47 protein-coding genes (2 of these 47 only partly in view) are annotated in these 57671 nt (G+C 64.4%); 5 read left to right on the top strand and 42 right to left on the bottom strand.

Annotated elements, in window-relative coordinates; genetic code table 11:
* The 10 genes from WDM91_23790 to WDM91_23745 all read right to left on the bottom strand — a co-directional run.
* Positions 1–1187, bottom strand: the beginning of a protein-coding gene (locus WDM91_23790; protein MEI9997638.1) for a LysM peptidoglycan-binding domain-containing protein. The gene continues 1513 nt to the left of window position 1, outside the view; only the first 1187 of its 2700 coding nucleotides appear in the window; it begins with the start codon at positions 1185–1187; its stop codon lies off the left edge, out of view.
* Positions 1188–2082: 895 nt separating this feature from the next.
* Entirely contained in the window at positions 2083–3432 is a 1350-nt protein-coding gene (locus WDM91_23785; protein ID MEI9997637.1) for a hypothetical protein, read from the bottom strand.
* Between the two features lie 217 nt (positions 3433–3649).
* Complete coding sequence (locus tag WDM91_23780; GenBank protein ID MEI9997636.1) at positions 3650–4051, bottom strand: hypothetical protein; 402 nt, start codon at positions 4049–4051, stop codon at positions 3650–3652.
* A gap of 8 nt (positions 4052–4059) precedes the next feature.
* Positions 4060–7128 carry a LysM peptidoglycan-binding domain-containing protein gene (locus tag WDM91_23775; GenBank protein MEI9997635.1) on the bottom strand — a complete coding sequence of 1023 codons (3069 nt, stop codon included), beginning with the start codon at positions 7126–7128 and terminating at the stop codon, positions 4060–4062.
* A 76-nt stretch (positions 7129–7204) separates the two neighbouring features.
* A complete protein-coding gene (locus tag WDM91_23770; GenBank protein ID MEI9997634.1) occupies positions 7205–7681 on the bottom strand; it encodes a hypothetical protein in 477 nt (158 codons plus the stop codon).
* 39 nt (positions 7682–7720) lie between these two features.
* The gene (locus WDM91_23765) at positions 7721–10075 is read right to left on the bottom strand and encodes a LysM peptidoglycan-binding domain-containing protein (GenBank protein ID MEI9997633.1); all 2355 of its coding nucleotides are present in this window, start codon (positions 10073–10075) and stop codon (positions 7721–7723) included.
* Between the two features lie 373 nt (positions 10076–10448).
* The gene (locus tag WDM91_23760) at positions 10449–10898 is read right to left on the bottom strand and encodes a hypothetical protein (protein ID MEI9997632.1); all 450 of its coding nucleotides are present in this window, start codon (positions 10896–10898) and stop codon (positions 10449–10451) included.
* 18 nt (positions 10899–10916) lie between these two features.
* Positions 10917–12080, bottom strand: coding sequence for a hypothetical protein (locus tag WDM91_23755; GenBank protein MEI9997631.1), 1164 nt, complete (start codon positions 12078–12080; stop codon positions 10917–10919).
* A gap of 137 nt (positions 12081–12217) precedes the next feature.
* Positions 12218–13348: a site-specific tyrosine recombinase XerC gene (gene xerC, locus WDM91_23750; protein ID MEI9997630.1), complete on the bottom strand. Its 1131-nt coding sequence runs from the start codon at positions 13346–13348 to the stop codon at positions 12218–12220.
* Positions 13338–16508, bottom strand: coding sequence for a CHC2 zinc finger domain-containing protein (locus tag WDM91_23745; GenBank protein MEI9997629.1), 3171 nt, complete (start codon positions 16506–16508; stop codon positions 13338–13340). Before WDM91_23745 ends, xerC (WDM91_23750) begins: the two co-directional genes overlap by 11 nt.
* A gap of 130 nt (positions 16509–16638) precedes the next feature.
* Between WDM91_23745 and WDM91_23740 the strand changes: the two genes are divergently transcribed.
* On the top strand, positions 16639–17043 hold the full coding sequence (locus WDM91_23740; protein MEI9997628.1) for a helix-turn-helix transcriptional regulator: 405 nt from the start codon (positions 16639–16641) through the stop codon (positions 17041–17043).
* A 628-nt stretch (positions 17044–17671) separates the two neighbouring features.
* On the opposite strand, the gene WDM91_23735 is transcribed toward WDM91_23740, so the two are convergent.
* The 5 genes from WDM91_23735 to WDM91_23715 all read right to left on the bottom strand — a co-directional run bounded on the left by WDM91_23735 (position 17672) and on the right by WDM91_23715 (position 24881).
* The gene (locus WDM91_23735) at positions 17672–18259 is read right to left on the bottom strand and encodes a hypothetical protein (GenBank protein MEI9997627.1); all 588 of its coding nucleotides are present in this window, start codon (positions 18257–18259) and stop codon (positions 17672–17674) included.
* Between the two features lie 589 nt (positions 18260–18848).
* Positions 18849–19115, bottom strand: a complete 267-nt coding sequence (locus tag WDM91_23730) for a hypothetical protein (protein ID MEI9997626.1) — start codon at positions 19113–19115, stop codon at positions 18849–18851.
* 274 nt (positions 19116–19389) lie between these two features.
* Positions 19390–20451, bottom strand: a complete 1062-nt coding sequence (locus WDM91_23725; protein MEI9997625.1) for a hypothetical protein — start codon at positions 20449–20451, stop codon at positions 19390–19392.
* A gap of 139 nt (positions 20452–20590) precedes the next feature.
* Entirely contained in the window at positions 20591–21721 is a 1131-nt protein-coding gene (gene xerC / locus WDM91_23720; GenBank protein ID MEI9997624.1) for a site-specific tyrosine recombinase XerC, read from the bottom strand.
* Positions 21711–24881 (bottom strand): CHC2 zinc finger domain-containing protein, encoded by a 3171-nt coding sequence (locus tag WDM91_23715; protein MEI9997623.1) that lies wholly within the window; start codon positions 24879–24881, stop codon positions 21711–21713. Before WDM91_23715 ends, xerC (WDM91_23720) begins: the two co-directional genes overlap by 11 nt.
* Positions 24882–25011: 130 nt before the next feature.
* Here WDM91_23715 and WDM91_23710 point away from each other — a divergent pair, with 130 nt between their 5' ends.
* Complete coding sequence (locus tag WDM91_23710) at positions 25012–25416, top strand: helix-turn-helix transcriptional regulator (protein MEI9997622.1); 405 nt, start codon at positions 25012–25014, stop codon at positions 25414–25416.
* Positions 25417–26044: 628 nt separating this feature from the next.
* Here the strand turns inward: WDM91_23710 and WDM91_23705 are convergent.
* Positions 26045–26632: a hypothetical protein gene (locus WDM91_23705; protein MEI9997621.1), complete on the bottom strand. Its 588-nt coding sequence runs from the start codon at positions 26630–26632 to the stop codon at positions 26045–26047.
* 560 nt (positions 26633–27192) lie between these two features.
* On the opposite strand from WDM91_23705, the gene WDM91_23700 reads away from it, so the two are divergent.
* Both WDM91_23700 and WDM91_23695 read left to right on the top strand, forming a co-directional pair.
* Positions 27193–28302, top strand: a complete 1110-nt coding sequence (locus tag WDM91_23700; protein ID MEI9997620.1) for an IS5 family transposase — start codon at positions 27193–27195, stop codon at positions 28300–28302.
* Complete coding sequence (locus WDM91_23695; GenBank protein ID MEI9997619.1) at positions 28299–28613, top strand: hypothetical protein; 315 nt, start codon at positions 28299–28301, stop codon at positions 28611–28613. The genes WDM91_23700 and WDM91_23695 overlap by 4 nt, the downstream gene beginning before the upstream one ends.
* Before the next feature lie 105 nt (positions 28614–28718).
* On the opposite strand, the gene WDM91_23690 is transcribed toward WDM91_23695, so the two are convergent.
* Positions 28719–28985 (bottom strand): hypothetical protein, encoded by a 267-nt coding sequence (locus tag WDM91_23690; GenBank protein MEI9997618.1) that lies wholly within the window; start codon positions 28983–28985, stop codon positions 28719–28721.
* A gap of 274 nt (positions 28986–29259) precedes the next feature.
* A complete protein-coding gene (locus WDM91_23685; protein MEI9997617.1) occupies positions 29260–40059 on the bottom strand; it encodes a hypothetical protein in 10800 nt (3599 codons plus the stop codon).
* A 170-nt stretch (positions 40060–40229) separates the two neighbouring features.
* Here WDM91_23685 and WDM91_23680 point away from each other — a divergent pair, with 170 nt between their 5' ends.
* On the top strand, positions 40230–41354 hold the full coding sequence (locus WDM91_23680; protein ID MEI9997616.1) for a tetratricopeptide repeat protein: 1125 nt from the start codon (positions 40230–40232) through the stop codon (positions 41352–41354).
* Between the two features lie 135 nt (positions 41355–41489).
* Here WDM91_23680 and WDM91_23675 read toward each other — a convergent pair whose 3' ends face one another.
* The 24 genes from WDM91_23675 to WDM91_23560 form a co-directional block, all read right to left on the bottom strand.
* Positions 41490–41831 (bottom strand): hypothetical protein, encoded by a 342-nt coding sequence (locus WDM91_23675; GenBank protein ID MEI9997615.1) that lies wholly within the window; start codon positions 41829–41831, stop codon positions 41490–41492.
* An 11-nt stretch (positions 41832–41842) separates the two neighbouring features.
* Complete coding sequence (locus WDM91_23670) at positions 41843–42391, bottom strand: hypothetical protein (protein ID MEI9997614.1); 549 nt, start codon at positions 42389–42391, stop codon at positions 41843–41845.
* Positions 42392–42394: 3 nt separating this feature from the next.
* Positions 42395–43177 carry a sigma-70 family RNA polymerase sigma factor gene (locus WDM91_23665; protein ID MEI9997613.1) on the bottom strand — a complete coding sequence of 261 codons (783 nt, stop codon included), beginning with the start codon at positions 43175–43177 and terminating at the stop codon, positions 42395–42397.
* The gene (gene fliP, locus WDM91_23660) at positions 43174–43953 is read right to left on the bottom strand and encodes a flagellar type III secretion system pore protein FliP (GenBank protein MEI9997612.1); all 780 of its coding nucleotides are present in this window, start codon (positions 43951–43953) and stop codon (positions 43174–43176) included. Before fliP ends, WDM91_23665 begins: the two co-directional genes overlap by 4 nt.
* A 2-nt stretch (positions 43954–43955) precedes the next feature.
* Positions 43956–44348, bottom strand: coding sequence for a flagellar biosynthetic protein FliO (locus tag WDM91_23655; GenBank protein ID MEI9997611.1), 393 nt, complete (start codon positions 44346–44348; stop codon positions 43956–43958).
* On the bottom strand, positions 44345–44656 hold the full coding sequence (locus WDM91_23650; protein ID MEI9997610.1) for a FliM/FliN family flagellar motor switch protein: 312 nt from the start codon (positions 44654–44656) through the stop codon (positions 44345–44347). Before WDM91_23650 ends, WDM91_23655 begins: the two co-directional genes overlap by 4 nt.
* Before the next feature lie 15 nt (positions 44657–44671).
* Positions 44672–45388: a FliM/FliN family flagellar motor C-terminal domain-containing protein gene (locus tag WDM91_23645; GenBank protein ID MEI9997609.1), complete on the bottom strand. Its 717-nt coding sequence runs from the start codon at positions 45386–45388 to the stop codon at positions 44672–44674.
* The gene (gene flgF, locus WDM91_23640; GenBank protein ID MEI9997608.1) at positions 45389–46579 is read right to left on the bottom strand and encodes a flagellar basal-body rod protein FlgF; all 1191 of its coding nucleotides are present in this window, start codon (positions 46577–46579) and stop codon (positions 45389–45391) included.
* Between the two features lie 19 nt (positions 46580–46598).
* Entirely contained in the window at positions 46599–46997 is a 399-nt protein-coding gene (locus tag WDM91_23635) for a flagellar hook capping FlgD N-terminal domain-containing protein (GenBank protein ID MEI9997607.1), read from the bottom strand.
* Positions 46981–47838 (bottom strand): hypothetical protein, encoded by an 858-nt coding sequence (locus WDM91_23630; protein MEI9997606.1) that lies wholly within the window; start codon positions 47836–47838, stop codon positions 46981–46983. Before WDM91_23630 ends, WDM91_23635 begins: the two co-directional genes overlap by 17 nt.
* On the bottom strand, positions 47835–48284 hold the full coding sequence (locus WDM91_23625) for a hypothetical protein (GenBank protein ID MEI9997605.1): 450 nt from the start codon (positions 48282–48284) through the stop codon (positions 47835–47837). The genes WDM91_23630 and WDM91_23625 overlap by 4 nt, the downstream gene beginning before the upstream one ends.
* On the bottom strand, positions 48284–49606 hold the full coding sequence (locus WDM91_23620; protein ID MEI9997604.1) for a FliI/YscN family ATPase: 1323 nt from the start codon (positions 49604–49606) through the stop codon (positions 48284–48286). The genes WDM91_23625 and WDM91_23620 overlap by 1 nt, the downstream gene beginning before the upstream one ends.
* A complete protein-coding gene (locus WDM91_23615; protein MEI9997603.1) occupies positions 49603–50298 on the bottom strand; it encodes a hypothetical protein in 696 nt (231 codons plus the stop codon). The genes WDM91_23620 and WDM91_23615 overlap by 4 nt, the downstream gene beginning before the upstream one ends.
* Positions 50295–50636, bottom strand: coding sequence for a hypothetical protein (locus tag WDM91_23610; protein ID MEI9997602.1), 342 nt, complete (start codon positions 50634–50636; stop codon positions 50295–50297). Before WDM91_23610 ends, WDM91_23615 begins: the two co-directional genes overlap by 4 nt.
* Positions 50617–51855, bottom strand: a complete 1239-nt coding sequence (fliF, locus tag WDM91_23605) for a flagellar basal-body MS-ring/collar protein FliF (protein ID MEI9997601.1) — start codon at positions 51853–51855, stop codon at positions 50617–50619. Before fliF ends, WDM91_23610 begins: the two co-directional genes overlap by 20 nt.
* A 10-nt stretch (positions 51856–51865) precedes the next feature.
* On the bottom strand, positions 51866–52174 hold the full coding sequence (gene fliE / locus WDM91_23600; GenBank protein MEI9997600.1) for a flagellar hook-basal body complex protein FliE: 309 nt from the start codon (positions 52172–52174) through the stop codon (positions 51866–51868).
* Positions 52171–52605, bottom strand: a complete 435-nt coding sequence (flgC, locus tag WDM91_23595; GenBank protein MEI9997599.1) for a flagellar basal body rod protein FlgC — start codon at positions 52603–52605, stop codon at positions 52171–52173. Before flgC ends, fliE begins: the two co-directional genes overlap by 4 nt.
* Before the next feature lie 2 nt (positions 52606–52607).
* Complete coding sequence (locus WDM91_23590; GenBank protein MEI9997598.1) at positions 52608–52952, bottom strand: hypothetical protein; 345 nt, start codon at positions 52950–52952, stop codon at positions 52608–52610.
* 8 nt (positions 52953–52960) lie between these two features.
* Complete coding sequence (locus tag WDM91_23585) at positions 52961–54097, bottom strand: flagellar basal body P-ring protein FlgI (GenBank protein MEI9997597.1); 1137 nt, start codon at positions 54095–54097, stop codon at positions 52961–52963.
* A complete protein-coding gene (locus WDM91_23580; GenBank protein ID MEI9997596.1) occupies positions 54094–54675 on the bottom strand; it encodes a flagellar basal body L-ring protein FlgH in 582 nt (193 codons plus the stop codon). The genes WDM91_23585 and WDM91_23580 overlap by 4 nt, the downstream gene beginning before the upstream one ends.
* Entirely contained in the window at positions 54672–55124 is a 453-nt protein-coding gene (locus tag WDM91_23575) for a hypothetical protein (GenBank protein MEI9997595.1), read from the bottom strand. Before WDM91_23575 ends, WDM91_23580 begins: the two co-directional genes overlap by 4 nt.
* 37 nt (positions 55125–55161) lie before the next feature.
* Positions 55162–55929, bottom strand: a complete 768-nt coding sequence (locus WDM91_23570) for a flagellar hook-basal body protein (GenBank protein MEI9997594.1) — start codon at positions 55927–55929, stop codon at positions 55162–55164.
* A 46-nt stretch (positions 55930–55975) separates the two neighbouring features.
* Entirely contained in the window at positions 55976–56680 is a 705-nt protein-coding gene (locus WDM91_23565) for a flagellar hook basal-body protein (GenBank protein ID MEI9997593.1), read from the bottom strand.
* Between the two features lie 78 nt (positions 56681–56758).
* A protein-coding gene (locus WDM91_23560) for a flagellar biosynthesis protein FlhA (GenBank protein MEI9997592.1) crosses the window boundary here: on the bottom strand, positions 56759–57671 show its 3' end. 1121 nt of this gene lie beyond the right edge of the window; the window shows 913 of its 2034 coding nt (coding positions 1122–2034); its start codon lies off the right edge, out of view — the gene reads right to left on this strand; its stop codon occupies positions 56759–56761.

Genomic DNA, 57671 nt, shown 5'->3' with positions numbered 1-57671 from the left:
GCCGCGTCGCTGCCCACCGCCACGACACCGGCCGTGCCGGCCACCGCCGCCGTGGTCGATGACACCACGCCCGCGTCGAGGCCCAGCGTGCTCGCCGCGAACGTGCTCATCGGCCCTGCGAGCGCGCCATAGCTCACGAGCGTCACCACGATGGCGATCACCGCCAGCACGACCTGTCCGAGCAGGCCGCAGCCCTTGTCCTGCTTGGGCCGCGGCACCGTGGGTGCGGTGTCGCCGATGGCTTCGTTGGGGTCGTAGACCTTGAAGGTGGTGCTGTTGTTGTGGACGTTGACGACCTTGTTGGGGACGATGAGGTCGGTGCCGGCGGTCAGGCTGTCGCTCGGCGAGCTCAATCCGTTGGCGTCGGCGATCACGTACCACAGGCTGGCATCGCCCCACAGCATGGCCGCGATGCCCGCCAGCGTGTCGCCGTCCTGCGCGGTGTAGTGCGACGGCGCCCCGGCCATGGTGATGCCGTTCACCGGATCGTAGCTCTGGTCGAAGTCGGCGTAGGGCATCGCGGCGGTGGCGCCGCCGCGCAGATTGCCGCTGCCCGGCACCGCGATATGGGCGGCGATCGAGGCGGCGTAATCGGTGTCGGAGGTGCCGTTGTTCGAGACGTCGCCCAGCGCCATGCCGTCGAAGTAGAAGTGGCGCTCATACTGGTCGACCGTGCCGCCGACATTGTCGTTCTCGGCGCGGCTGAGGATCTGGCCCTCGATGTTGGTGCCGAAGGTGATGGTGCGCGGATGGCCGTCGTCGATCACGACGCTCGCCAGCCGCCCGCCCAGGCCGTAATTGTAGCCGCTGTAGTTCGCCACCGGCGCCGAGACCGCGGTGTTGGCGGTGTAGCTCTCGGTGCCTTCCACCGCGCTGTCGCGCCAGTCGTAGAAGTAATCGGCCTCCGAGGTCGGCTGGGCGCTGCCGTTCTTGGTGTTGGTGGTGACGATCTGGCTGACCACGCCCTGATAGGCGCCGTCGAAGCTGTAGGAGAAGGTCCCCGCGTGGTACACCGGCGTGCCGTAGCTGTAGGTCGAGGCCGCGACATAGGTGCCGTCGCTCCGCAGTGTGGTGACGCGGTCGCTGGTGACGTTGGAGACCGCGTCGTAGACCGCGGTGCGGTAATAGACCCGGTTGTCGGTCAGGGTGCTGTAGCCGGCGGCGTTGTACTCGTCATACTCCAGCACGCGGCCCGTCGCGTCGTAGCTGTAGCGGGCGCGGATCGCGCTACTATATGGACGTGCTTATTGGCGCTTTTCCCGCGCCGTGAGGAAAAGACGTCTGGCAGGCTTCAAATGTCGTCGGGCACCGCGGTATGCGGCGCGGGGAAGGAGCGCGGCGAGAAAGGCCGCGACGAACGCACGAAATGGGAATGGCTTCGGAAAACGTCACGGGGTGGCTGGATTTTTTTCGTTCTCAATGGAATTTTGAGGAGGAACTGGTTCCTCTGGCATCTCTACTTTTCTTAATCGCCAGAAAAGTCTTTCAATCAACGAAGCAAATGCAACAAGAAGGCAAATGACGCCAATAAGACAACTACACCGTTCCAGATATTCTGATTACGAGGCGACAATGCGTCGTACAATCGCGCAGCTGGACTATCCAAGACGGGGTCCAACGCGTGTGCCAAGGCCACCACTCCAAAAAGCAGTGAGGCGACCGGCAGAAGATGCTTATAGATTCGGGGTCCCTTGGCCATGGTCTCGCATGTGGCGCAACTTCAAAGATAAAGGGGATGATCAGGATCGTGCACTTTAAGCGTAACGTACTCGTGCACAGCGCTATAGAGACTCGCCGTAGGATTTGCTTTGCAGAAGCTTCCAACCCAGTCGATCAAATCACGTGTATCGGTGCTACCTTTCACCGTAAAGGCTGTGACAAAACCACGAACCCAAGCCCTCATAACAACCGATGAGGAGGAAGCCGAGCCGGCTTGGTTACTTGCGGTCCAAGTGCTGCAGACTTCGGTTCCTTCGCCCAGCACGCTCTCGCCAGCAGACGCGGGAGAGGACAACAGCATCAACAGCACGAACGATATCACGCACTTTTTCATCCCGCACCTTCCTCGAACTCTATCGAGATTCATCTTGGCTTTCGAAGCGTTGGTGTCGCCGACTGCGGCAAGACCAAAATTGGCACGCTGGGTTTCAAATCATTTGGTCTTAAGACAGTCGGCGTCACTGAAGGAAGCTTAATCCAGTGCGGGAACGTTGTCACGAGGCCCATTTCACCAAGAGCTCGCGTATCCGTCTCGATCTCAGATTTTATTCCATATACGGCATGCCCGATCTCATGCTGCACCTTCTCTTCCAAATCCTGGGACATCGGCAACCGATATGTATGGTCATCGCCTTCAGTGTCACGGTATTGAACTTTTATGATACCTCCCGCCTGTCCCGAGTCGATGGCACTCGCGAAGAAAATCGTCTCATTCGAATTGAGTTTGGATAACGCACCGATGATGACATAGCCTCGACCCTCGCTTGACTGTAGGAATGCGTCTACTTCAGAGCGCGTGTCTTTATATACGGCGGTTCGTGAATCGAACTCATTGCCACCCGTTGCTTCGTTGAATATCGGCTTATCTAATAAATACCTGTTATCTAAAGTGATTGAATCGCCATCCAAGTGATAGCCGTTGTCATCTTTTGTCGCGCCCATACCAGTCAACAGTGTATCGAAAGCGGCCGATCTCTCATCTGCATTCATCGAGGAGGTGGCACGTCCGCCCTCTGGTTCACGCGTGTAAGAAGTCAATGTAGGATTGGCGGCACTGGGGGAACCGCTAGCCGAAATCGCTGGCAGGTCGCCGACTTCGATGGGCGCGGGACGGAATCCCTTGAACCCGGCCAGATCATCGTCTTTGCCGACCTGCGCGGTGTCGGTCTGTCCGTCGGTGCCGTTGAGGATGCTGTCGACGAAGCCGGCGAGCCCGCCATAGCTGCTGTTACCGGTGCTGGGCAGGCTCGAGGACGATCCCATGGTCGGTCCGCTCCGGTTGGAGACGTCGCCGGTCTTGCCTGTCTGCTGGGCGCCGAAGTCGTCGCTCGGCGCGTCGCCGCCGCCGGGTGACTGGATGCCGGCGCCGACGGCGCTGGCGAGCACGTCGGGCAGCACGGCGATGATGTTGTCGCCGAAGTCCGAGCCGTTGATCAGCGTGCGGGCCGCGGCGGAGACGATGTCGCGCGCGGTGCTGGCGAACACCGCGGTGGCGACCTGGTTCAAGGTTGCATTGCCGTCGAAGAAGTCCTGCGAGCCGGCCCAGTCGCCGACCGCATATCCGACACCCCCGCCGATGCCGGAGGCGGCGACGCCGGCCCAGTCGAAGCTCTTCTGCAGCCCGGTCGCGACCTCGATGCCCTGGCTCACCACATTGGTGATCACGGCATTGGCCACCGCGTTGAAGATCTCGCTGGTGGTCTGCACCACCATCCCGACCTCCTGCAGCCCACTCGTGGACGGCGACGTTGAAGCTCTCGCCTTCGTCGTGATAGCGGCGGATTTCCGCTTCGGTATATTGGTGCGCCCGCGCATCGTCGTCCGGGTCGATGATCGTGACGCCGGCCGGCACCCCGCCGGCAGCGGACGACGACAGCCCGGACGAAGCGTCCGCCATGCCCGCCGGCTATAGCCTGCAGAAATTTACACTCTACCGCACAGTTAGGAGCTGCTTTATCTTACTAATTTGACTCGTATATGCTGGATGGCGCTCCGCAAACGCATCCGCGATGGCGCAAACATATCTCTCAAAAGTGGATTTATCACAGAAAAATTCCGGATGCGCCAAACGATAACTATCTGGATCTACGAAAGACCGAAAACAGGCGGTTGACGGCCAATCCTCATAACCCAGTGTTTGCCCCTCTTCGCGCTTTTCAATAATCCAGCCCGGTTCGCCCTCTAGGCCACCAACCCTGCTGTCAGCAGACAACAGAGCCACAAGATCATCCACGCGCTCATCGCCCAATAAGCTGTCTAGACTAAACTTAAGAGCTGCATCGGCATCGCGTTGGGGATCGAAGCCTCCAAAGGCCTCTGTAAAATAGTCCATTATTAATCTCACTTAATAGGATGGACGTTGCCGACATATGGAGCGCCGGTTGCCGGATCAAAATTAATGTATGCTCGCACATTTACACCATTCTGGTTGAGATCGAATCTCAATTGAGTCGTATCTTGCAGGTGCATCTCGAAGGCGCGCTGTCCAGCGTCTTGAGAGATATCTAGCATGACCTGGTCGCTGTAAATCGCCGGATCATACACGGTTTTTGCTCCGAGAATCTGTCTGCCGCTGGCATTTGTATAACTATAACGCAACTCTGAGATGCCGAAAGTATCTGTCGGACTAAGCGTATAGATAGCGCCTCTCCCATCCAGGGCTGTCACGGCATTCAATTGATTGTGCGTCCCACTCAGTTGACCCGACCTAGTGAAGCCATCTGGCCCAGCAAGATGTTCTGGCAGGTCACGGCGAAAAGCGAGTCCCTCCGGGTACGTTGTCGTCTCCGTAGCAGCCGCCTCGAAGGTCCTCGTCGCAGAGTTTGCGTTTCTCAGATCGTTGGCGGCGGTTGCCGCCCCGCCCCCCTCGAGTTCCTCCGTACCGGTTGCGACTGTCGCGGCGAGCACCACACCATTCCCGAGAGCGCTACCGATATATTGCGGCACGGTTCCGTTGGCTTCGGCGGCGTGCAAGCCCGCCGTGATATCTCCGTAGACACCCTTGATGTCGTTGTGCAGCAATTCGCGATCGAAGACTCGCGCAAAGGACAGCGCGGCCGAGTCGATGGCCTCGGGAATGGCTTTCGGCGCGCGGCCTTCGGCTGCCCGGCGCACGTCCTGCCCAATGTCATACCCGATGCCATAGACGCCCTGCACGATGCCGGAACCGTCAGAGACGATGGTCGAGCCGAATGATTCCAGACCATTGGCGATATCCAGCCCGGTGTCGCCGCCGATGTCGTAGAGAACACGCTGGAACCAATCCAGCCTCGATGCGGTGACGACAACGGTCTCGATACCGCCGCCGCCATCTGTCTCGTTGGGGTCGACGAGATATCTTGCATTGCTCATGCCCGGACGCATGCCGCCCGGTGTGGCAACCGGCAACGGACCGCCGTCGATGGTATCCGTTCCGCCGCCCTGCCCTAGACCGAAGAGCTCGGACAGCGTCGGCAGGCCGAACGGGCCGCTGCCCTCCTGGGAAGAGTCCGAGGGCTTGCTCGTGCCGCCGGTTGAAGGATGATTGGGATTGGCTTCCGTCGATCCATCGCCGCCGCCGGGTGACTGGATGCCGGCGCCGACGGCGCTGGCGAGCACGTCGGGCAGCACGGCGATGATGTTGTCGCCGAAGTCCGAGCCGTTGATCAGCGTGCGGGCCGCGGCGGAGACGATGTCGCGCGCGGTGCTGGCGAACACCGTGGTGGCGACCTGGTTCAAGGTTGCATTGCCGTCGAAGAAGTCCTGCGAGCCGGCCCAGTCGCCGACCGCATATCCGACACCCCCGCCGATGCCGGAGGCGGCGACGCCGGCCCAGTCGAAGCTCTTCTGCAGCCCGGTCGCGACCTCGATGCCCTGGCTCACCACATTGGTGATCACGGCGTTGGCCACCGCGTTGAAGATCTCGCTGGTGGTCTGCACCACCATCCCGACCTCCTGCAGCCCGTTGGCGACGCCCGCGGTGATCCCGCTCTCCGCCAGCTCGTTCCAGTTGAAGCTCTTCTGGATGCCCGTCGCCAGGCTGAACACCTGGGCCGCGAGATCGCCGAGCACCGCATTGCCGCCCGTCACCACCGTGACCACGATCGCCACGACGGCCTTCAGGATCTGTCCGAACACGCCGCAATTGTTGCCGTCGTGCTTCGGCTGCTTGGGCACGGTCGGCGCGGTGTCGCCGATGGCTTCGTTGGGGTCGTAGACCTTGAAGGTGCTGGCGTTGTTGTGGAGGTTGACGACCTTGTTGGGCAGGATGAGGTCGGTGCCGGCGGTGAGGCTGTCGCTGGGCGAGCTCAGGCCGTTGGCGTCGGCGATCAGGTACCACAGGCTGGCGTCGCCCCAGACCATCGCGGCGATGCCGGCCAGCGTGTCGCCGTCCTGCGCGGTGTAGTGCGACGGCGCCCCGGCATAGGTGATGCCGTTGACCGGGTCGTAGCTCTGGTCGAAGTCGGCGTAGGGCATCGCGACGGTGGCGCCGCCGCGCAGGTTGCCGCTGCCCGGCACCGCGATATGGGCCGCGATCGAGGCGGCGTAGTCGGTGTCGGAGGTGCCGTTGTTCGAGACGTCGCCCAGCGCCATGCCGTCGAAGTAGAAGTGGCGCTCATACTGGTCGACCGTGCCGCCGACATTGTCGTTCTCGGCGCGGCTGAGGATCTGGCCCTCGATGTTGGTGCCGAAGGTGATGGTGCGCGGATGGCCGTCGTCGATCACGACGCTCGCCAGCCGCCCGCCCAGGCCGTAATTGTAGCCGCTGTAGTTCGCCACCGGCGCCGAGACCGCGGTGTTGGCGGTGTAGCTCTCGGTACCTTCCACCGCGCTGTCGCGCCAGTCGTAGAAGTAATCGGCCTCCGAGGTCGGCTGGGCGCTGCCGTTCTTGGTGTTGGTGGTGACGATCTGGCTGACCACGCCCTGATAGGCGCCGTCGAAGCTGTAGGAGAAGGTCCCCGCGTGGTACACCGGCGTGCCGTAGCTGTAGGTCGAGGCCGCGACATAGGTGCCGTCGGTCCGCACCGTCGTCACGCTGTCGCTGGTGACGTTCGAGACCGCGTCGTAGACCGCGGTTCGGCTGTAGACCACGCTGGTCCCCGCCGCGTTGTACTCGCTATAGGCCAGCGCCCGGCCGCTCGCATCGAGCGCGTATTTGGCGCGCAGCACCCCGCCGATGGTCACCTGCGCCAGATAGCCGTCCGCGGTGTAGCTGTAGACCTCCGCCGAGCTCGCATCCGTCACCGTCGCCCGGTGCCCCGCCGCGTCATAGGAGATCACCGAGCCGGTCCCCACCGTGATGCTGCCCGAGCCCCGCGCGCCGGTGAGCGTGCCCTTGGTGGTCACGAAGCGGTTCATCGCATCGTATTTGTACCAATAGGTCTGCGCCGTGGTGCCCGAGCCGTCCGCCGCCTGGTAGCTCGCGGTCATGTAGCGAATGAGAGAGGGCTTCGAAGCATCTGTCCCAGTGTTTCAGGGGCGGATGCACAACTGAGCTACGGGCAGTTCAGAAATCAGTTTTGGTGAAGGTGAGGTTTGGGCCCGTCTCGAGATTTCCCAAAAGAACGCACGGCTTGTAACCACAGAACTCGCTTGAACTCGCACTTCCTATGCCCGAATTGACAGTAAAATCCCAATCATACCCATTCCCAAAATCCGACTGACCGCCCTCTCCAAATTTGATATTATAACCCGAGTAAAGCTTTTTCAATTCCTGCACCAAACGACCGGAATTCTCCTTCTTGAAAAAATCAACGAGAGTAACTGCAATACCACCACGATTGCCAGGATGTTCCAATTTACCTTGCGAGCACCAACCGCGATCACAAAATTCGTAAGTACCGTTCGTCCTGAGCGTGACTTCATATCCTTCTTTGCTGCTCCAGCGACCTATCGGATCGAAGGTATCGTTCGTTGTGTGACAGGCTGAAAGACACAGGCCGCTCAGCATAACCAAGCATGCAAAAACCGGTCGGTTGATCATGTGCCACCCAATTTAGCAAATTGAATCCGCTTCACCGAATCAGTGATGCGCATAGTTGTTGTAGTTTAGCATTGGTGGAACGGGCCGTGTCCACTCGAACGTCATGTGCACCGTCGAAAGCGGCCCGCTCGCGGGAACGTTGATCAGATCATTCTGAACTTTGAACAGATTCCCAGCCGCAAAAGACACGAGGTCCATGTCGTTTTTCGCACCGAAATAGATCGTGTCATTTGCAACCTTTGCTGCCAGGCCGCTTGTGAACGTCCCGGTGATGTCTCCCATCTGCGTTCCATCCGTGAGACCCCACGCACCGTAGAGCGCATTGTAACTCCCATTGGCATAGCCCGTGATTTGATCGCCATCACGCAGCGTCGTTTCATGATACTTTGTGTTGAGCATAAAATCGACCGCCCCATCCTCTTGAGCATAATAGTAATCGCTGGAATTGTAGTTGAACAACTCCGCGACGCCCGTCGAGTTCGGCCCAAAATGGAAGTCTCTCGGGCCATCTCCGGTGAGGAAGCTCTGAAGAACCATACGCGCATCGGCCGAGGTCGATGGGTCGGCAATCGTCGCCGAAATCGAGACCGTCGCCGCCAAACGAACGGCCGCGTTGTAATCCGCGCGCAGCGCTTTGGCCGCGTCACCGGTGGCCTGACTCGCCTGATTTGCGAGATCGCTGAGCGTGCCCTGGATTTCGCTTTGCAGGTCTTTGGCGCTCGGCAAGCCCAAAAATCCGGACCCATCTCCCAGAAGATTCACCTGCTGGAATGAACCGCCTCCGTTGCCCTCGTATTGCTGTCTGAACAGTGCGAGCGCGGTCGTTCCAATATTGTGCACGTCGTCCATGGAAAGCTGCGTGCCCGCGACCGGGGGCAGATAGCCAACCTCGACCGGCGTCGTAGGCGCGGCGCGGAACCCCTTGAACCCGGCCAGATCATCGTCTTTGCCGACCTGCGCGGTGTCGGTCTGTCCGCCGGTGCCGTTGAGGATGCTGTCGACGAAGCCGGCGAGCCCGCCATAGCTGCTGTAACCGGTGCTGGGCAGGCTCGAGGATGATCCCATGGTCGGTCCGCTCCGGTTGGAGACGTCGCCGGTCTTGCCTGTCTGCTGGGCGCCGAAGTCGTCGCTCGCCGCCTCGCCGCCGGGTGACTGGATGCCGGCGCCGACGGCGCTGGCGAGCACGTCGGGCAGCACGGCGATGATGTTGTCGCCGAAGTCCGAGCCGTCGATCAGCGTGCGGGCCGCGGCGGAGACGATGTCGCGCGCGGTGCTGGCGAACACCGTGGTGGCGACCTGGTTCAAGGTTGCATTGCCGTCGAAGAAGTCCTGCGAGCCGGCCCAGTCGCCGACCGCATATCCGACACCCCCGCCGATGCCGGAGGCGGCGACGCCGGCCCAGTCGAAGCTCTTCTGCAGCCCGGTCGCGACCTCGATGCCCTGGCTCACCACATTGGTGATCACGGCGTTGGCCACCGCGTTGAAGATCTCGCTGGTGGTCTGCACCACCATCCCGACCTCCTGCAGCCCGTTGGCGACGCCCGCGGTGATCCCGCTCTCCGCCAGCTCGTTCCAGTTGAAGCTCTTCTGGATGCCCGTCGCCAGCCCGAACACCTGGGCCGCCAGATCGCCGAGCACCGCATTGCCGCCGGTCACCACCGTGACCACGATCGCCACGACGGCCTTCAGGATCTGTCCGAACACGCCGCAATTGTTGCCGTCGTGCTTCGGCTGCTTGGGCACGGTCGGCGCGGTGTCGCCGATGGCTTCGTTGGGGTCGTAGACCTTGAAGGTGCTGGCGTTGTTGTGGAGGTTGACGACCTTGTTGGGCAGGATGAGGTCGGTGCCGGCGGTGAGGCTGTCGCTGGGCGAGCTCAGGCCGTTGGCGTCGGCGATCAGGTACCACAGGCTGGCGTCGCCCCAGACCATCGCGGCGATGCCGGCCAGCGTGTCGCCGTCCTGCGCGGTGTAGTGCGACGGCGCCCCGGCATAGGTGATGCCGTTGACCGGGTCGTAGCTCTGGTCGAAGTCGGCGTAGGGCATCGCGACGGTGGCGCCGCCGCGCAGGTTGCCGCTGCCCGGCACCGCGATATGGGCCGCGATCGAGGCGGCGTAGTCGGTGTCGGAGGTGCCGTTGTTCGAGACGTCGCCCAGCGCCATGCCGTCGAAGTAGAAGTGGCGCTCATACTGGTCGACCGTGCCGCCGACATTGTCGTTCTCGGCGCGGCTGAGGATCTGGCCCTCGATGTTGGTGCCGAAGGCGATGGTGCGCGGATGGCCGTCATTGATCGCGACGCTCTGCAGCCTTCCGCCCGGGCCGTAATTGTAGCCGCTGTAGTTCGCCACCGGCGCCGAGACCGCGGTGTTGGCGGTGTAGCTCTCGGTACCTTCCACCGCGCTGTCGCGCCAGTCGTAGAAGTAATCGGCCTCCGAGGTCGGCTGGGCCGTGCAGCTAATCTAAATTTTCATCATACCCTTGTGGAAACCATATTCCACGAACGTTCATATTGCCGACATTTGGAGCCACATGTCCCTGATTCAGGCTCCCAAGCTCAGCGTCATCAGTAACGTGAGAAATCTTTGGCATCTCGCGATTCCCAAAAATGTGCCTTTGCATCAAATCGATTGCGTCTTCCCGATCATAAGCAGTCACACCGCATCCTAAGACGAGGGATCGCGTCGCGGCGTCGGCGATATCGCCGGCCATGCCGGAGACGAAGAGCTGGCCGCTCTGGCTCCAGCCAGCGATGCCGAGGCGACTCGCCGATCATTCAGCTTTAATGAAAGCGAGGTTTGGTCCCGTCTCAAGACTCCCAAAAATAACGCACGGCTTGTAGTCGCAAAATTCGCTCGGGCTTGCAGTGCTGATGCCAGAGTTCGCTGTAAAATCGAGGTCACTATCCTTCCCAAAGCTCTCGGACGCAGCATAGCCGGTGTAGAGTCTCCTTACCTCCTGCACTAGTCGTGCGGTATTTTCCTTCTTGAAGAAGCCGACAAGGGTCACCCCAAATCCGCCGCCGGGACGTTCCACCTTGCCCTCGGAGCACACGCCGCGATCGCAAAACAGGTAGGTGCCGTTCGTTCTGAGCGTGACTTCGTACCCTTCTTTGCTACTCCAGCGGCCGATCGGATCGAACGTGCCATCGTTCGAATGACAGGCGGCCAAACACAGACTGCCCAGCAAGATCAAGCACACAAAAGCTGTCCTGTTGGTCATCTGATACCTCGTTTACGATCAGTGATGCGCAAAATTGTCGTACCTCAGCAGGTCCGGAACCGGGCGGCCCCACTCGAACGTCATATGCACCGTGGACAGTGGCCCGCTGGTCGGAATGTTGATCAGATCGTTCTGAACCTTGAACAGATTCCCAGCCGCGAACGACACAAGGTCCATATCGTTTTCAGCGTGGAAGTAGATCATATCGTCCGCGACATGAGCCGCCAAGCCTTTCGAAAACGTTCCGGTAATGTCGCCCATCTGCGTTCCGTCCGTGAGGCCCCATGCACCGTACAGGGCGTTGTAGCTGCCGTTAGTATACCCTCTTGGGTACGTGATTTCGTTGCCGTCCCTAAGCGTACCGCCCTGGTTCGGGTATTTATTGAGCATAAAACCGATGGCCCCATCCTCCTGGGCGTAGTAGTAGTCGCTGGACCTGTAGTTGAACAACTCAGCGACGCCCGTCGAGTTGGGCTCAAAATAGAAGTTTCGCGGACCGTCGCCGGTGAGGAAGCTCTGAAGAACCATGCGCGCGTCGGCCGAGGTGGACGGGTCGGCGATCGTCTGCGAGATCGAGACCGTCGCCGCCAACCGAACCGCTGCATTGTATTCCGCGCGCAACGCTTTGGCCGCGTCGCCGGTGGCCTGGCTCGCCTGGTTTGCGAGATCGCTGAGCGTGTTCTGGATTTCATTTTGCAGGTCTTTGGCGCTCGGCAAGCCCAGGAATCCCGACCCGTCTCCCAGAAGATTCACCTGCTGGAATGAACCGCCTCCGTTGCTCTCGTATTGCTGCCTGAACAGCGAGAGCGCGGTCGTTCCAATATTGCGCACGTCGTCCATGGAGAGCTGCGTGCCCGCGACCGGCGGCAGATAACCAACCTCGACAGGTGCGCCTAGTGGCGCGGCGCCCGCCGTCACCCCATCCAGACCGAGGTTGTGATACAGCGCACTGAGCTGATCCGGCGACGCACCGCTATCGAGCGCCGCGTTGTACTGGTCCATGTTCGCCTGATATTCGGCGGGCGACATTTGGTCTGACTGGCTGATCCCGCCCGCAATCACACTGCCAATCGTCTGCCCAAGACTCAACACCCTGACACGGGTTCGAGCGCCAGATTCCAGATCGCCGAAGGCGATCAACGGCTTAAATCGCGTTGCTCTCGATGCGAGCGCGGCCTGCAATTTTGACCCCCTGATGCGCCTTTTCCGGCGTGTGCGATGATCGCTTTAGCAGCTCAGAACAGCAGCTAAGCAAGAAGTTTGTAAGACGGATTCCGTGTACCGAGCGTCACCCAAGCAGCTCGTTTAGCCGCTCTAATTTAACAGGATTCGGAGCGGCCGTCCTCCTCGTTTGCTTCCATTTCCAGCACCTCCAGGAGGTCATCTGCGGCGTCGGCATCGACGGATAAATCGCCTTTCGGCTCGTAGCGGTCGGCCTTGCCGATCGGCTTTCCGGGATGTGTTTCGGTGTGGACGGCCTTCAATTTCTTGATCGAGACTTGCGTGTAAAGCTCGGTGGTGGAGAGATCGGTGTGGCCCAGGATCGCCTGGATGTAGCGGATGTCGGCGCCGTTCTCCAGCATCAGAGTCGCCATCGTGTGGCGGAAGATGTGACAGGCACCGCGCTTGCCGATGTTCGCCTGCTCGATGCAGGCCCGCGCGATCTCGGCCAGCCGATTGGGCTTGAACGGTGTGCCCGTGACGCTGAGGAACAGCGTGCCGTCGTCGGCGCCGGAGGTAAAATCGGGCCGCACATCGTCCAGATATTTGTCGATCCAGGCGAGCGCGCGCACGCCGATCGGGATCATCCGGTCCTTGCGGCCCTTGCCTTCGCGCACCAGAACGACGCCGCGCCCGGCATCCACATCGTGGAGTTTCAGCTCGATCAATTCCTGCCGGCGCATGCCCGTCGAGTACAGCGTCTCCAGCATCGCGCGGTCGCGGATGCCGACTGGCGTCGATGTTTTCGGCACCGCCAGCACCTTTTCGACTTCCGTCACGGTCAAAATATGTTTCGGGAGTCGTCTTCCGATGCGCGGCAATTGCAGATCGGAAGCGGGGTTGTAGAGGATGTAATTTTCGCGGGCGAGCCACTTGAAGAGCGCCTTCAAGGGATCGGTGTGCGCGATCTGGCTGCGCGCCGACAACGGCTCGCCGTTCGGTTTCCTGTGCAGATAGAGATGACGCTGCCAGCGTTCCAGGATCGGCTTGGTGATCTCCTGCGGCCGCACCAGACCGCGCTCCGCGCACCAGGCGGCGAAGGCGCGCAGCGTGCGTTCGCGATTCTCGTAGGTGTGATGGGAGTAGTTGCGCTCCATCTGCCAGCGCGTGAAGCGCTGCGTGTAGGCCCACAGACTCTCCGGCTCGCCCGCGTCTGCCGACCATTCCACCGGCGCTCTCTTGGGGTGGTAGATGCCCTTGTGCGAATGGCGCGCGCCCTTAAGCGGCATCCGCCTTCGCTCCTTGAGCTACGGCGGACAGGTCTGCTTCAGCCGCCAGAGCAGCTAAGGGAGAAGCAGCTAAAGAAGAAGATTCCGCGCGCGATGCGTGCGTGTGTGACGAGCCATTGACGTATGACACGACAGACGACGCACTCTCTATAATGTGCGTTTCAGCGCCGTTCGCGACGGATTCGTCAGAAGACGGTGCGGCAGAAGGCGTTGCAGCGGTTTTGTGGGACCGTACACCCCCCGCAATGGCCCCGTTTTGAGGCCGTTTTGATCCCGTAAACCCACCCCTCACCCCCCGTACACTCGCTGTCGTACCCTCATTTGCGATCAGCGATGCCACGTCGATCAGGCCGCACAGGCCCGGCCCGTTGTCGGCCGCGCCGTCGTAAATCAGCTCGTAAGAGAAGCTCGTGCCGCGTGCCCCGCGATGGGCGATGACGTATTCGAGCTCGACCAGGCGGGAGAGATGCACGCCCAATTGCGTGTTGCTCCACCCCGTCATGCTGCGCACCTCGCGCCGGCCGAAGCGGAAGTCACAGCGTTTGACGGCGCGCGTCTCGCATTCGGCGCGCGCCCACTTATGGAGAGTCTCAAGCAGCATCCGCGTCTGCGGCGGCAGCTCATCGAGCGTGCGGCCCAGCACTTCATGCGCCAAGCGGTTGGCGAGCGCGATGTCGCACGCCTCGACTTCCACATAGCGCAGCGGCCTTCCGCGATGCTCGACCGTCTGGATTTTGCGCTGATGCTGATGCAGCAGCGCAATCGCTTTGATCAGCGTCAGATACTTCATGTGATCGCGCCTGGTGCGCGTCTTGTCGTCCAGGAACGAGAGCTGGTCGGCGAACGGATTGACGACGGCCAGCCGCTCCAGAAGACCTTGCGCGTTGCGATGCAGCTTCTCGATCGCCCGGCGATCTTCCTCCTGGAGCAACCCTTCCAGCGTCTGCCGGCGACGCTGCAACACGTGGATCGCGCGCGTCTGTTCGCGGCTCTCGTTGACGGTGAGAACGAGACAGCGGTTGAGCAATTCCTCGTCGATGTCGATCGCCGTCGTCGTCAGGAACAGCATCACCGGCCCTTCGACCCGGTACTCGTGCGTCACCAACAGCCCCGTCGTTGGATCCTTTCCGGTCGAGGCGATCGTCACCTCGCCGTCGGACTGCAACAGCTTCAGCGCATAGCCCGCGCTCTGCGCCCCTTCCTCCTCCGCGATCGCCAGGATGCGATGCTTGAGGTTGGTCTCGCCCATGTAGAACAGGCTCTGGCCCGTCATCGCGCTGTAGCGCACCTGGGCGTCGGCCGGCACCAGCGCCAGCACCGCATCCATCAGCGAGGATTTGCCGGCCGCCGAACTCGACTGGATAATCACCGCCAGCGGCCGATCCAGCAGACGCGAGACGCAGGCCAGGTATCCCGTCAGCTTGTTGGTCTCCTCGCCGACGACGCCGCACACCTCGAAGTCGGCCAGGATGCGCTCCATCAGTTTAGGGTCTTTCAGAAGCGCGAGCGCGTCGCGCCGTTCTTCTTCGGTGAGCGCCGGCCGCTCGTCCTTCTTCAGCACCTTGACCAGCTCGGCGTCCTGCAACGCTTCCAGCTTGAGCAGCACGCGGCCGAGATCGTGCTTGATCGTGTCCTCGGCCTCGCCCAGCTCGATGCCCGCCTGCTTGATGAAGCTCGTGCGCGCCTTGGCGTTGTAGAGATCGAACGTATCGACATGGAAGCGCTCGCCGCGATGAACGAGCAGATTGATCTTCATCGATTCCGGGTTGAGCGGCTTCATCCACCCGCGTATCCGGTATTGCCGGTCGCCCTGCATCAGCACCAGCTCCTCGGCCGTCTTCTTCAGCACCGGATCGTCGGCCGGACCAGGCGGCAGCGGCGTTGCGATCGTCGGCTCTGGAAGCGGCGGCATGTCGGCCGGCGCGACGGACAAGGCAGCTAAAGAAGAACTCGGTTCAATTTCTTCTTTAGCTGCTGCTGTTGGTGCGGCGTCGATCGGCTTCGACAATACCGCCTCCAGCTCGTCGGCCGGCGCGCTCGTCAGCTTCGGCGCCTTGCCCTGGCCCAGCCACGATGCCTTGCGGATCAGCACACCCAGCGAGCGCGAGGCCGGCGCCACCTTCTGCGCATAGAGGTTGGCGTCCATCGTCTTGGGGAACTCGATGCGATAGCAGCACAGACCTTCCTTGATGAGCTGCTCAGCCAGTTCGTTCGCCGCGCGCTCGCCGGCGTCGTCGCGGTCGAACGCGATCAGCACGCGCGTGATGCCGTAACGGCGGAAGGCGGCGAGGTGATCTTGCGTGAAGCCGTTGACGCCATACGCCGCCGTCACGTTGCGATAGCCGGCACACCAGAACGTCGCCGCGTCGATCAGCGCCTCGCAGACGACGATCTCGCCACGGCCCGCCGCCAGGCCGTCGAGATTCCACACGCCCTTGTGCGGGCCGGGCAGATACAGATGCTTGGGCGTGCCGGCGCGAAGATTGTTCGCGATCTTGCGGCCGTACACTTCCTGCACGTCGCCGCGCTCGTCCAGCACCGGGAACACAAGGCTGCCGTTGAAGTGTTCGTGTCCGCTCGCGCGGTAGAGACCGAGCTTTTCGAGACGGGTGCGGACCTCGCTGCCGGCCTTGCGTGTCTTCTCCGGCAAGCGCAGCCCCAGCGTCCGGTTCGCATAGCCCAGCTTGAAGCGCTCGATCAGCTCGGGATGCACCAGGCCCCGCGCGCGCAGATAGTCGAGCGCCTCGGGCGATTGCTTCAGGGTCTCGTGGTAGTAGCCGATCACCTGGTTCAAGAGCGCCTGGTCGTCGGCGTCGAACCGGACCGGCGCCGGCAGCGCGCGGACCCGTGTCTGCTTCACCGGCCCGTCCGTGATCGAAGCCACCCCTTCCCGCAGCAGCTCGACCGCGTGGCGGAAGCTCACCCCGTTCTTCTTCATCATCCAGTCGATCGGCCCGCCGCCCACATCGCAGCCGAAGCAATGGAACAGGTTCTTCTCCGGCGTCACTGTCAGCGACGGCGTGTCGTCCTGGTGGAACGGACACAGCCCCACCATGTCCTTGCCCCGCTTCGTAAGCGCGATCCCGCTCTCCTCGATCAGCCGCGCGACCGACACCTCCCTTTTCAGCCGCTCCAGCTCCGATTCGGCGATGCGCGCCATCAGGGGTTCCCCGTGCTCAAAAACCGACCCCTCGCAAAAACCTGTCAAGAGGGGAATCGACAAAACAACTGGACAGGAGGCTACTCTTGTAGAGAGTTGAGTCAACTCGGCCCTTCAGGAGACCGCCGCTATGCTGGAAGCGCTACCGTCATCGCAGGACAGTTCCGTGGGCGTGAACGACATGCGTTTTTACGAGGCGCTCGGCGCTCGAATCGCCGAAGCGCGCAAAGCCCAGAACATGACTCAGGTCCAGCTCGCCGAGGAGCTGGGGATCGCGCAGCAAACGCTCGCCCATTACGAGGTCGGCCGGGTCCGCGTGGCCGCTGCGCTGGTTCCCCGGCTCGCCCATGTGCTCGCCGTCAGCGTTGAGGACTTGCTCGGCGATGCCTCGCGGCCATCCCGGCGCGGGCCTGCGCCCAAGCTCCTGCAACAGATCGAGCGCATCCAGCGCCTGCCTCGATCGCGCCAGCGCTTCATCATGCAGATGATCGATACCGCCTTGCAGGCGAACACGACGGCTGACGCCGCCGAGTAGATCGAGCAGCGCCCGCGCTGCTGATCCGCGCGAAGCGCTTCCAAGCCCAAAGCCAGGCCGGGGCCGTGCCGTCAATGCCCCGGAGCGCAGCGCCAGCGAAGCGGAGCCGAAGGGCGCGGCGCAGCCGCGCGGGCTTGACGGTGCGGACCCGGTCTGGCCCTCGCATGGCACCATTCGGCGGCACCATCCAAAACATCAATGATTCAGCGGCTTAAATGCATTCCGGCACCACGTTGCCGCCAGCCTGCCACCCACGCGCGGCTAATAAAATCAATCGCTTACGTGCCAGCCAGCCCACGATGGCACCATCGGCGAGGCCGTTGGTGCCATAAAAAATGATGTGCAGACAACCACTTAGCCACATTCGTGTGGCGGTCCTTTTATCTTGCCCTCCAAAAGTTCCACCCCCCCCCACGCACCACCTCCTGCGATCACCTTCTCCTCACGGCTGCGATCGCCGCCGCCGGCAGCACCGCCCGCGCGCAAAAATCACGCGCAAAATCGCGTCGCCGGAGCGTCGATTCAGTGCCGGATTCACGTCGTCCAACGCGCAAAATCCGCACCGGATTCGATCTCTCGAACACGCAAAATCGTGCGACCGATGCGTCGGTTCAGCGTCGATCTGCGCTCAATTTCTTGTCGTGGAGTCGCCGGAGAGAGCTGCGATCGAGCGTGTCAGATTGCTCCTGGCGCTCGCCTCCAGGCGCGCGCGGAAGTCGGCCGTGCTGTAGATGAACGGACGATTCAAGAAGGCTTGCAGCACATCGGTTCGCCCGCGTCGGAACGCATTTTCTTCCACCCACTGATATTCACGGCGCACCTGAACCTCGTATTCCTGGAATCGATTCTCGTCGGCGCCGAGGATCGACAGATCGATATCGACGACGATCTGCGCGTCATGGTCCTGCGGCGTGGCGTCGTGCTGTGTCATCAATATCAGGCGCTCAACCGCTTCAATTGTTGTCGCCGGCGCGCCGGATTCAACGAGCACGGCGCGCGCCCATTGCGCGCTGCGCGCCTCATTATCGGACGCGCGCGGATCGTAGATCGCGTCGTGGAACCACAACGCCAACCCCACTTCACCCGGCGCGCGCGCGTCGTGAACGCGGTCAAATTGTGCGAAGCATTCCCCGATATGTTGCAGCGTGTGATAGGCCCGGTGCGGCTCGCCGTAGCGCTCCACGAGCGATTCAAACGTGCCTTCCGGCGCGCTCATCGAGAGCGTCTCGAAGCATCTGTCCCAGCGTTCCTGGAGCGTGCGCACCGCTATTTTTCGCACCAAATTATTTCTTGACGCTCATGCAATCAGCAAATTTTGTGCTGCAAACATATCCAGATTCACATGCAGCCTTAGCGAGCCGAGTCGTAAACTGAAGCTTTCTGGCCGCCCGGATGTAACCAATATTTGCGCAAGATACCCCCGCGTGGCTTTCAACACACATCGGCTGCGCAGCACGTTGAATGCGATCTTCCTCGCGCGCCGGCAGTTGTCGGAGATAATCTTGGATTACAACATCGAGAAAGCCAGGACTCAGATTTTCAAGGTGCTTTGCCGGGCAAATCCGCGCTAGCGCCCTGTTAAATGGGGCGATTGATTGCTCGTAACTCTCTGCTCCCAGTGACGCAACTGGGCTGGCGATAACGAACGCTGCGCATAGCCAAAGCGCACGGCCAATACGATACATCTGCCAACCTCCTAGAGCGTTGCGTTCACGATCACGATGCCCCCAACGCACAAAAATCGTGCGGCCGACACGTCGAGACCGTGCTGATCGCGATGCAATTCATGAGCCGTTAGATTGGGATCACTCGCGTACTCCTGCGGCTTCCTCCCCGCGACAATCGCTCTTTCCAGCAATGCGGATGGTGTCCGGAGCAATGACAACAGGTGTAAAATCTTGCCAGTTAACCTGCGTCCATAACGTTCCCGATACGCGTACATGACGATTGCGGTATCTAGGCAATAACGGCTCCACTTTACCGGAGAAGCTGATCTGGATTTCGTCAGCGAGCACGACCTTCGGAGTCATTTTAAGCTCTCTGTTCACTTCGACAGGGATCGCAAAATCCAAATGCACGATCCACACAGTCACCTTTTGATCTGTCTGCGGGTGCTCTCCGAAGTTGGGAGGACCAAAGTCGCTACGTTTGCGAAGCGTCCCAAAGATAGTAGCCGGGCTGGACGTATGGAACCTCGCTCCGCACCAATGCGCGGGCTTCGCGACCGCGGCGCTGTTGCAGATTCCGGGCGAACCAATCACCAGGAGAGACAGCAAAACCCGCCAGAGCAGAGCGTTTCGTCCAGCTAAACGGATAGATCGCAACGACATTTGTGACCTCTGCATCTCAGTATTTCGGGTCTGGCAGGCCCCAGTAAAAGATCTCGACGGTTCCGGGTCTGCTCTGCTCGATAGCTTGCTCTTGCGCCATGAACGCCATCCTCTGATCGGGCGTTAAGGCGCTCATAATGGTGGTGCTGGGGACCCCCGCTGCTGCCGACAGCTTAGCTATCATGACGTCCGTGGGATTGCTGTCGGTGGGAGGTGCGTATTTTGTCATCGCATCAGCGATCGACAAATTGCGATAGGATGGCCCAAATAACAGGTGCTCCTGCGCATCCAAACCCGCCTGAACATCGGGGAAGATCGCCATCGGTGCGACATGGTTTGCTGCCGCAGCGGAATACACCGAGTTTGTCCCTATTGCGTCGGGCGCGTGACGTAGATTGCCCGGATTGTTGTCTCTCCAGGCCAGCGTACCGCCCGTGCGGACTTCCATTCGTCCGTCCGGATAGAAGTAAGCCACGGAGTTGTGCGAGTTGGGCGGGCCTCCGACTGCGGAGTACGGACGATCATAGTTGGCGGGCCGAGTGACGATGTTCATGAACTCGGAGAAGCTCCAGAGATGAACCTCGTTCGGATTATATTTCGGCGCCGTGACCGTCACGGTTTCCACGCCTGGTGTCGGCGATGTGCCATTGCCCGATGATGCCGGCGTGAACACATCGCCGATGCCAACGGCCTCCGTGACATCGTTGATGAGTGTCTCGCCGCCTTGCACGAGCGCATGCCATCCCGACGATATTTCATCACCGAGCCAGCCGAAGAACCCTTCATCCTGCTTCGGTGGCGCCGCGCCAGGACCGGCGAACTGCACGTCTCCCGAGATGTCTCCGGCCGTGGCCGCGTGAAGCTCGGCCATCCGGTTGAGGTAGTCGCCATCGGACTCTCCGGGCAGCGGATCGGTGGATGCAGGTTGCCCCGATCCCTGTATTCCGCCCGCCACGAGGTTGCCGATGGTTTGCCCGAGACTCAACACCCTGACACGGGTTCGAGCGCCAGATTCCAGATCGCCGAAGGCGATCAACGGCTTAAATCGCGTTGCTCTCGATGCGAGCGCGGCCTGCAATTTTGACCCCCTGATGCGCCTTTTCCGGCGTGTGCGATGATCGCTTTAGCAGCTCAGAACAGCAGCTAAGCAAGAAGTTTGTAAGACGGATTCCGTGTACCGAGCGTCACCCCAAGCAGCTCGTTTAGCAGCTCTCAATTTAACAGGATTCGGGGCGGCCGTCCTCCTCGTTTGCTTCCATTTCCAGCACCTCCAGGAGGTCATCTGCGGCGTCGGCATCGACGGATAAATCGCCTTTCGGCTCGTAGCGGTCGGCCTTGCCGATCGGCTTTCCGGGATGTGTTTCGGTGTGGACGGCCTTCAATTTCTTGATCGAGACTTGCGTGTAAAGCTCGGTGGTGGAGAGATCGGTGTGGCCCAGGATCGCCTGGATGTAGCGGATGTCGGCGCCGTTCTCCAGCATCAGAGTCGCCATCGTGTGGCGGAAGATGTGACAGGCACCGCGCTTGCCGATGTTCGCCTGCTCGATGCAGGCCCGCGCGATCTCGGCCAGCCGATTGGGCTTGAACGGTGTGCCCGTGACGCTGAGGAACAGCGTGCCGTCGTCGGCGCCGGAGGTAAAATCGGGCCGCACATCGTCCAGATATTTGTCGATCCAGGCGAGCGCGCGCACGCCGATCGGGATCATCCGGTCCTTGCGGCCCTTGCCTTCGCGCACCAGAACGACGCCGCGCCCGGCATCCACATCGTGGAGTTTCAGCTCGATCAATTCCTGCCGGCGCATGCCCGTCGAGTACAGCGTCTCCAGCATCGCGCGGTCGCGGATGCCGACTGGCGTCGATGTTTTCGGCACCGCCAGCACCTTTTCGACTTCCGTCACGGTCAAAATATGTTTCGGGAGTCGTCTTCCGATGCGCGGCAATTGCAGATCGGAAGCGGGGTTGTAGAGGATGTAATTTTCGCGGGCGAGCCACTTGAAGAGCGCCTTCAAGGGATCGGTGTGCGCGATCTGGCTGCGCGCCGACAACGGCTCGCCGTTCGGTTTCCTGTGCAGATAGAGATGACGCTGCCAGCGTTCCAGGATCGGCTTGGTGATCTCCTGCGGCCGCACCAGACCGCGCTCCGCGCACCAGGCGGCGAAGGCGCGCAGCGTGCGTTCGCGATTCTCGTAGGTGTGATGGGAGTAGTTGCGCTCCATCTGCCAGCGCGTGAAGCGCTGCGTGTAGGCCCACAGACTCTCCGGCTCGCCCGCGTCTGCCGACCATTCCACCGGCGCTCTCTTGGGGTGGTAGATGCCCTTGTGCGAATGGCGCGCGCCCTTAAGCGGCATCCGCCTTCGCTCCTTGAGCTACGGCGGACAGGTCTGCTTCAGCCGCCAGAGCAGCTAAGGGAGAAGCAGCTAAAGAAGAAGATTCCGCGCGCGATGCGTGCGTGTGTGACGAGCCATTGACGTATGACACGACAGACGACGCACTCTCTATAATGTGCGTTTCAGCGCCGTTCGCGACGGATTCGTCAGAAGACGGTGCGGCAGAAGGCGTTGCAGCGGTTTTGTGGGACCGTACACCCCCCGCAATGGCCCCGTTTTGAGGCCGTTTTGATCCCGTAAACCCACCCCTCACCCCCCGTACACTCGCTGTCGTACCCTCATTTGCGATCAGCGATGCCACGTCGATCAGGCCGCACAGGCCCGGCCCGTTGTCGGCCGCGCCGTCGTAAATCAGCTCGTAAGAGAAGCTCGTGCCGCGTGCCCCGCGATGGGCGATGACGTATTCGAGCTCGACCAGGCGGGAGAGATGCACGCCCAATTGCGTGTTGCTCCACCCCGTCATGCTGCGCACCTCGCGCCGGCCGAAGCGGAAGTCACAGCGTTTGACGGCGCGCGTCTCGCATTCGGCGCGCGCCCACTTATGGAGAGTCTCAAGCAGCATCCGCGTCTGCGGCGGCAGCTCATCGAGCGTGCGGCCCAGCACTTCATGCGCCAAGCGGTTGGCGAGCGCGATGTCGCACGCCTCGACTTCCACATAGCGCAGCGGCCTTCCGCGATGCTCGACCGTCTGGATTTTGCGCTGATGCTGATGCAGCAGCGCAATCGCTTTGATCAGCGTCAGATACTTCATGTGATCGCGCCTGGTGCGCGTCTTGTCGTCCAGGAACGAGAGCTGGTCGGCGAACGGATTGACGACGGCCAGCCGCTCCAGAAGACCTTGCGCGTTGCGATGCAGCTTCTCGATCGCCCGGCGATCTTCCTCCTGGAGCAACCCTTCCAGCGTCTGCCGGCGACGCTGCAACACGTGGATCGCGCGCGTCTGTTCGCGGCTCTCGTTGACGGTGAGAACGAGACAGCGGTTGAGCAATTCCTCGTCGATGTCGATCGCCGTCGTCGTCAGGAACAGCATCACCGGCCCTTCGACCCGGTACTCGTGCGTCACCAACAGCCCCGTCGTTGGATCCTTTCCGGTCGAGGCGATCGTCACCTCGCCGTCGGACTGCAACAGCTTCAGCGCATAGCCCGCGCTCTGCGCCCCTTCCTCCTCCGCGATCGCCAGGATGCGATGCTTGAGGTTGGTCTCGCCCATGTAGAACAGGCTCTGGCCCGTCATCGCGCTGTAGCGCACCTGGGCGTCGGCCGGCACCAGCGCCAGCACCGCATCCATCAGCGAGGATTTGCCGGCCGCCGAACTCGACTGGATAATCACCGCCAGCGGCCGATCCAGCAGACGCGAGACGCAGGCCAGGTATCCCGTCAGCTTGTTGGTCTCCTCGCCGACGACGCCGCACACCTCGAAGTCGGCCAGGATGCGCTCCATCAGTTTAGGGTCTTTCAGAAGCGCGAGCGCGTCGCGCCGTTCTTCTTCGGTGAGCGCCGGCCGCTCGTCCTTCTTCAGCACCTTGACCAGCTCGGCGTCCTGCAACGCTTCCAGCTTGAGCAGCACGCGGCCGAGATCGTGCTTGATCGTGTCCTCGGCCTCGCCCAGCTCGATGCCCGCCTGCTTGATGAAGCTCGTGCGCGCCTTGGCGTTGTAGAGATCGAACGTATCGACATGGAAGCGCTCGCCGCGATGAACGAGCAGATTGATCTTCATCGATTCCGGGTTGAGCGGCTTCATCCACCCGCGTATCCGGTATTGCCGGTCGCCCTGCATCAGCACCAGCTCCTCGGCCGTCTTCTTCAGCACCGGATCGTCGGCCGGACCAGGCGGCAGCGGCGTTGCGATCGTCGGCTCTGGAAGCGGCGGCATGTCGGCCGGCGCGACGGACAAGGCAGCTAAAGAAGAACTCGGTTCAATTTCTTCTTTAGCTGCTGCTGTTGGTGCGGCGTCGATCGGCTTCGACAATACCGCCTCCAGCTCGTCGGCCGGCGCGCTCGTCAGCTTCGGCGCCTTGCCCTGGCCCAGCCACGATGCCTTGCGGATCAGCACACCCAGCGAGCGCGAGGCCGGCGCCACCTTCTGCGCATAGAGGTTGGCGTCCATCGTCTTGGGGAACTCGATGCGATAGCAGCACAGACCTTCCTTGATGAGCTGCTCAGCCAGTTCGTTCGCCGCGCGCTCGCCGGCGTCGTCGCGGTCGAACGCGATCAGCACGCGCGTGATGCCGTAACGGCGGAAGGCGGCGAGGTGATCTTGCGTGAAGCCGTTGACGCCATACGCCGCCGTCACGTTGCGATAGCCGGCACACCAGAACGTCGCCGCGTCGATCAGCGCCTCGCAGACGACGATCTCGCCACGGCCCGCCGCCAGGCCGTCGAGATTCCACACGCCCTTGTGCGGGCCGGGCAGATACAGATGCTTGGGCGTGCCGGCGCGAAGATTGTTCGCGATCTTGCGGCCGTACACTTCCTGCACGTCGCCGCGCTCGTCCAGCACCGGGAACACAAGGCTGCCGTTGAAGTGTTCGTGTCCGCTCGCGCGGTAGAGACCGAGCTTTTCGAGACGGGTGCGGACCTCGCTGCCGGCCTTGCGTGTCTTCTCCGGCAAGCGCAGCCCCAGCGTCCGGTTCGCATAGCCCAGCTTGAAGCGCTCGATCAGCTCGGGATGCACCAGGCCCCGCGCGCGCAGATAGTCGAGCGCCTCGGGCGATTGCTTCAGGGTCTCGTGGTAGTAGCCGATCACCTGGTTCAAGAGCGCCTGGTCGTCGGCGTCGAACCGGACCGGCGCCGGCAGCGCGCGGACCCGTGTCTGCTTCACCGGCCCGTCCGTGATCGAAGCCACCCCTTCCCGCAGCAGCTCGACCGCGTGGCGGAAGCTCACCCCGTTCTTCTTCATCATCCAGTCGATCGGCCCGCCGCCCACATCGCAGCCGAAGCAATGGAACAGGTTCTTCTCCGGCGTCACTGTCAGCGACGGCGTGTCGTCCTGGTGGAACGGACACAGCCCCACCATGTCCTTGCCCCGCTTCGTAAGCGCGATCCCGCTCTCCTCGATCAGCCGCGCGACCGACACCTCCCTTTTCAGCCGCTCCAGCTCCGATTCGGCGATGCGCGCCATCAGGGGTTCCCCGTGCTCAAAAACCGACCCCTCGCAAAAACCTGTCAAGAGGGGAATCGACAAAACAACTGGACAGGAGGCTACTCTTGTAGAGAGTTGAGTCAACTCGGCCCTTCAGGAGACCGCCGCTATGCTGGAAGCGCTACCGTCATCGCAGGACAGTTCCGTGGGCGTGAACGACATGCGTTTTTACGAGGCGCTCGGCGCTCGAATCGCCGAAGCGCGCAAAGCCCAGAACATGACTCAGGTCCAGCTCGCCGAGGAGCTGGGGATCGCGCAGCAAACGCTCGCCCATTACGAGGTCGGCCGGGTCCGCGTGGCCGCTGCGCTGGTTCCCCGGCTCGCCCATGTGCTCGCCGTCAGCGTTGAGGACTTGCTCGGCGATGCCTCGCGGCCATCCCGGCGCGGGCCTGCGCCCAAGCTCCTGCAACAGATCGAGCGCATCCAGCGCCTGCCTCGATCGCGCCAGCGCTTCATCATGCAGATGATCGATACCGCCTTGCAGGCGAACACGACGGCTGACGCCGCCGAGTAGATCGAGCAGCGCCCGCGCTGCTGATCCGCGCGAAGCGCTTCCAAGCCCAAAGCCAGGCCGGGGCCGTGCCGTCAATGCCCCGGAGCGCAGCGCCAGCGAAGCGGAGCCGAAGGGCGCGGCGCAGCCGCGCGGGCTTGACGGTGCGGACCCGGTCTGGCCCTCGCATGGCACCATTCGGCGGCACCATCCAAAACATCAATGATTCAGCGGCTTAAATGCATTCCGGCACCACGTTGCCGCCAGCCTGCCACCCACGCGCGGCTAATAAAATCAATCGCTTACGTGCCAGCCAGCCCACGATGGCACCATCGGCGAGGCCGTTGGTGCCATAAAAAATGATGTGCAGACAACCACTTAGCCACATTCGTGTGGCGGTCCTTTTATCTTGCCCTCCAAAAGTTCCACCCCCCCCCACGCACCACCTCCTGCGATCACCTTCTCCTCACGGCTGCGATCGCCGCCGCCGGCAGCACCGCCCGCGCGCAAAAATCACGCGCAAAATCGCGTCGCCGGAGCGTCGATTCAGTGCCGGATTCACGTCGTCCAACGCGCAAAATCCGCACCGGATTCGATCTCTCGAACACGCAAAATCGTGCGACCGATGCGTCGGTTCAGCGTCGATCTGCGCTCAATTTCTTGTCGTGGAGTCGCCGGAGAGAGCTGCGATCGAGCGTGTCAGATTGCTCCTGGCGCTCGCCTCCAGGCGCGCGCGGAAGTCGGCCGTGCTGTAGATGAACGGACGATTCAAGAAGGCTTGCAGCACATCGGTTCGCCCGCGTCGGAACGCATTTTCTTCCACCCACTGATATTCACGGCGCACCTGAACCTCGTATTCCTGGAATCGATTCTCGTCGGCGCCGAGGATCGACAGATCGATATCGACGACGATCTGCGCGTCATGGTCCTGCGGCGTGGCGTCGTGCTGTGTCATCAATATCAGGCGCTCAACCGCTTCAATTGTTGTCGCCGGCGCGCCGGATTCAACGAGCACGGCGCGCGCCCATTGCGCGCTGCGCGCCTCATTATCGGACGCGCGCGGATCGTAGATCGCGTCGTGGAACCACAACGCCAACCCCACTTCACCCGGCGCGCGCGCGTCGTGAACGCGGTCAAATTGTGCGAAGCATTCCCCGATATGTTGCAGCGTGTGATAGGCCCGGTGCGGCTCGCCGTAGCGCTCCACGAGCGATTCAAACGTGCCTTCCGGCGCGCTCATCGAGAGCGTCTCGAAGCATCTGTCCCAGCGTTCCTGGAGCGTGCGCACCGCTATTTTTCGCACCAAATTATTTCTTGACGCTCATGCAATCAGCAAATTTTGTGCTGCAAACATATCCAGATTCACATGCAGCCTTAGCGAGCCGAGTCGTAAACTGAAGCTTTCTGGCCGCCCGGATGTAACCAATATTTGCGCAAGATACCCCCGCGTGGCTTTCAACACACATCGGCTGCGCAGCACGTTGAATGCGATCTTCCTCGCGCGCCGGCAGTTGTCGGAGATAATCTTGGATTACAACATCGAGAAAGCCAGGACTCAGATTTTCAAGGTGCTTTGCCGGGCAAATCCGCGCTAGCGCCCTGTTAAATGGGGCGATTGATTGCTCGTAACTCTCTGCTCCCAGTGACGCAACTGGGCTGGCGATAACGAACGCTGCGCATAGCCAAAGCGCACGGCCAATACGATACATCTGCCAACCTCCTAGCAGGCTGTTGAAGAAGTCTCTGGCGGCGCGTTTGGGATCGTGATTCCCTTTGGGCGGGTCGGCCGAGGGATGGACGATGCGTGGAAGCGACGAGCGGTCCGGGGCGCTGTTCAGTTACGTGGATTTGGAGTCCCGGGTTCGCCATGACCATCCTCTGCGGGTGATCCGGGAAATTGCGAACGCGGCGTTGATGGATCTGTCGAAGGACTTCGACGAGCTCTACACGGACTTTGGCCGTCCCTCGATCGCGCCGGAGAAGCTGTTGCGGGCGACGCTGTTGCAGGCGTTCTACGGTGTGCGCTCGGAGCGGCTGCTGATGGAACGGATAGAGTTTGACCTTCTGTTCCGCTGGTTCGTCGGGCTTGGGGTGGATGATCCGGCATGGGACCACTCGGTGTTCTCGAAGAACCGGGATCGGCTGCTTCAAGGTGACATCGCGGCCAAGTTCCTGAACGCGATCCTGGCTCAGCCTCGAGTGAAGCGGCTTCTGTCGAGCGAGCACTTCTCGGTGGATGGGACGCTGATCGAGGCGTGGGCTTCGCTCAAGAGCTTCCGCAGGAAGGACGGCGCCGACAACGACCAGGATGGTCCGGGCCGCAACGCCGAGCGCAGCTTCCACAAGGAGAAACGCTCCAACGAGACCCATGAGAGCACGACCGATCCTGAGGCCAAGCTCTACAAGAAGGGCGATGGCCAGCCGGCCAAGCTCTGCTACATGGGGCATGCGCTGATGGAGAACCGCCACGGCCTGGCGGTCTTAGGCCAGGCGAGCCAAGCCAACGGCATGGCCGAACGGGACCAAGCGCTGACGCTGGTGGATCGCCATCGTCCCCGGCGACGACGGCGGATCACGCTAGGCGCCGACAAGGCCTATGACGTGGAGGCCTTCGTCGAGGCGCTTAGGGCGCGCGCGATCACGCCGCACGTCGCCATCGATGGGCATTTGAGCAAGACCGGCAAGCCGCGCAAGACGGCCATCGACAACCGGACGCTGCGCCATTGCGGTTATGCCGTGAGCCAAGTCTGCCGCAAGCGCATCGAAGAGGTGTTCGGTTGGATCAAGGCATCGGCCGGCTTGGCCAAGGTCAAGGTCCGTGGGCTGGCGCGTGTCAATGCCACCTTCGTCATGGCCTTGTCCGCCTACAACCTCATCCGCCTGCCCAAACTCCTGGCGGTGCCGGCATGACGCTGAAGGGCAAATGGCGCGTCGTCGAGACGCCGGGATATGACATGGCCGGGCCGGGCTCCTACATCCTGTTCGATAAGGATGGGGGCGAGTTCGCCCTGGATTGCCTCACCGGTTCCTTCCAGGGCGCCTGCGCAAGCGATGCCATCGAGTTCGAATGGTCAGGAAACGACGAAATGGACGAAGCTTCCGGCGAGGGATGGGCCGAGATCAAAACCGACGACTCCCTCGAAGGCGAAATCTCCCTCCAAAACGGCGACGACATCCCCTTCATCGCCCGTCGGCAAAAGACTTCTTCAACAGCCTGCTAGAGCGTTGCGTTCACGATCACGATGCCCCCAACGCACAAAAATCGTGCGGCCGACACGTCGAGACCGTGCTGATCGCGATGCAATTCATGAGCCGTTAGATTGGGATCACTCGCGTACTCCTGCGGCTTCCTCCCCGCGACAATCGCTCTTTCCAGCAATGCGGATGGTGTCCGGAGCAATGACAACAGGTGTAAAATCTTGCCAGTTAACCTGCGTCCATAACGTTCCCGATACGCGTACATGACGATTGCGGTATCTAGGCAATAACGGCTCCACTTTACCGGAGAAGCTGATCTGGATTTCGTCAGCGAGCACGACCTTCGGAGTCATTTTAAGCTCTCTGTTCACTTCGACAGGGATCGCAAAATCCAAATGCACGATCCACACAGTCACCTTTTGATCTGTCTGCGGGTGCTCTCCGAAGTTGGGAGGACCAAAGTCGCTACGTTTGCGAAGCGTCCCAAAGATAGTAGCCGGGCTGGACGTATGGAACCTCGCTCCGCACCAATGCGCGGGCTTCGCGACCGCGGCGCTGTTGCAGATTCCGGGCGAACCAATCACCAGGAGAGACAGCAAAACCCGCCAGAGCAGAGCGTTTCGTCCAGCTAAACGGATAGATCGCAACGACATTTGTGACCTCTGCATCTCAGTATTTCGGGTCTGGCAGGCCCCAGTAAAAGATCTCGACGGTTCCGGGTCTGCTCTGCTCGATAGCTTGCTCTTGCGCCATGAACGCCATCCTCTGATCGGGCGTTAAGGCGCTCATAATGGTGGTGCTGGGGACCCCCGCTGCTGCCGACAGCTTAGCTATCATGACGTCCGTGGGATTGCTGTCGGTGGGAGGTGCGTATTTTGTCATCGCATCAGCGATCGACAAATTGCGATAGGATGGCCCAAATAACAGGTGCTCCTGCGCATCCAAACCCGCCTGAACATCGGGGAAGATCGCCATCGGTGCGACATGGTTTGCTGCCGCAGCGGAATACACCGAGTTTGTCCCTATTGCGTCGGGCGCGTGACGTAGATTGCCCGGATTGTTGTCTCTCCAGGCCAGCGTACCGCCCGTGCGGACTTCCATTCGTCCGTCCGGATAGAAGTAAGCCACGGAGTTGTGCGAGTTGGGCGGGCCTCCGACTGCGGAGTACGGACGATCATAGTTGGCGGGCCGAGTGACGATGTTCATGAACTCGGAGAAGCTCCAGAGATGAACCTCGTTCGGATTATATTTCGGCGCCGTGACCGTCACGGTTTCCACGCCTGGTGTCGGCGATGTGCCATTGCCCGATGATGCCGGCGTGAACACATCGCCGATGCCAACGGCCTCCGTGACATCGTTGATGAGTGTCTCGCCGCCTTGCACGAGCGCATGCCATCCCGACGATATTTCATCACCGAGCCAGCCGAAGAACCCTTCATCCTGCTTCGGTGGCGCCGCGCCAGGACCGGCGAACTGCACGTCTCCCGAGATGTCTCCGGCCGTGGCCGCGTGAAGCTCGGCCATCCGGTTGAGGTAGTCGCCATCGGACTCTCCGGGCAGCGGATCGGTGGATGCAGGTTGCCCCGATCCCTGTATTCCGCCCGCCACGAGGTTGCCGATGGTTTGCCCGATGGTGTCGGGGAGCGCGGCGATGATGTTGTCGCCGAAGTCCGAACCATTGATCAGCGTGCGCGTCGCGGCATTGGCAATGTCGGCGGCCATGCCGGACAGGAAGCGTGTGGCGGAGAGGTTCGCGGCGGCGCCGCCGAGATTCAGGCTGCCGCCGGTGGAGAAGCTATTGGTGAGGAGGTGGCCGACATAAGTGCCTGCTGCCGCCCCGATGCCCGCCGCCACAACGCCGGTCCAGTCGAAGCTGTTCTGCAGACCGGTCGCGACGCCGATCCCCTGCGTGGCCGCGCTGACCGCGGCGCCTTGCAGGGCCGCGTCGGCGATGTAATCGCCTGTCGAACCCAGGATGCCGCCTTCTCCCAGCAATCCGCCATTCGCGCCGAGGCCGCCGCTGATCCCGCCGCCGATCGCCGCGAGGCCGACCGCGCCCCAGTTGAAGCTGTCCTGGATGCCGGTGGCCAATCCGACGCCCTGGCTGACGATGCTGCCGAGCGCCGCTGCGCCTGCGCCGATGGCGACGAACCCCGCAGTGCCTATGGTCGTGGCTGCGGCGCCGGCAACGCCGAAGAACGCGCCGATCCCTTCGCCAAGCGTCATGCCGACCGGCCCGAGTGCCGCGACCGCGGCACCCGCCGTCACGACGGTCACCGCAATCGCGATGACCGCGAGCAGGATTTGCCCGAGCACGCCGCAGCCATTGTCGTGCTTGGGCTGCTTGGGCACGGTCGGCGCGGTGTCGCCGATCGCTTCGTTGGGGTCGTAGACCTTGAAGGTGCTGGCGTTGTTGTGGAGGTTGACCACCTTGTTGGGCAGGATGAGGTCGGTGCCGGCGGTGAGGCTGTCGCTCGGCGAGCTCAGGCCGTTGGCGTCGGCGATCAGGTACCACAGGCTGGCGTCGCCCCAGACCATCGCGGCGATGCCGGCCAGCGTGTCGCCGTCCTGCGCGGTGTAGTGCGACGGCGCCCCGGCATAGGTGATGCCGTTGACCGGGTCGTAGCTCTGGTCGAAGTCGGCGTAGGGCATCGCGACGGTGGCGCCGCCGCGCAGATTGCCGCTGCCCGGCACCGCGATATGGGCCGCGATCGAGGCGGCGTAGTCGGTGTCGGAGGTGCCGTTGTTCGAGACGTCGCCCAGCGCCATGCCGTCGAAGTAGAAGTGGCGCTCATACTGGTCGACCGTGCCGCTGACGTTGTCGTTCTCGGCGCGGCTGAGGATCTGGCCCTCGATGTTGGTGCCGAAGGTGATGGTGCGCGGATGGCCGTCGTCGATCACGACGCTCTGCAGCCTTCCGCCCAGGCCGTAATTGTAGCCGCTGTAGTTCGCCACCGGCGCCGAGACCGCGGTATTGGCGGTGTAGCTCTCGGTGCCTTCCACCGCGCTGTCGCGCCAGTCGTAGAAGTAGTCGGCCTCCGAGGTCGGCTGGGCGCTGCCGTTCTTGGTGTTGGTGGTGACGATCTGGCTGACCACGCCCTGATAGGCGCCGTCGAAGCTGTAGGAGAAGGTCCCCGCGTGGTACACCGGCGTGCCGTAGCTGTAGGTCGAGGCCGCGACATAGGTGCCGTCGGTCCGCACCGTCGTCACGCTGTCGCTGGTGACGTTCGAGACCGCGTCGTAGACCGCGGTGCGGCTGTAGACCACGCTGGTCCCCGCCGCGTTGTACTCGCTATAGGCCAGCGCCCGGCCCGTCGCGTCGAGCGCGTATTTGGCGCGCAGCACCCCGCCGATGGTCACCTGCGCCAGATAGCCGTCCGCGGTGTAGCTGTAGACCTCCGCCGAGCTCGCATCCGTCACCGTCGCGCGGTGCCCCGCCGCGTCATAGGTGATCACCGAGCCGGTCCCCACCGTGATGCTGCCCGAGCCCCGCGCGCCGGTGAGCGTGCCCTTGGTCGTCACGAAGCGGTTCATCGCATCGTATTTGTACCAATAGGTCTGCGCCGTGGTGCCCGAGCCGTCCGCCGCCTGGTAGCTCGCGGTCATGTAGCGGATGTTGCTATTGAGGTCGTATTCCCAGGCGATGGTCGTGGGCGGCAGCGCGAGATTGGCGCCGGTGTCGCTGAAATTCGTCATCCGGTTCAGCGCGTCCCAGGTGACGGTCGCGTCCTCCGCCGTCGTGGTCCGCAGCCCGGGCTGGTATTTGGGCAGGCCGGCCTCGCCGCTGTCGTTGTCGACGTTGTGATAGCCGGTCGTGGTCTCGCGCGTCCGGTTGCCGTTCGCGTCATAGGCGAAGCTCTCGCCCGTCCAGTCGGTGTAGTAGACCCGGTAGCCCGGATCGCCGCCCGTCCCCGCCACGTCCTCGAACGAGTAGGCCGACGCCGAGGTCTCCGTCGCGACCTGGCCGGTGTTGTAATAGGTGTAGCTCGCCCCGTCGCCACCCTCCGCCGCCAGACGGCCCGCAAGGTCGAAGCTCGACGCGAAGCTGTTGCCGCCGAAGTCGGTCTTGGCGACCGTGCGGCCGAAGTAATCGAGGCTCTCGGTCTCGGTCAGGCCCGCGACGTTCACCGTCGTCTTGGTCCAGCCGCCGAAGGTGCCCAGGCCCGTGGTGGCGATGGCGGCGCTCCAGGAATAGCCATAGGTCGTGACATGGCCGCCGGCATCGGTCGTCTTCTTGACGCGGCCCTGCAGGTCGTACTCGGTGGTGTCGGTGACGGCGGCGGTGGTGGTGACGCCGGTGGCGATCACCTTGGTGAGGCTGTCGGCTTCGTGCTTGATGCGCTGGCCGAGGCCGTCATAGCTGTATTTGTCGACCAGCTGCTGGCTCGAGCCCGCGGCGGCGCCGTTGCCGACGGAGTTCGCGGCGCGGGTCGGATGGTCGTCCTCGATCAGCCGGTCCATCGCGTCGTAGGCGAAGGTCTCGCTGCCGCTGGAGTCGACGCCATTGGTGGATTTGGCCTTGAGGTCGCGGTTGACGTCGTAGCTGGAGATCCACACGCTGGCGTCGGGATCGTGCTCCTTGACCGTCAGCGCGTCGTCGCCGTTGTGGCCGGTGCCCGAGAGCAGCAGGCGCGTGCTCTCATTGCCGTTGGCGTCGACCGTCGCCACGACGCGGCCCGAGGCGTCGTAATAGGCGTGGGTGGTGGGCGACGCGGCGCTGTGCACCAGGCCGGTCTCGTCGGTCCAGGTGACGGCGGGCAGCGCCGTCGCGATAACCTTGCCCATGGTGTTGTAGGTGTAGGTCGTGACATGGCCGTTGGCGTCGGTCTGGGTCCAGATCTCGCCGAAGGCGTTGTAGGTCTGGCTCTGGGTGATGGTGACGGCGGCGCCGGCGGCGCTGAGCTTGCGGAACGGCGCGACGGTCGAGAGCGCCATGTCGCGCGCGTCATAGGTCGTGAAGGTCAGCACCATGCCGGCGACGTTCACCGATCCGATATTGGCGGTGCCGGCGCTGGTGAGCAGCGAGAGCACCTGCGCCTGGGTGATGGTCGACCAGCTATAGCCGCCCGCCAGCGCGGTGCCGTCGGAGGTGATCAGCGCGGTCTGGTCGCCATTGCCGTCATAGAGATAGAACTTGACCGTGCCGTCGCCTGCGGTGGATCGGGTGACGCGGCCGGCATTGTCGTAGGTGAAGCTCTCCTGCGTCAGGCCGTTGACGCCCTTGCCGACGACCTCGCCCCAGGCATTGTATTGCAGCGTCTGCTTGTCGCTGCCGGTCGTCACCCAGGCGCCGCCGCTCAGCGTGCCCTTCTCCTGGAAATCGAGGCGCCCCAGCGCGTCGTAGTGGAAGAGGTCGGCTTCGGTCGTGCTGCTGCCGTCCCACGCGGCACGGGCATACTGGCTCACCAGCATGCGGCCGTCGACGTCGTAGTGATAGGTGCGGGTGAAGCCCGACGCGTCGGTCATCGTGCTCTGGCGCCCGGCATGGTCGTAGGTGTATTTCGTGACGCGGCTGCCGTTCTGCACCGAGCGGGTGAGGTTGTTCAGGCCGTCGTAGTACATCTGCGTCGTGGGCGTGACCGAGGTGCCCGTCGAATCCACGAACGGCGCGGCGGTGATCGCGGTCTGCCGGCCATAGGCGTCGTAGGTGTAGGTCGTGTAGTCCGCATAGACGCCCGAGACGTTGTCCGCCTCGGTCTTCTGGGTCACTTCGCCCAGCGCATTGTAGGTGTAATAGACGATCGAGCTGGTGGTCGTGGTGGTGCGCGCCAGGGTCGACGCGTCGATCGTCGAGACCTCGACGTTGAGCCGCTCCTCCGAGGTCCGCCGCCCCATCCGGTCATAGACGAAGTTCGTGATGCGGTCGGCGGCGTTGTTGCTGCCGGCCGGCGCGGTGGTGGCGGGCGGGCTGCTCGACGGCGCCGTCACCGCCAGGAAATAGCGCCGCTCGGTCAGGACATTGCCGTCGGCGTTCAGCGCATAGGTCGTGAGGAAATGCGCCTGATCGACCTGGGCGGTCTTGTAGCCGCGCTTGTCGTAGAAGAACCAGGAATTGTTGCTGCGCCCATCGGTCTGCATGATCAGGTTGCCGAACGCATCATAGGCGTTCGTGACGACGACGCTGGCGGTGATCGGCGATCCGACCTGGCCGTTCTGCCAGGTCAGCACGCTGGCGACGGTGGTCGTCTTGAGCAGGTTGTTCTTGTAATAGCCGTAGAGCGTCTCGCGGTAATTGGTCGAGGCGGTGGTGGGCGCCGCGCCGCCCGGCAGGGCGGGCAGCGTGAAGGTGTCGCCATAGACCCGCTCGCCGGTCAGGTTGCCGTTCGCGTCGTAGCTCCAGGTCGACAGCGTGCCGAGCGCGCCGAGCTGCGCGATCCGGCGGTTGGCGCTGTCGTAATAGAACAGCGTGCGCGCGCCGCTGGCATCGTCCTGCTCGATGACGTTGCCGTTCGCGTCGTATTTGTAGCTCGTATAGGACGCGACATTGCCCGTATCGGCCCAGTTCGTCGTGTAGCTGTAGACGTCGACCGCGGTGCCCTGCGTCTTGGTGAGGCGGTCCGCCAGGTCGTAGGTGTAGGTCGTGGTGCGCTGCTCGGCCGCGATGTTCGAGGCCTCGACCATCGTGATCCGGTTGCCGCGGCCGTCATAGGTGTAGCTGTTCGTCACCGAGGTCGCGACGGTGGTGCCGGTGGAATCGACCGCCGCCTCGGTCTGCAGGGTCTCGGAGGTCAGCAGGCCGCGCTTGTCGTAGACCCGGTTGGTGACGCCGCCAAGGCGGTTGGTCGTCTGGGTCTGGTTGCCGAAAGCGTCGTAGACGTAATAATCGGAATGGCTCTCCGCGTCCTGGGTCTGGGTATCGCGGCCCAGCTTGTCGTAGGTGAAGTCCGTCTTCTCGTCGATCGGCAGGCTGGGCACCGGCACCGGCAAGGTGCCGGGCGTGATCGTGCCGCTGAGCTTGGTGCCGTAGTGGTCGACCCAGTCGACCTCGCCGAACGCGGTGTAGCTGGTTTGGGTGGCGTATTGCTCGCCGTCGACCGCGAGCACGCTGCGGCCCAGCCTGTCGTAGAAGCTGTAGGTGGTGATGTCCGCGGCATTGGTCGTGAAGCTCGGCAGCACGCCCGGCGTGATGGTCGCGGTGACCTTCGTCGCGTAGCTGATCCTGGAGACCGCATCGCCGAACGAGTCGTAGGTGATCTGGGTGGCGTAGCCTTCCTCGTCGAGGGTCGCGACCAGGCGATCCATGTTGTCGTAGAAGCTGTACGACTTGTTGCCCAGGCCGTCGGTGGCCATGACGACATTGCCGAAGGCGTCGTATTGATAGTGCGTGACGGCGGTCGCGGTCGTCGCCGTGGTGACCTGCCCCAGCGCGTCGCGCGTATAGCTCGTGACGTTGCCGTTCGCGTCGGTCTCGGTCAGGACGTTGCCCTGGCCGTCATAGGTGCAGCTGCTGACGCCGCCTGCGGGATCGGTCGTGCCGGTCAGCCGGCCCAGGATGTCGTAGGTGTAGTTCGTGGTCGCCGCGTCGGCGGTGCCATAAGCGACCGTCTTGCTCGTCACGCGGCCCAGCGCGTCGTAGACATAGTGCGTGTCGTAGCCCTGGCCGTCGAAGCTGTCGGTGAGCCGGCCGAGCGGGTCGTAGGAATAGTTGGTCTGGACCGCCGTGCCCGGAAGAGAGCCCGGCAGCACCGTCGCCATATTGGTGGTCGCGTCGCTGATCGAGCCGGCATAGCTGTCGGCATAGCGCACGTCGCTCACGACGCGGCCGGCGAAGTCGTAAGTGTGCCGCGTCACATATCCGAGCGCGTCGACCTCGTAGGCCAGCTGGCCCGCGGCATCGTAGAAGAACCGCGTCGTGCGATCGGCGGCGTTGGCGTTGGTGCCGACCCAGGTGTCCATCGTGCCCTGGGAAGGATCGGAGGTCGTCGTCCGCGCCGTCGCGAAGCGGACCTGCTTGATGAGATGTCCGATCGCATCATAGGTGTTGGACGTGACGTCTCCCGCCGCGTCGATCGTGTAGGCCAGACGGCCCACCGGATCGTAGACGTTCCAAGTCGTACGCGTGCCGGGCTGGGTCGCCAGGCTCTGCGTGACGATCCGCCCCGCGATATAGGCGTTGGTATAGGTCGCGGTCGACGCGATCGCGCCGTCATACTGCGTCACATGCACCAGGTTGCCCTGTGCGTCATAGACGTATTCCGTGGGGACCAGCTTGCTGTCGAGCGTGTATTGCAGCCGCCCATCCGCGTCGTAGAAGTAGCGCGTGTGGACGTCGTTCGTCGCGGACGGCGTCGCGCTGGCGAGCGTGGTCGCGAAGCTCGCATTCCACACCGCCGGATCGCTATAGACGACGACGTCGGTCTTCTGGCCGGCGGCGTTGTACAGATAGGCCGTCAGATAGCCGTCGGCGTCGAGCGTGCCGATCAGACGGCCGGCGGGGTCGTAGAAATTCCGCGTCAGCTGATCGCGAGAATCCGCGGTCGGCAGCTGGAGCGTCGTGGGCGGCGTGGTCTTGAAGCCCGACAGCGCGCCGCTCGACAGCTTGTTGTAATAGACCTGCGTCGAAATCAGGTTCGACACGGCGTCGTAGGTGAACACCGTGACGTCGCCGGCGGCATCGATCGTCTCGATCAGCCGGTTTGCCGCGTCGTAGATCTCCCAGCTGCCCTGCGTCTTGGCATTCGTCATCAGGCCCAGCGAGGTGATCTGCGCCGCGATGTAAGCCGCGCTATAGGTCGCCGTCGTGTTGATCGCGGCGCCATAGGTGTAGGTCGCGATCAGGTTGCCGTAATTGTCGTAGTCGTATTCGGTCGGCATCAGGTTCGTGTCGAGCGTGTATTTGAGCTCGCCGCGATTGTCGTAGAAGTAGCGTGTATTGATGTCTTTGGTGCCGTCCGGCACGACCGAAGCCAGCACCGTCGCGAAGCTCGCATTGTAGACCGCCGGATCGGCATAGCGGATCGTCTCGATCGTCTCGCCGGCACCATTGTAAAAATACTGCGTGAGATAGCCGTCGGGGTCGAGGGTACCGATCTCGCGGCCGTCATTGTCGAACCAGGCGCGGACGGTGTTGTCCCGGGTCGCGTCCGAGGTCGGGCTCTGGATCGCAGTGGGCGGCGCGAGCTTGTCACCTGCGATGGTGACAGCCGAAATCGCATTGGCGAAGCTCGATTGACCGGCGATGTTGCCGAGGCCGTCGAGGCCATACACCGTAGCGTCACCGTCCGAATCGATCGTCTCGATCATCCGGTCGCTGGCGTCGTAGACCCGCCACTCCCAGCCGTCGGCGGCGCTGGCCGCAGGCAGGATGGAGGCCAGCGTCACCGTCGCCGGCTTGCCGCTGCCGTCCACCAGCGAGGCGAGCGCCCCCGACGTCAGCCGGGTCGCGTAGCGAATCGTCGTCGTCAGCAGGTCAGCCGCGTTGTAGCGATACTCGACGATCGAACCGTCGGCGGCGATGTCGGCCACCTTGCGGCCGAGCGCGTCGTAGAGGAAATAGCTCTTGTTGCCCAGCGCGTCGGTCACCATCCGCAGATTGCCGTCCGCGTCGTAGGCATAGCCGACCGTCGAGGACGTCATCCCCGTCGCGGTCTGCTGGGTGCTGATCAGCCAGCCGGCCATGTTGTAGGTCGACGTCGTCTGGAGCCCGTTGGCCAGCGTCACCGTCGTCGTGCCGGCCGCGTCGTTGAAGGCGTAGGTGGTCGTCTGCCCCAGGAGATCGACGGACGACGTCATCCGGTTCAGCCCGTCATAGACGAAGGTCTCGGCCGTCTTGCCGTAGACCTGCCGGCTCAGCAGGTTGCCATATTGGTCGAAGGTGCAGGTCGTGCCCTCCCAGGGCTTGCCGGTCGAGCCCGTGCCGTCCGCGGCGTTCGTGGTGAAGGCCCGCTCGGTCCAGACATTGCCGCGGAAGTCGGTCTGGTAGTCGACACGATCCACCGTCGTCTTGTCCGGAAGACCGGCCGTCCAGCTGATGAGGGCGCTTTCCGCGATCGAGACGTTGGCGGCCAGCGCGCTGACGTCGTAGACCTGGTCGCGGTAGACGTTCGTGCCCATCAGGAAGTTGTAGGAGGGGTTCCAGCGATATTCCTTGACCTCGCCCTGGCCGCTCACGGCGTAGTGCAGATTGCCGTAGCTGTCATAGACGTAGCGCGTCGTCGACGGCAGGGTCGGCTGGTTCGGACCGGCCCCATCGGTGTCGCGGCCCGCATAGACGCTCTCGGTCAACACCTGATCGGTGGCGCTGTAGGTCCATATCGTCGTGAAGCCGGTCGCATCGCGCTTCAACGTCATGTTCCCGTTGGCGTCATAGGCATAGGTCGTGACGTTGCCCAGGCCGTCCGTCGCCGTCAGGACATTGCCGTCCGTGTCGTAGGTGAAGGTGACGTATTCCGCGCCGCCCGGATAATCGACACGGGTGAGCTGACCGCTGGCGTCATAGGTCATCTTCGTCGCGTTGCCGCGCGGATCGGTGATCGTCGTCGCGTGGTTGACCGCGTCGTAGCTCAGCGTCGTCGTGGCCGTCACGCCCGTCGCGAGCGTCTGGGTGTAGCTCGCGACCCGGCCGCTTCCGTCATAGCCGATCGCCAGCAGGCCGCTGACCGTCCCGGTGACCGCAGGGCCGGCCCATTGCGTGATCGAGGCCACCCGGTCGCTGCTGCCGTCATAGGTGTAGCTGATCGCGACGACATTGCCGTCCGCGATCGCGTTGTCGGTCGGCGACAGGTCCGTCGTCACGGTGACCAGCCGGTTCGATCCGTCATAGGTGTAGTAGACGTTCGTCACCGTGACGCCGCCCGTCAGGCCCTGCGACATCGAGGTCAGGTTGTTGCCGGTATAGTTGAAGTGCATCCACTCGCCGCTGCCCGCCGAGAAGGTCGTCAGCTTGTTGCCGGTCCAGCCATAGGTATTGCCCGTGCCGTTGATCGTGCGGCTGCTGGTCAGCACCGCCCAATAGGCGTCGGTGGCGTCGTTGGGATTGACCGCGACCGTGTAGGTCTCGACCAGCTGCGTGTCGCCGTCGGTCCAGGTCCATTTGGCGGGGGACGCCGTATAGGCCAGCGTGTCATAGGCGCCGCTGCCCTGCTTGCTCACGTAACAGGCGCGCGTCGCGTCATACGTATAGAGTGTGTCCGAACCGTCCCAGTCGATCCGGGTCACGGTGCTGCCCGCGGTGTTCACCGTGCCGGTCAGATGGGTGATCATCCGGCCATTGCCGATCATCCAGTGATCGCCATTGTCGTCGGTGCCGGGCGCCATGCTGTTGTAGGCACGTGTCGTGGTGTCGTCGGCGCCGAAGCCGTCCAGGATGTCGTCCGTCCGGGTGATGCTCAGATTGCCGGTCGCGGCATTGATCGTGACGTTCTCGCCCGTCGTTCCGAAGGCCGCGGTGCCGAGCTGGCCTCGCGATCCCAGGACATAGCCCGACCCCCGCACCACACCCAGTCCGGCACCCGTGACGATCGCAACCATGGCCCAACCCCGATCAAACCGGGCGTCCCGACCCATGGAACGCCCTATTAAGCCTGATCGGCAGAAGCGGGATTCCGTTTAGGACTTTTTTTGATCGCGCCTTCCCCGGCGCATCGCCGATGGACTTGGCATCGGAAATATTGCGATATGCGGCTTGCGGAGGGCGACGCTTGGCAACACAAGGCAAAGGTTCGCGGCGGGAGCGCCTCAACGACTTCCTCGCCGGGGATCCCGACAATCTCAGCCTGCTGGCAGACGCCGCCTCGGCCGCTTTCGACGAGCGGGCGTTCGATCAGGCGGCGGATCTGCTGGACCGCCATGCCCGTCTTGCGCCCCTGACGCCTGCACTTCTCAACTTGAAAGGGCTCATCGCGCTGGCCCAGCAGCGCTTCGCCGAAGCGGCGGAGATATTCGGCGCGGTGCGCGCGGCGGGCGTGGACGACCCTGCCCTGCGCTTCAACCTGGCCTGGTCCAAGGCGATGACGGGGAGCTATGGCGACGCCCTCGCGCTGTTGGACGACGCCGCTCTTGCCGTCTCGGCCAGGGCGCCCGCGCTCAAGATCCAGATGATGCATCACCTGGAGATGTACGACGAGGCGCTGGCGCAGGGCGCGGCGATGGCCGAGCGCTTCCCGGACAACCATGCGCTTATGGGAGCGCTGGCGACGCTGGCCCTCGACGCCGAAAAGCCCGAGCTCGCGCAGCATTACGCGGCGAGGGCCGGCGACAATGACGAGGGCCAGGCGGCGCTCGGCGTGCTGGCGCTCGGCGCCTACGACCAGCCGCGGGCATTGGCCCTGTTCGATGCCGCCCTTGCGCGACAGCCGCGCAACGCGCGGGCCTGGGTCGGCCGGGGGCTCGGGCTGCTGGCCGGCGGCGACGCGGCCGGCGGCGCACAGGCGATCGACCGGGGCGCCGAACTGTTCGGCGATCATCTCGGGTCCTGGATCGCTTCCGGCTGGGCGCATTTCGTCGAGGGCGACAATGCCGGGGCGCGGGCGAGCTTCGAGCGGGCGCTGGCGCTCGACGATACCTTCGCCGAGAGCCATGGCGGACTGGCGGTGATGGATATCCTGGACGGTCGGCTGGACGCAGCGCGCCGGGGCGCGGACATCGCGCTTCGCCTGGACCGCAAATGCTTCGGCGGCGCGCTGGCCAAGAGCCTGCTGCTCGAACGCAGCGGACATGCCGAACTGGCGCAGAAAATCCGCCAGATCGCGCTGACGACGCCGATCGGCCCGGGCGGCCAGACCATCCTGCAGGCCATGGCCGGCTTCGGCATCCGGCGGAAGTAGGCTCTAAGAGTCCGTTGCTTTCAAGTTGGCGCAACCCGACCCGGTGTCATGGCCCGCGCCCTTCGACGCCGCAGGCGGCGTCGAAGGGCGCGGGCCATGACAAGTTTTGGCGATTCCATCTGATCGCAACCTGCTCTAAGACGCGCGCAGATCCGCGATCAGGCGCGAGAGCAGCCGCGCGGCATCGGCATCGTCTTCGATCGCCTGGGTGACGCGCGAGACGATCTGCTGGAACTGGGCGTCATTGACGAGATCGGGGCCGAGTTGATCGGCCAGCAGATTCTGCAGGAAGGCGCGGCGCAGCGTGTGTTCGTCGGCATCCTCGGCCGCGGCGAGGGCCTGGATGGCCGACGGCTCTGCCGGCGCTTGACCTTTCGACGCCGCGCCCGGCCGCGCCGCGGAGCCGGCCTTGGCCCGTTCCTGCAGCTTCTGCCGCAGCAGCAGGACCAGCCGATCGGCATTCGAAATCGGATCCATTCCGTCCGTCCCTAATGCCGTGTCGACTTCAGCGCCGACTGCTGCAGCAGGAAGTCGACCGCGGATGCCGGCGCCGCGTCCTTCAGCTTGCTGCGGACCTCGTCGACGATCATCTGCATGTCCCGATTCATCGCGGGGTTCTCGGTATTCGCCGCCATGCCTTCTTCGAGGCAGTGGATGGTGTCGGCGAACTCGTCGCGGATGAGATGGCACAATCCCGTGACGAACTTCCGGATGTAGCTCTCGGCGGGCAGGCCGTGCAGCGGCCCCCAGGCTTCCTGCGCGGCATGCGGCTCGCCGGAGGTCAGCAGCAGGAAGCCGAGCTGGAACCGCGCCACGGCGAAGTCCGGCGCGATGTCCACCGCCTGCCGCATCGCCAGCCGCGCCGCCGCGTAGTCCTGCCGGCCGGCAAGCAGCGAGCCGCGCAGGAAATGCAGCCGCGGATCGCGCGGGAAGTCGCCCAGCAGGAGCTCGGTGTCGCGCAAGCCCTGCTCGGGGCTTCGCCCCACGGCCGCGAGAAGCGCCGCCATGCGGTCGTCCGGACAAAGCGTCGCCGTCATGATCTATCTCCCCAATCTGAAATGGCCGCGCTCGCGCAATCGCTTGCGCAGAAGCAGCAGCGCCGCGCGATGCAGCTGCGATATCCGGCCCTTGCTGAGGCCCAGCAGCGCGGCAAGCTGATCGAAATCCACACCGTTCATGTAATGCTCGCGCAGGATGGCATGCTCACGCTCCGGCAAGGCGGCCACCTCCGCGCGAAGCTGCGCCACCATTTCCTTCCAGGCAAGGCTGTCATACGCCGTCGCCGCGTCCGGCGCCGCATCGCCCTCTTCACGGTCGCCCCCGACGAACAGGCCGGTCCCCTCGAGCATGAAGCCGATCGCCAGTCCCACAGCGATCTCCGCGAGAGTCTCCATCGCCTGCGCCGTGTCGCCGGGCTCCGCCGTCCGGTCGACGAGCGAGCCCAGGCGCTCGCGTCGCGCGCGATGGCGCCAGGACACCTGCTCGCGGACCTCGCTCTCCCGCGTCAATCCATCCTGGATGCTGCCCGAGATACGGTGGGCCGCGAACGCGCGGAACGGCGCGCCGCGGTTCGGGTCGAACCGGTCCAGCGCCTCGAGGAGACCGGCATAGGCGAGCTGCTGCAGGTCGCGAAAGTCGAGATCGCCCCAGGCGCGCTCCCGATAATGCCGCCGCGCGATGTTGCGCGCGAAGGCCGCATGGCGGCCGAACAGCCGGGCGCGCGCCGCGCCGGATCCCGCGTCCTTGAACGCGCTCCACAATGCCGCCTCCGTGTCGTCCTCGACGGCATCGGCCTGCGGCGGCGCGGGCGTCGCCGGACTCATCGGAAGCTGCCGAGCACGCCCTGCATCACCAGCGTCCATCCGTCGATCAGCACGAACATCAGCACCTTGAGCGGCAGCGACAACGTCGTCGGCGGCACCATCAGCATGCCGAGGGACAGCAGCACGCTCGAAACGACCAGATCGATGAGCAGGAAGGGCAGCAGGATGACGAAGCCGATCCGGAAGGAAACGCGAAGCTCGTTGAGCATGAAGGCCGGCACGAGCTGCATCAGGCCGACATCCGCGGCGCGGGCCGGCAGCGGCTTGCGCGCGATGTCGTAGATCGCCCTGATGTCCTGGTCGCGCACCTGGCGCAGCATGAAGGTCCGCGCGGGGCCGGTGCCGCGGTCGATGGCCTCGCGCACCGTGAGATGTCCGTCGAGGAACGGGCGCAGGGCCTGGCTGTCGATCGCCTCGACGGTCGGCGCCATCGAGAACGCCGTCAGGAAGATCGCCAGGCTGATGAGCACCGCATTCGGCGGCGTCTCCGGCATGCCGAGCGCGTGCCGGATCATCGACAGCACGACGATGATCCGCACGAAGGAGGTCATGGAGATGAGGATCGCCGGCAGAAGCGCCATGAGCGTGAGGATGAGCGCCGTGCGCACGACCTCCGACGTCTGGGTGTCGTCGGCCAGCGCCGCCGCCGGGCTGGCGATGGACGGCGCCGCGACGGGCGAAGGCAGATGGTGCAGCGGCGCCGCGCCCGCCGCGGGCGCTGCGAGAAAACCGCCGAGCAGCGCGACGGCCAGAAGGAGGCGGCGAAGACACGCCATGCTCAAACGCGTCCCTGCGCCGCAGTCGCGGCGCCGGGCGGAAGCTCGCGCAGGATTTCCACGCCTTGCGCGCTGGCCGCCACCAGCAGGTCCTGCCCGTCGCAGGTCACGACGCAGAGGTCGATCTGATGGCTGAGCCGCAGCGTCTCCACGAGTTGCAGGCGGCGTTGGATCTTCGTCCGCGACAGAAGCGGCCATGCGAAACGCGGCGCGCCGCCCAGCCGCGCCCGCAACACATAAGCCGCATAGACGGCGAGTGCGAGGCAGAGCAACAGCACAGCGATGACACGCCAGGTCGAAATGCCGTCATCGGCGCCCTGCCCCAGCGTCTGCGCCGCGGCGGGCCGGCACGCCGCGAGGACAAGAAGCGCGGCCGCGAACCGCGTGCCGCTCATGGCTTCTGCGCGATCTCTACGATGCGCACGCCGAACCGCTCGCCGACGGCGACGATCTCGCCCCGCGCCACCAAAGTCCCGTTGAGGAAGAGGTCGACATGATCGGCCAGCCCCGATTCGAGCGTCACAACGGCACCCGATTTGAGCGCCATCATCTCGTCGACCGTCATGTTGGCCTCGCCGAGGCGCGCCTCCAGCGTGACCCGGATACCGCGCAGGACGCTCTCGTCGATGCGCGGCGCGTCGTCCGCAAGCCGGGCCGGCTCGGAACCGGTGCTGTCGACCACTTTGACTATGCTGCCAGACATTGTGCCACTCTCTTATTATAGTTGGATCGCCACGCGACCATTGTTCCGGCCCAGCATGCCTTGCGCCAGTTTCCTGCCGCCGGGCAGGCGCAGTTCGACGGGCACGCTCACCGGGCGATCGAGCACGACGACGTCTCCGACGCCGAGCGCCTCGAGCTCGCCGAGCGAAAGTCCGGCATGCCCGAGAAAGCCTTCGACCGCGACCCGTGTCGAAGCGAGCGCCTCGCGGCGCCCGGCCGGCGCGTCACCCGTTGCGCGCACGGCGCCCAGGCGCGCCTTGAGCGACGGCACGAGCACCTCCCGCGGCAGGCCGACCTCGATCACGTCCGACTGCGCCAGCGCCAGCGAGAGCCGCAGGCGGGTGTCGTCGGCCGCCGCTGCTGGAAACGCCTCATCAAGGATAGCCACAAGATCCTCGACGATCCGCACGGCGAAGGCGTCGAGCACGGCGTGATCGCCATCGCCGAGCCTTTGTCCCGCGAGTTCGGCGCCAAGTGCCGTCTCGAGCAATTGGCGCTTGCCGCGACCCGAAAGCGCCGCTTCGGCACGGTCGCCGCGGACGACGCGCGACGGGGCTGTCGCGGCCGGCGCGCTCCGCACATCGGCGACGACCGCTCTGTCCCGCGCGAACCAGCGCGCCGACCAGCGCCCGAGCGGCTCGGCCAGGACGGCCGCGACCGCGTCGGCCGCGAACGCCTCCGCCGGCAGCCAATCCCTGACGCCAGCCGCCACTTACTGTCCCCTGATCGAAAACAGTTGCTGGATCATGTCATTGGAGACGCTGATCACTTCGGAACAGGCCTGGAAGCCGCGTTGCAGCAGGATGAGATCGCCGAACTCCGCCGAAAGATCGACGTTCGACGACTCGATGGATTTCGGCGTCAGCGTGCCCATCCCGTCGGTGTTGCTTGCGGCCAGGGTCGGCGTCTCGGTAGTGCCGTTCTGGTAAAGCCCGTTGCTCAACCGCGTCAGCAGCTGCGGATTGCGGAAGTTGGCGATCGCGACGGCGCCTTCGGTCTCCGTCTTCTGGTTCGTGTAGGTGAGCAGGATGTGCCCGTTCTCGTCGATCGTGACCGTGCTCAGCGTGCCGACCGCGTTGCCGTCGACGGATGCGGTCTGGATGGTCGAGGTGGTGCCCTGCGACTGGGACGTCACGCCCGAGAAGTCCAGGGTGACCGTCATCGGATCGGCACCGTCGGGCGCATAGTCCAGCGTCGCGGTCTGGGTCGTGGGATCGATGTCGTTGCCGATGAATTTCAGCGTCGCGGATCCCACGTCGGCGCCGGTCGAATCGGTGAACGCGACGTCCCACTGGTCGGTCACGCCGATATCCGTCGACTTGGTGAACGTCGCCGTCCAGACGTGCTGGCCGCCGCGGCTGTCGGTCACCGTGATGTTCGACACCGTCGCCGGCGGCGCGTTCACGTCCGACGACAGGTTGTCGGAGAATGCGATCTTCGTGGTCGCCGCCGGTTCGCTGACCTTCTTGTCGTTGAGGTTGATCGCCACGGGATGGCCGCCGGCGTCGAGCACGGCGAGCCGTTCGCCCGTCGCCTGATCGGAGATATAGCCGTCCTTGTCGACCGCGAAGGAGCCGGTGCGGCTATAGAAGGTGTTGCCGTCCTTGTTCAGCACGACGAGGAAGCCGCTGCCCTGCAGGGCGAGGTCGAGATCGTTGTTCGTCGTCTGGAGCTGGCCCTGGCTGAAATCGGTGAGCGTGCTCGCGATATGGACGCCCGAGCCGTTGTCCCGCCAGCCGCTGCCCAGGAAGGACGAGCCGCTGTCGTCGACCAGGTTCGAGAATGCCAGCGTGGTCTGCTTGTAGCCGTTCGAGTTGAGGTTGGCGACGTTGTTGCTGATCGTCTGCAGACCCTTCGTATACGCGTCCATGCCACTCAGACTGGTATAGATTGCACCGAGCATGTGGAGACCTTTCCTGTTGTCAGCGGACCTGGGTTACGTTGGCGATGGAGATATTGGCGATGGTCTGGCCGTCGCTCGTCTGGATCGTGAGTTCGGGCGAGCCCGAGGCGAAGGAGACCGCGCTGACCGTGCCGGACAGCGTCGTGTTGTCCTGTTGGGTGAGATCGACCGTCCGGCCGAGCAGGCCGGTGGCCTGGGTCGCGGCCTGGGAGGCCAGCAGGTTGGTGATCGCATCGTTCATCGACTGGCTCTGCTGGAGCTGCGCGAACTGGCCCAGTTGCGAGACGAACTCGAAATTGTCCAGCGGTTTGAGGGGATCCTGATAGGTCAGCTGCGTCAGGATGATCTTCAGCATCGACTGGAAGTCGAGGCCGTAGGCGGCGGACGACGCCGCCGTGGCGCTAACGGGTGCGACCATCGCGGGAACCTCCTGGAATATGGGTCTGCTCCGCTGCGGAGCCGTTGAGCCGGAAGTCCGAAACCTCCAGGCCGAATTCGGAAGCCGCGGCTTCGACCAAGCGGCGAAGGCGAGCGTAGTCCCCGCCGCTCTCGCTGCGCACCGCGATCGACAGCGCGCCGTTCTCGTCGGCGACGACCAGGTTGAGGGGATTTGCCGCGCCGCCGGCGGCCGGCGCGCGCAACGGCAGGCGGCCCGGCACGCCGGCGCTCGCGAACATGGTGTCGGCGCCTTCGTCGCCGGCGGCGAAAGGCAGAGCGATCTCCTCGGAGAGGGCGAGCGGCAGCGCGGAGCTTCCGCTCGTATCCACCGAGGCGGCACCAACCGCCACGAACGCAGGCGCCTCGGCCATGCCGACCGCGCCGTCTTGGAGAGACGCCGGCGCGGTGGGCAACGATGCATAGGGCACGCCGGTCACGGCCTGTACGCCGGGGGCGGCCTCCGCTTCAGCAGCAGCGGCGCCCGGTGCAAACGAACCCGCATTCGCCGGAGTCGCGATCGTATCGCCGGGGAGCGCAACGGCTTCCGCCGCCAACGCTTGCGCGCCGAACTGACCGAACATCCCCAGCTCATCGAACTGGAAGCCGTGGTCGGGCGCATCGGTGCCGGCTTGCGCATTGTCGAATGTCTGGAGATCGCCGACCGGAACGACCAGCGGCAGGGCACTGCGCAGGCCCGGCGTCAGCGCGCCGCGTCCACCCACCAAGGCGCCGAAAGGTCCCGCCGGCGGCGCGGCGGACGGTGTCGACCGCGCCGCCATCACCGTGCGCGGCGCTTGGCCCAGAGGCGGAATCGACGTCATGCGCTCTCCCTCCGATGCGGAAACTGGTCGGACGCATGCTGCATGGCCGTCTCGTCGCGGCGTGCCGCACGCGCCTTGCGCGCCGCGCGCAGCGTAGCCTGCGCGATCTCGCGGCGTTTGGATGCCGCATGGAACGCCTGCGTGCATTCCATGCGCGCCGCCTCCGTCGTCTCCACATCGCGCAACGCGGCGCGCAGGCCATCTTCGCTCCGTACCAATGCCGCGGACCAGAAGGGCAGCGTTTCAACCGCCAAGCGCGGCGTCGACAGCGCAGCTTGCCAGCTGTCCTCCGCCGCCCGGCATGCGCGCGCGCGGTCGTTCAGCGTGTCCCGGCTTTGCGCGGCGTCCGACGCGGCGCGGGCCGCCAGCGCAAGGGCCGACGCGGCCTGGACCTCGCGGATCACGGCGATGCGGCGCAATTGCATGAGGTCGGCGGCACGGGCCATCAGCTGCGCCCTCCGGCCAGGAGCTGGAGCGCGGTCTCGGTCGCGGCGAGCGCGGCCTGTTCGTCGCGTTCCTGCTTCAGGAAGCGCACGATTTCCGGATGGCGCTCGATCGCACGGTCAATGCTCTCATTGCTGCCCTTGGCATAGAGCCCGGCTTCGACCAGCGTGCGCGAAGACTCGCGCAGCGAAAGCCATTCGAGGACCTGCAAGGCAAGCCGGCGCTGCGTTCTCGGGACGAGGCCCTCCGCCTGGCGGCTCACGCTGCGCGAGACGTCGATCGCCGGGAACTGGCCGCATTCGGCCAGCGCGCGCGACAGCACGATATGGCCGTCGAGCAGCGATTTCATCATCTCCGACACCGGATCGTCGACGTCGTCGCTCTCGCTGAGCACGGTCATGATCGCGGTGATCGCCCCGCCGGATTTGAGCGCGCCGCTGCGCTCGACGATCTTCGGGATCGCGGCGAAGACGTTGGGCGTGTAGGCGCGCACGGTGGGCGGCTCGCCCGCCGCCAGCCCGATCTCCCGCATCGCCATGGCCAGACGCGTCACGGAATCGAGCAGCAGGAGCACATGCCGTCCTTCGCCGCGCCAGTATTCGGCTTGCGCCATGGCATAGTGCGCCGCACGCACCCGCATCGCCGCCGGCTGGTCGGACGTCGCGGCCACGAGCGTCGCCCGCGCGCGGACCGCCGGATCGAGCCCGTGATTCCAGATGGCCTCGACTTCCCGGCCGCGTTCGCCGACCAGGCACATTATGAGTATGTCGGCTTCCGTCTGCCGCGCGATCTGCCCCATCAGGCTGGTCTTGCCGACGCCGGCCGCCGCAAAGACACCGACGCGCTGGCCCCGCCCGAGCGTCAGCAAGCCGTCGATGGCGCGGATGCCGGTTTCCAGGATCGCGTCGGGCGATGTGCGCTCCAGCGGCGCCACCATCGGTCCGTGCAGCAAACGCCGCTCGGCGGCACGCGCCGGCGCCTTTCCATCCATCGGCCGGCCCAGCGCGTCGACGGCACGGCCGAGGAACGCGGGACCGACCGGGACGGTGCCGCCGCCGGGGCGCGCCACGACTCGTGCACCGGAGAAGGTCTCGCGCCCGTCCTCGAGCGCCGAAAGAATGACGCTATCGCGGTCGACGCGCACGACCTCGGCACAGATGCGGCCGGACTGTCCGGCACCGCGTGTCTCCACATCGCACAGCGTGCCGAGCGCCACGGCGGGACCGTCGGCCTCGATATAGGTCGGCATCACCCGGCAGACCCGCCCGGTGCGCAAGACGGGATCGACGGCGGCCAGCCAGCGCTGCATCGGATGCATCGTCATGGCGCGGCCTCGGGCGCGGCCATCTCGCCCAGCACGTCGCGCAGCGCGGTCCATTGCTGGTCGATGCCCACATGCATCCGGCCGAGCTTGAGGACCATCACGCAACCACCCGGCGCCATCTGCGCATCCGCGACGATGTCGACGGCGAGCGGCGCCAGCCGATGCCCGAGCGCCGACAACGCCGCCGCGTCCGGAAAATCGCGGTGCGAGACTTCGATCCGCAGCAGCATCGCCCTGTCGATATCGGCGAGCTGCCGGACGACGATCGGGCCGATCAGCTCCGCATAACCGGACGCCTCGCCCAGAATCTTGTCGACGCAGTCGCGTGCCAGCAGCGGCGCCAGCCGCTCGAGAGACGCGAGGCCGGACGACACCTCACCCTGCGCCTTACGCGCCGCGGCTTCGAGCGCGGCAAGGCGCTCCTCTTGCCGATCGCGCGCCTCGGCCAGGCCGGCTTCGCGGCCCTTCGCCTTGCCGTCCTCGAAGGCCTGCTCGACGTCTGTCCGCAGCACTTCGATCTCGACGTCGCGCCGGCGCAGCTCGCCTTCGAGCGCAGCAACGGCACGCCGCAGGCGCTCGCGCTCTTCGTCCAGCCGGGGCAGGACGACGACCGGTGCGGGCGGCATCTGCCCGGCGAAAGGCCGAACCGCCGCGAGCTCGGTCACGCTATGCGATTTGATGACGCCGCTCACGGCCGGATCCGGATCGAGGGCGCAGGCTTGCCCTGCGCGGCGGGATAAAGCCGTACCGCGACGTCGCGCAGCGCGAGGCGCGCGTCCTGCGTCATCGCATCGTCGCGCGCGTGCAACCGTTCGAGCAGCCAGGGCGAGAGCCGCACAGGGTCGAAGGGATCGGGGGCGGGCGGTTGCGGTGGTTCGAAATGCGCAGCGTGCTCGCGCAACAGGCCTTCGACCGCCAGGCGCTCCCCCGGGTCGAGCGCGCCCAGGATCGCCGCGATGTCGTCGGCGTGCAGCAGCGCCATGTCGGCGATCATGCGCCGGAGCGCGGTGTCAGGTCTGGGATGCGGCACGGCCGTCTCCCTTGTCCAGGACGGTCTTGAGCTTGGCCACGAAATCGGCGCGGCGGCGTTCGCTCAATCGCCTGGGACCGCGCAAAGTGCGCGCCAACGCCATGACACCGGCGAAGGCACCGATCACGGCGAGCAGCGCGAGGCCGATCTCCAGCAGGACGTCATGCTCCTCGTCGGGCGGCGCGAGGTCCGCAACCGGGACGCGGACCTGCGGCGCCGGCACACCGTGCGCCGCAATGAAGGCGGGCGCGACGGCAGGTGCCACCGCAATGCCAAACGAGATCATATCGCTCTGCGCCGTGGTTGAGGCGATGGCCGCAGCAACCGTCATGCGCACGCTCTCCTGGGCCGCGGGCTCGAGCGGCGCGGCGGGCGACAGCGTCACCTGCAAGGGGAAATCCCGCACCGCCGGACTCCAGCCGGCGAGCGATGGCTCTGGAACCGCGGCATCCGCCTGGACCAAGACGCCGATATTCGCCGGCAGTCCGGCATGGTCCAGCGCATCGCGGATCCGCGCTGCGTAATATTCCTCGATCGCCCTGGCCTCCGCGGCCGGCGGCGATGCGGTCACCGGCGCCGCGGTCAGGCCGCTCACGACATCGCCTTCGGCGTCGAGGATCACGACATTCGCCACATCGAGATTCGGCACCGCGGCGGCGACCAGGCGCTTCACGCCCTGCGCCGCCTCCTGCGACAATCTCGCGTTCTTCGCCATGCGGATCGTGACGGAGGCCTTGGGCGGCACACGGTCGTCGCGGAACAGCCGGTCCTCTCCGAGCGAAAGATGCACGCGCGCCGTGTCGACCCCATCCAGCGTCATGATCGTGCGCTCGAGCTCGCCCTGCAACGCGCGCTGGTAGTTGATCTTCTGCGCGAAGTCGGTGATGCCCATGTCGGTCTTGTTGAACAGCTCGAAGCCGACGGTGCCCTTCAGCGGCACGTCTTCGCCCATCACGCCGAGCCGGGTCGCGTCGACCATCTCCTCAGGCACCAGGATCGTCGCGCCGCCATCCGCGAGCCGGTAGGGCACCTTCTTGCGTTCGAGCACCGAGACGATGCTGGCGGCGTCGGTCGCGCGCAATCCGCTGAACAGCGGCAAATAGGTCGTGCGCAGGAAGGCGAACCACACCACGGCGATGAACACCGCGAACAGGCAGGCGGCCGCGACGGACAGCTGAAGCTGCCGGGCGGGCGTCGCGGTGCGGAACCAGTCGATCACGTCTCCAGCCTCACAACGGCATGTTCATGAGCTGCTGGTAGCCGTCCAGCAGCCGCTGGCGCACCTGCGTCATCAGCTCGAGCGACATCCGCGCCTGCTCGAGGGCGAAGGTGACCTGGTGCACCGGGATGGAATCGTCGAGCGCGAAGGCGCGTGCGATCTTGTCGGCATCCAGCACCTTGGTGTTCACCGCATCGATGCCGCCCGACAGCAGATCGGCGAACGAGGTGCGCGGGACCGCCGTCGGGGGGAGCGTCGCGGGCGCGATGCCGTCCTTGAGCGCGAGGGCCGTGACGGGAACGATCGGTGCCGCGGTCATGAATGCCTCCCCAGTTCGAGCGCCTTGCTGTACATCTGCCGCGCCATGTTCATCGCGACGATATTCGCCTCATAGGCGCGCGAGGTCTGGACCATCGCCAGCATCTCGCCGGCATGGTCGATCGACGGATAAGCGACCATGCCGTTGGCGTCGGCCAGCGGATTGCCCGGCTCGTGCACCAGGCGCGGCGGCGCGTTGTCGACCGCGATGCCCGTGACCGCGACACCGTCGAGCTTGCCGAGATCGGCATGCGACGTCCCGCCCAGATAGCGCGAGAAGTCCGCGCGCGGCCCGGACAGCAGGTGGCGCGCCTGGTAAAGCGCGCCGCCCGCCGGGCGCGTCGAATTCACATTCGCGAGATTCTCCGAGATGACCTCGAGCCGGCGCCATTCGACGTCGAGCGCGCTGCGGCTGATTTCCATCGCCTGCATGATCAGCCGTTCCCCGTGATGGCCAGAGATTGCATCTGGAGCTGGCGGTTCAGGATGTCGATCAGGGCGCCATAGCGGGTGGCCGTCATCGCGTCATTGCTCATCTCGAGATCGAGGCGCAGCTCGCCGTCGGGCGTGCCGGCCGGTGCCTGGCCGACCTCGGGCGTCACGGCGGCGATCGCCGCCGGCCCCTTCGCCGCGGCGTCGGCCAGCGCCTGCTCGAAGCGTACGCGGAGCGGGCGGTAGCCCGGCGTGCCCGCATTGGCGATGTTCTGCGCGGTCGCGATCGAGCGCGCCTGGAGGCCATCCAGCGCCTTGATCATCAGAAGGGCGGTGTTGCTGTCCATATCCTCTCCTATTGCACGACGATATCGGCGTGGAGCGCGCCGGCCGCCTTGATCGCCTGCAGGATGGCGATGATGTTGCGCGTCCCGACCCGCGCCTGGGTGAGCCCACGCACCAGGTCGGCGACCGTGGTGTTGGGAAACCGCACAGCGGTGTCGTTCGTGGATTCGGAGACGTCGAGCTTGCTGTTGGTGACGACGATGCCATGGCCGTCGCGACCGCGTCCGGGCAGGCCGTAGACCGGATAGGAATCGTCGGTCGTCACCGAGACCTTGATGTCGCCCTGTGCGATCACGACGCTCGACACCCGGACGCCGCCGCCTGCGACCACCGTGCCGGAGCGCTCGTTGATCACGACCCGCGACACCTGGTCGGGCGCCACCGTGACGGTCTCGACGAGGGAGACGAGCAGGCTGGGATTGGCGCCGGCAGCGGCCGAAATCCGCACCGCCTCGGCGCTTTCCACCGTCGCCGCGCCCATGCCGAGCTTCGCGTTCAGCGCCACGGCGATCCGCTGCGCCGTCGTGAAGTCGGGATCGCGCAGGATGAAGGTGAGATGGCCGTCGGCCGCGGCCAGATTCGCCGCCACCTGCTCCTCGACCGTCGCGCCGCCCGCGACGATGCCCGTGGTGGGATAGTTCTTCTGCCGCAGGTTGACGTTGTCCTCGAAATTGTAACCGCCGACGACGAGCGCGCCCTGGGCCAGGGCATAATCGTGCTTGTCCGGCCCCAACAGCGGCGTCATCAGCAGAACGCCGCCGACCAGGCTGCGCGCATCGCCGATCGAGGTCACGGTGACGTCGATCCGATCGCCAATATTGGCCGAAGGCGGCAGCGTCGCGGTCACCATCACGGCGGCGACGTTGCGGCTTTGCAGCAAGCCGCCCGGCACGTTCGAGCCGAGCCGGCTCAGCACGTTGCTGAGGGCCTGCTGGGTGACGATGCTGCGCGGCGAGTCGCCGGAACCGGCTAGGCCGGTGACGATGCCGTAGCCGATCAGCGCGTTGTCGCGCCAGCCGAGGAAGCGGCCGAGATCCTTGAGGCGAACTTCCTCGGCCTGCGTGCCGGCCGGCACCGCCGCCGCGACGCCCTCCGCCGCCGCGAAGACCAGCGCGGCGGCGAACGCGATGTTGCGCCACCCGCTCACAGTCCCAGCCAGTTGAAAATGCGGGTGGCCAAGCCCGGCGCGGCGCTGCGCGACACGAACCCCGAACCGTCATAGTCGATCTGGGCGTCCGCGAGGCGGCTCGACGCCACGCTGTTGTCCGGCGCGATATCCGCGACGCGCACCACGCCGCGGATCTTGATGTTGGTCCGCTCCCCGTTGATGTTGATCATCTGCGCCCCGGCGACGCTGAGATCGCCGTTCGGCAGCACGCCCTCGACCCGGGCGCTGACCAGCGCGACGATGCCGCCGCTGCGCCCCGTCGTGCCGCTGTTGTCGGAGCCGCTGCTGAGATTCAGCGCACCGCCCTCGTTGAAGCTCGCGCCGGCCGTGACCTGGCCCGCGAGATTGGTGCTGCGGCTCGAACCGTTCGTCGCGGTGTTGGAGGCCGTGGCGCTTTCCGAGATCACGATCTCGAGGACGTCGCCGACCTGGTGCGCATTGCGGTCGGACGCCAGCGCCGGCCAGTTCCCATGCGGATAGAGATCGGTGGCATGCGCCGCCGTCGCCGGGAGCAGGCAGAGCAGTGCGATCGCGAGACGGCGCGGCGCGGCGGTCATGGCGCCGCCTTTTCGAAGCGCACCGACAGGATCTCTCCATCGGCACTGCGGACAAAAAAGCGCTGGCCCGGACGTGCCGGCTGCAGGGCCTCGACCTGGCGCTCGATCCGCGCCGCGCCGGCGACCACGACCAGCCGCAGGCTCTGGCCGGGGAGGACCATATCGACGCCGTATTCGGGATAGGGTGCCACGACCTCGCCCGGCGCGACGGCACGCGCCAGCCGCGTCACGCCGCTGCCGGCATCGCGGCGGAAAGCCGGCGCGATGCTGCGCCCGGCGCAATCCGCGGACGCGAACCGGTCCGAAGACGGAATGTCGCCCGCGCTCAGCGGCGCGAGCGCCCGCAGGCAAAGAAGCGGATGCGCGGCGGGCGCCGCGGCCAAGGCGGCCGGAGCGGCAAGCGCCGCCAGCCCCACAGCTGCGGCAAACGCGATAAGCAACTTCACCACGACCGCCCCAATATACCCAACACGAAAAGCGCTTCGACTAGCGCCGCAGTCCATTCACGATCGACATCAACTGGTCGCCGGCCTGCACCACCTGCGCATTGGCGGCGAAAGCGCGCTGCATCAGAAGCAGGTTCGTCATCTCGTCGGCGAGCTGCACGTTGGAACCTTCGAGCGATCCCTGCACCAGCATGCCGCTGCCCTCCTCGCCCGGCTTGAGCGAAATCAAATCGGCAGGGTTGGCCGCCTCGTAATAGCCGCCGCCGTCGTCCACCAGATCGTCCGGCGCCTTCGTCGTGACGAGGTCGATCTGACCGAACTGCTCGGTCGCGTTGTTGACCGTGCCGCTCACCGCACCCGTGGCCGAGATGGCGATCGCCGTCGCGCCTTGCGGCACCGAGATCATCGCGCGCAACGCCGTTCCGTCGGCAGCGGCGAGGTAGCCGTCGTCATTGACCTTCAGCGTGCCGCCGCGCCACAGAATCGTGTGGCCCGCGGGACCCAGCAATTCGATGAAGCCGTCGCCGTTGATCGCCAGATCGAGCGGCGATCCGGTCTGCTGCAAAGCCCCTTGCGACCAGACATGCGGCGTGCCGCTCAGCACCGCGCCGGCCAGTCCGTCGCTTCTCTGCGCCGCGGCCAGAGGGAGATCGGCGGCATCGCGCGCCGCCGCGACCATCTGCGAAAACTGCGCCGTCGAACGCTTGAACGCCGGCGTGTTGATATTGGCAATATTGTTCGCAACGACATCGAGCGCCCGCTGCTGCGCATCGAGGCCGACGGCCCCGATGTAAAACGCCCCATTCATCTGCTTGCCCCAGTCGGCCCCAGCCGGGCCCAATCGTGAAACTCGGTTATGTCTGCCCGAACGCCGTCACTGCCCGTCCCATCAAGTCGTCATACACTTGTGCGATACGCTGCCCCGCTTCCGCGCTCCGCAGCGCGGCCATCATGGAAACCATCTCGTCTGCCGTCGAGACATTCGATGCCTCCAGCATTCCCTGGCGTATCTGCGGCGAGGAAAGATCGCTCGCCGCGCCGGACGGCGCCGCGAACAAGCCGCCGCCGGCGGGGCGCAAGACGGATGTGTCCGCAAAGTCCGCGACCGCCAGACGGCCGAGCGGCTGCCCATCCTGCATGATCGTTCCATCGGCGAGCACGCTTACCGCGCCCGCGCCGACCGAAACGTCGCCATTTGCCCCTTGAACCGATGCGCCGTCCGCCGTCGTCAGACGGCCGTCGGCATCGCGCCTGAACTGCCCATCGCGCGTGTAATAGGTCGCGTCGCCGGTGCGGACGACGAAGAATCCGCGCCCCTGCAATGCAAAGTCGAGCGGATTTCCGGTGTTCATCAACTTTCCGCCCGTGAAGTCGACGATGGATCTCTCGTCATTCGATCGGGAGCGGCCTTGTTCCAGGGAGTCACCGGCGACAAGTCCGGAGAATTGCCGCCGCGCCTTGTATCCGGCCGTCGTCATGTTCGAGATATTCTGTGCGACAACTTCGACGCGTCGTTGCGCCGTCGCAAGAATTACGCCCGCTATTTCGACCAAGCTCATTACAAAACGGTACAGAAGCGTTCAACGCTCCGCAAGCGCGATGTGCATCCGCTTCAATTTCGCGCCGTCATTTCGCAGTCAGTCGATCTTCACCACCGCAAAGGATTTCAAATCGACGGTCGGCGGCACCTCGTTGATCGAAAGAACCGACAATCGCGGAATGCTGCGCCGCGTGAAGGTTTTCAAAAAGCGCCGGATTTCCGGGCTGCACAGCAACACCGGCGCAAGACTTTGCCGCATCATCGATTCGGCGACCGGAATCAATTTGCGGATGAGCTGATCGGCGAGCCGCGGCTCCAGCACAAGATTCGTGCTTGCATCGCTGCGACGGATATTTTCGGTGATCTGCCCTTCGACGCGCGGATCGAGGCTGAGCACGGAAAGCTGGTCGTGGCTGCCGCGCAGGCTCTGGCAGATTCCGTGGCTGAGACGCTGCCGCACTTTTTCCGTCAATTCCGCCGAATCCTTTATCGAGCGTCCAAGGTCGATCAGGGTTTCCGCGATCTGATCCATCGCCCGGATGGAGACATCTTCCGACAGAAGGTTCTGCAGCACGCGCTGAACGTCCGACACCGTCATGATGGCGGGGATGAGCTCCTCGATCAGGCCCGGCTGACGCGCGCGCACGCCCTCGAGCAGCACCACGACGTCGGCGCGCGACAGCAGGAGAGCCGCTTCTTTGCGCAGCAACTCCCCGAGATGCGTCATCATGACCGTCACAGGATCGACGAGCGTGTAGCCGAGTTCCCGCGCGCGGTCGGTCGCGCCGGCTTCGATCCAGCTCGCCGGGAGGCCGAAGGCCGGATCGCGCGTCTCGAGCCCCGGCAGCCCGCTCGCCGCAGGCGTCGCGCGCACGGCAAGGATCCTGTCGGGAAAGATCTGCGCGAAGCCGTGCCGCGCGCCGAAAAAATCGATCTCGTAATCGTTGGGTCCGAGGTGGCTGCCGTCGTGGAACAGCACCGAAGGCGGCGCGAAGCCGCTCGCCTTCTCC

The sequence above is a fragment of the Rhizomicrobium sp. genome (assembly GCA_037200385.1).
Taxonomy (GTDB): Bacteria; Pseudomonadota; Alphaproteobacteria; order Micropepsales; family Micropepsaceae; genus Rhizomicrobium.
Note: the sequence above shows the minus strand (reverse complement) of the source record. Positions and strands in the feature narration are given on the sequence as shown.

Excerpts from the sequence above, each read along its gene's own strand:
- WDM91_23735 (MEI9997627.1), bottom strand. The coding sequence starts at position 18,259 with ATGAGCGCGCCGGAAGGCACGTTTGAATCGCTCGTGGAGCGCTACGGC.
- WDM91_23625 (MEI9997605.1), bottom strand. The coding sequence starts at position 48,284 with ATGGCCCGTGCCGCCGACCTCATGCAATTGCGCCGCATCGCCGTGATC.
- WDM91_23665 (MEI9997613.1), bottom strand. The coding sequence starts at position 43,177 with ATGAGTCCGGCGACGCCCGCGCCGCCGCAGGCCGATGCCGTCGAGGAC.
- WDM91_23630 (MEI9997606.1), bottom strand. The coding sequence starts at position 47,838 with ATGACGTCGATTCCGCCTCTGGGCCAAGCGCCGCGCACGGTGATGGCG.
- WDM91_23620 (MEI9997604.1), bottom strand. The coding sequence starts at position 49,606 with ATGACGATGCATCCGATGCAGCGCTGGCTGGCCGCCGTCGATCCCGTC.
- xerC (MEI9997624.1), bottom strand. The coding sequence starts at position 21,721 with ATGCCGCTTAAGGGCGCGCGCCATTCGCACAAGGGCATCTACCACCCC.
- WDM91_23700 (MEI9997620.1), top strand. The coding sequence starts at position 27,193 with ATGCGTGGAAGCGACGAGCGGTCCGGGGCGCTGTTCAGTTACGTGGAT.
- xerC (MEI9997630.1), bottom strand. The coding sequence starts at position 13,348 with ATGCCGCTTAAGGGCGCGCGCCATTCGCACAAGGGCATCTACCACCCC.
- WDM91_23570 (MEI9997594.1), bottom strand. The coding sequence starts at position 55,929 with ATGAATGGGGCGTTTTACATCGGGGCCGTCGGCCTCGATGCGCAGCAG.
- WDM91_23745 (MEI9997629.1), bottom strand. The coding sequence starts at position 16,508 with ATGGCGCGCATCGCCGAATCGGAGCTGGAGCGGCTGAAAAGGGAGGTG.
- WDM91_23670 (MEI9997614.1), bottom strand. The coding sequence starts at position 42,391 with ATGACGGCGACGCTTTGTCCGGACGACCGCATGGCGGCGCTTCTCGCG.
- fliP (MEI9997612.1), bottom strand. The coding sequence starts at position 43,953 with ATGGCGTGTCTTCGCCGCCTCCTTCTGGCCGTCGCGCTGCTCGGCGGT.
- WDM91_23635 (MEI9997607.1), bottom strand. The coding sequence starts at position 46,997 with ATGGTCGCACCCGTTAGCGCCACGGCGGCGTCGTCCGCCGCCTACGGC.
- WDM91_23565 (MEI9997593.1), bottom strand. The coding sequence starts at position 56,680 with ATGAGCTTGGTCGAAATAGCGGGCGTAATTCTTGCGACGGCGCAACGA.
- flgF (MEI9997608.1), bottom strand. The coding sequence starts at position 46,579 with ATGCTCGGTGCAATCTATACCAGTCTGAGTGGCATGGACGCGTATACG.
- WDM91_23775 (MEI9997635.1), bottom strand. The coding sequence starts at position 7,128 with ATGACCGCGAGCTACCAGGCGGCGGACGGCTCGGGCACCACGGCGCAG.
- WDM91_23580 (MEI9997596.1), bottom strand. The coding sequence starts at position 54,675 with ATGACCGCCGCGCCGCGCCGTCTCGCGATCGCACTGCTCTGCCTGCTC.
- flgC (MEI9997599.1), bottom strand. The coding sequence starts at position 52,605 with ATGCAGGCGATGGAAATCAGCCGCAGCGCGCTCGACGTCGAATGGCGC.
- WDM91_23740 (MEI9997628.1), top strand. The coding sequence starts at position 16,639 with ATGCTGGAAGCGCTACCGTCATCGCAGGACAGTTCCGTGGGCGTGAAC.
- WDM91_23770 (MEI9997634.1), bottom strand. The coding sequence starts at position 7,681 with ATGATCAACCGACCGGTTTTTGCATGCTTGGTTATGCTGAGCGGCCTG.
- WDM91_23685 (MEI9997617.1), bottom strand. The coding sequence starts at position 40,059 with ATGGTTGCGATCGTCACGGGTGCCGGACTGGGTGTGGTGCGGGGGTCG.
- WDM91_23675 (MEI9997615.1), bottom strand. The coding sequence starts at position 41,831 with ATGGATCCGATTTCGAATGCCGATCGGCTGGTCCTGCTGCTGCGGCAG.
- WDM91_23705 (MEI9997621.1), bottom strand. The coding sequence starts at position 26,632 with ATGAGCGCGCCGGAAGGCACGTTTGAATCGCTCGTGGAGCGCTACGGC.
- WDM91_23780 (MEI9997636.1), bottom strand. The coding sequence starts at position 4,051 with ATGGACTATTTTACAGAGGCCTTTGGAGGCTTCGATCCCCAACGCGAT.
- WDM91_23785 (MEI9997637.1), bottom strand. The coding sequence starts at position 3,432 with ATGGTGGTGCAGACCACCAGCGAGATCTTCAACGCGGTGGCCAATGCC.
- WDM91_23655 (MEI9997611.1), bottom strand. The coding sequence starts at position 44,348 with ATGAGCGGCACGCGGTTCGCGGCCGCGCTTCTTGTCCTCGCGGCGTGC.
- WDM91_23760 (MEI9997632.1), bottom strand. The coding sequence starts at position 10,898 with ATGACCAACAGGACAGCTTTTGTGTGCTTGATCTTGCTGGGCAGTCTG.
- WDM91_23710 (MEI9997622.1), top strand. The coding sequence starts at position 25,012 with ATGCTGGAAGCGCTACCGTCATCGCAGGACAGTTCCGTGGGCGTGAAC.
- WDM91_23695 (MEI9997619.1), top strand. The coding sequence starts at position 28,299 with ATGACGCTGAAGGGCAAATGGCGCGTCGTCGAGACGCCGGGATATGAC.
- fliE (MEI9997600.1), bottom strand. The coding sequence starts at position 52,174 with ATGACCGCGGCACCGATCGTTCCCGTCACGGCCCTCGCGCTCAAGGAC.
- WDM91_23590 (MEI9997598.1), bottom strand. The coding sequence starts at position 52,952 with ATGGACAGCAACACCGCCCTTCTGATGATCAAGGCGCTGGATGGCCTC.
- WDM91_23650 (MEI9997610.1), bottom strand. The coding sequence starts at position 44,656 with ATGTCTGGCAGCATAGTCAAAGTGGTCGACAGCACCGGTTCCGAGCCG.
- WDM91_23715 (MEI9997623.1), bottom strand. The coding sequence starts at position 24,881 with ATGGCGCGCATCGCCGAATCGGAGCTGGAGCGGCTGAAAAGGGAGGTG.